General features: G+C 73.6%; 46 protein-coding genes and 1 tRNA gene (1 of these 47 running past the window's edge). 18 read left to right on the top strand and 29 right to left on the bottom strand.

What is annotated here, in order from left to right:
* Positions 1-568: 568 nt before the first annotated feature.
* Positions 569-4303, bottom strand: coding sequence for a PKD domain-containing protein (locus ACIWVC_RS11010; protein WP_396454091.1), 3735 nt, complete (start codon positions 4301-4303; stop codon positions 569-571).
* 400 nt (positions 4304-4703) lie between these two features.
* Here ACIWVC_RS11010 and ACIWVC_RS11015 point away from each other — a divergent pair, with 400 nt between their 5' ends.
* The 8 genes from ACIWVC_RS11015 (at position 4704) to ACIWVC_RS11050 (ending at position 16267) form a co-directional block, all read left to right on the top strand.
* Entirely contained in the window at positions 4704-6107 is a 1404-nt protein-coding gene (locus ACIWVC_RS11015; RefSeq protein ID WP_396452681.1) for a hypothetical protein, read from the top strand.
* Positions 6104-7318, top strand: coding sequence for a hypothetical protein (locus ACIWVC_RS11020; protein WP_396452679.1), 1215 nt, complete (start codon positions 6104-6106; stop codon positions 7316-7318). The genes ACIWVC_RS11015 and ACIWVC_RS11020 overlap by 4 nt, the downstream gene beginning before the upstream one ends.
* On the top strand, positions 7315-8202 hold the full coding sequence (locus ACIWVC_RS11025; protein WP_396452677.1) for a sulfotransferase domain-containing protein: 888 nt from the start codon (positions 7315-7317) through the stop codon (positions 8200-8202). Before ACIWVC_RS11020 ends, ACIWVC_RS11025 begins: the two co-directional genes overlap by 4 nt.
* Before the next feature lie 7 nt (positions 8203-8209).
* Complete coding sequence (locus tag ACIWVC_RS11030) at positions 8210-9655, top strand: hypothetical protein (protein WP_396454092.1); 1446 nt, start codon at positions 8210-8212, stop codon at positions 9653-9655.
* A gap of 89 nt (positions 9656-9744) precedes the next feature.
* Complete coding sequence (locus tag ACIWVC_RS11035) at positions 9745-11952, top strand: hypothetical protein (protein ID WP_396454094.1); 2208 nt, start codon at positions 9745-9747, stop codon at positions 11950-11952.
* Entirely contained in the window at positions 11939-13618 is a 1680-nt protein-coding gene (locus ACIWVC_RS11040) for a lipopolysaccharide biosynthesis protein (protein WP_396449647.1), read from the top strand. The genes ACIWVC_RS11035 and ACIWVC_RS11040 overlap by 14 nt, the downstream gene beginning before the upstream one ends.
* Complete coding sequence (locus ACIWVC_RS11045; RefSeq protein ID WP_396449648.1) at positions 13602-14921, top strand: ParB N-terminal domain-containing protein; 1320 nt, start codon at positions 13602-13604, stop codon at positions 14919-14921. Before ACIWVC_RS11040 ends, ACIWVC_RS11045 begins: the two co-directional genes overlap by 17 nt.
* Positions 14918-16267, top strand: a complete 1350-nt coding sequence (locus ACIWVC_RS11050; RefSeq protein ID WP_396449649.1) for an RCC1 domain-containing protein — start codon at positions 14918-14920, stop codon at positions 16265-16267. Before ACIWVC_RS11045 ends, ACIWVC_RS11050 begins: the two co-directional genes overlap by 4 nt.
* Here the strand turns inward: ACIWVC_RS11050 and ACIWVC_RS11055 are convergent.
* The 11 genes from ACIWVC_RS11055 to ACIWVC_RS11105 all read right to left on the bottom strand — a co-directional run bounded on the left by ACIWVC_RS11055 (position 16264) and on the right by ACIWVC_RS11105 (position 27724).
* On the bottom strand, positions 16264-17136 hold the full coding sequence (locus tag ACIWVC_RS11055) for a hypothetical protein (RefSeq protein ID WP_396454096.1): 873 nt from the start codon (positions 17134-17136) through the stop codon (positions 16264-16266). The two genes, ACIWVC_RS11050 and ACIWVC_RS11055, sit on opposite strands and share 4 nt — an antisense overlap.
* A gap of 93 nt (positions 17137-17229) precedes the next feature.
* Positions 17230-18126, bottom strand: a complete 897-nt coding sequence (locus ACIWVC_RS11060) for a glycosyltransferase family 2 protein (RefSeq protein WP_396449651.1) — start codon at positions 18124-18126, stop codon at positions 17230-17232.
* 72 nt (positions 18127-18198) lie between these two features.
* Positions 18199-19461: a sulfate adenylyltransferase subunit 1 gene (locus tag ACIWVC_RS11065; RefSeq protein ID WP_396449674.1), complete on the bottom strand. Its 1263-nt coding sequence runs from the start codon at positions 19459-19461 to the stop codon at positions 18199-18201.
* A gap of 44 nt (positions 19462-19505) precedes the next feature.
* Positions 19506-20423, bottom strand: coding sequence for a sulfate adenylyltransferase subunit CysD (gene cysD / locus ACIWVC_RS11070; RefSeq protein ID WP_396449652.1), 918 nt, complete (start codon positions 20421-20423; stop codon positions 19506-19508).
* 103 nt (positions 20424-20526) lie between these two features.
* Entirely contained in the window at positions 20527-21543 is a 1017-nt protein-coding gene (locus ACIWVC_RS11075) for an inositol monophosphatase family protein (RefSeq protein ID WP_396449653.1), read from the bottom strand.
* A gap of 83 nt (positions 21544-21626) precedes the next feature.
* Positions 21627-23102 carry a sugar transferase gene (locus ACIWVC_RS11080; RefSeq protein ID WP_396454098.1) on the bottom strand — a complete coding sequence of 492 codons (1476 nt, stop codon included), beginning with the start codon at positions 23100-23102 and terminating at the stop codon, positions 21627-21629.
* Positions 23103-23355: 253 nt separating this feature from the next.
* Entirely contained in the window at positions 23356-23931 is a 576-nt protein-coding gene (pth, locus tag ACIWVC_RS11085; protein ID WP_396454099.1) for an aminoacyl-tRNA hydrolase, read from the bottom strand.
* A 99-nt stretch (positions 23932-24030) separates the two neighbouring features.
* Positions 24031-24657, bottom strand: coding sequence for a 50S ribosomal protein L25/general stress protein Ctc (locus ACIWVC_RS11090; RefSeq protein WP_396449656.1), 627 nt, complete (start codon positions 24655-24657; stop codon positions 24031-24033).
* A 238-nt stretch (positions 24658-24895) separates the two neighbouring features.
* Positions 24896-25876 (bottom strand): ribose-phosphate diphosphokinase, encoded by a 981-nt coding sequence (locus ACIWVC_RS11095; RefSeq protein ID WP_396449657.1) that lies wholly within the window; start codon positions 25874-25876, stop codon positions 24896-24898.
* Positions 25877-26044: 168 nt separating this feature from the next.
* Positions 26045-27484: a bifunctional UDP-N-acetylglucosamine diphosphorylase/glucosamine-1-phosphate N-acetyltransferase GlmU gene (glmU, locus tag ACIWVC_RS11100; protein ID WP_396454101.1), complete on the bottom strand. Its 1440-nt coding sequence runs from the start codon at positions 27482-27484 to the stop codon at positions 26045-26047.
* 168 nt (positions 27485-27652) lie between these two features.
* Positions 27653-27724 (bottom strand) — tRNA-Gln (locus ACIWVC_RS11105).
* A 414-nt stretch (positions 27725-28138) separates the two neighbouring features.
* Here ACIWVC_RS11105 and ACIWVC_RS11110 point away from each other — a divergent pair.
* Together ACIWVC_RS11110 and ACIWVC_RS11115 are read left to right on the top strand one after the other, a co-directional pair.
* Entirely contained in the window at positions 28139-29092 is a 954-nt protein-coding gene (locus ACIWVC_RS11110; RefSeq protein WP_396449659.1) for an acyl-CoA desaturase, read from the top strand.
* 53 nt (positions 29093-29145) lie between these two features.
* Positions 29146-29892: a TetR/AcrR family transcriptional regulator gene (locus ACIWVC_RS11115; protein WP_396449660.1), complete on the top strand. Its 747-nt coding sequence runs from the start codon at positions 29146-29148 to the stop codon at positions 29890-29892.
* A 166-nt stretch (positions 29893-30058) separates the two neighbouring features.
* Here the strand turns inward: ACIWVC_RS11115 and ACIWVC_RS11120 are convergent, their stop codons facing one another.
* On the bottom strand, positions 30059-30844 hold the full coding sequence (locus ACIWVC_RS11120) for a trans-aconitate 2-methyltransferase (RefSeq protein ID WP_396449661.1): 786 nt from the start codon (positions 30842-30844) through the stop codon (positions 30059-30061).
* Positions 30845-30968: 124 nt separating this feature from the next.
* Here ACIWVC_RS11120 and ACIWVC_RS11125 point away from each other — a divergent pair, with 124 nt between their 5' ends.
* Together ACIWVC_RS11125 and ACIWVC_RS11130 are read left to right on the top strand one after the other, a co-directional pair.
* Positions 30969-31763 carry a patatin-like phospholipase family protein gene (locus tag ACIWVC_RS11125; protein WP_396449662.1) on the top strand — a complete coding sequence of 265 codons (795 nt, stop codon included), beginning with the start codon at positions 30969-30971 and terminating at the stop codon, positions 31761-31763.
* Positions 31764-31806: 43 nt separating this feature from the next.
* Entirely contained in the window at positions 31807-32298 is a 492-nt protein-coding gene (locus ACIWVC_RS11130) for a MarR family winged helix-turn-helix transcriptional regulator (RefSeq protein WP_396449663.1), read from the top strand.
* Here the strand turns inward: ACIWVC_RS11130 and ACIWVC_RS11135 are convergent.
* From ACIWVC_RS11135 to metG, 10 genes are all read right to left on the bottom strand, one after another.
* On the bottom strand, positions 32295-33410 hold the full coding sequence (locus ACIWVC_RS11135; RefSeq protein ID WP_396449664.1) for an amidase: 1116 nt from the start codon (positions 33408-33410) through the stop codon (positions 32295-32297). The genes ACIWVC_RS11130 and ACIWVC_RS11135 overlap by 4 nt on opposite strands.
* Positions 33411-33457: 47 nt before the next feature.
* Positions 33458-35221 (bottom strand): ABC-F family ATP-binding cassette domain-containing protein, encoded by a 1764-nt coding sequence (locus tag ACIWVC_RS11140; RefSeq protein ID WP_396454103.1) that lies wholly within the window; start codon positions 35219-35221, stop codon positions 33458-33460.
* A gap of 55 nt (positions 35222-35276) precedes the next feature.
* Complete coding sequence (locus tag ACIWVC_RS11145) at positions 35277-35525, bottom strand: hypothetical protein (protein ID WP_396449666.1); 249 nt, start codon at positions 35523-35525, stop codon at positions 35277-35279.
* Positions 35526-35594: 69 nt separating this feature from the next.
* Positions 35595-35771, bottom strand: a complete 177-nt coding sequence (locus tag ACIWVC_RS11150) for a hypothetical protein (protein WP_396449667.1) — start codon at positions 35769-35771, stop codon at positions 35595-35597.
* Between the two features lie 127 nt (positions 35772-35898).
* Positions 35899-36819 carry a 4-(cytidine 5'-diphospho)-2-C-methyl-D-erythritol kinase gene (locus ACIWVC_RS11155; RefSeq protein ID WP_396449675.1) on the bottom strand — a complete coding sequence of 307 codons (921 nt, stop codon included), beginning with the start codon at positions 36817-36819 and terminating at the stop codon, positions 35899-35901.
* 75 nt (positions 36820-36894) lie between these two features.
* Entirely contained in the window at positions 36895-38007 is a 1113-nt protein-coding gene (locus ACIWVC_RS11160) for a glycoside hydrolase family 26 protein (protein ID WP_396449668.1), read from the bottom strand.
* A gap of 104 nt (positions 38008-38111) precedes the next feature.
* On the bottom strand, positions 38112-38993 hold the full coding sequence (rsmA, locus tag ACIWVC_RS11165) for a 16S rRNA (adenine(1518)-N(6)/adenine(1519)-N(6))-dimethyltransferase RsmA (RefSeq protein ID WP_396449669.1): 882 nt from the start codon (positions 38991-38993) through the stop codon (positions 38112-38114).
* 28 nt (positions 38994-39021) lie between these two features.
* Entirely contained in the window at positions 39022-39795 is a 774-nt protein-coding gene (locus tag ACIWVC_RS11170; protein ID WP_396449670.1) for a transglycosylase family protein, read from the bottom strand.
* Positions 39796-40041: 246 nt separating this feature from the next.
* Complete coding sequence (locus ACIWVC_RS11175) at positions 40042-40866, bottom strand: TatD family hydrolase (RefSeq protein WP_396449671.1); 825 nt, start codon at positions 40864-40866, stop codon at positions 40042-40044.
* Complete coding sequence (gene metG / locus ACIWVC_RS11180; protein ID WP_396449672.1) at positions 40863-42656, bottom strand: methionine--tRNA ligase; 1794 nt, start codon at positions 42654-42656, stop codon at positions 40863-40865. The genes ACIWVC_RS11175 and metG overlap by 4 nt, the downstream gene beginning before the upstream one ends.
* 97 nt (positions 42657-42753) lie before the next feature.
* On the opposite strand from metG, the gene ACIWVC_RS11185 reads away from it, so the two are divergent.
* Positions 42754-44376 carry an ArnT family glycosyltransferase gene (locus ACIWVC_RS11185; protein ID WP_396449673.1) on the top strand — a complete coding sequence of 541 codons (1623 nt, stop codon included), beginning with the start codon at positions 42754-42756 and terminating at the stop codon, positions 44374-44376.
* 26 nt (positions 44377-44402) lie between these two features.
* Here ACIWVC_RS11185 and ACIWVC_RS11190 read toward each other — a convergent pair whose 3' ends face one another.
* Complete coding sequence (locus ACIWVC_RS11190) at positions 44403-46226, bottom strand: hypothetical protein (protein WP_396454105.1); 1824 nt, start codon at positions 46224-46226, stop codon at positions 44403-44405.
* 129 nt (positions 46227-46355) lie between these two features.
* The gene (locus ACIWVC_RS11195) at positions 46356-47756 is read right to left on the bottom strand and encodes a glycosyltransferase family 2 protein (RefSeq protein WP_396450097.1); all 1401 of its coding nucleotides are present in this window, start codon (positions 47754-47756) and stop codon (positions 46356-46358) included.
* 766 nt (positions 47757-48522) lie between these two features.
* Between ACIWVC_RS11195 and ACIWVC_RS11200 the strand changes: the two genes are divergently transcribed.
* On the top strand, positions 48523-49962 hold the full coding sequence (locus tag ACIWVC_RS11200; RefSeq protein ID WP_396450098.1) for a hypothetical protein: 1440 nt from the start codon (positions 48523-48525) through the stop codon (positions 49960-49962).
* Between the two features lie 61 nt (positions 49963-50023).
* Here ACIWVC_RS11200 and ACIWVC_RS11205 read toward each other — a convergent pair whose 3' ends face one another.
* Both ACIWVC_RS11205 and rsmI read right to left on the bottom strand, forming a co-directional pair.
* Complete coding sequence (locus ACIWVC_RS11205; protein WP_396450099.1) at positions 50024-50326, bottom strand: hypothetical protein; 303 nt, start codon at positions 50324-50326, stop codon at positions 50024-50026.
* A 140-nt stretch (positions 50327-50466) separates the two neighbouring features.
* On the bottom strand, positions 50467-51303 hold the full coding sequence (gene rsmI, locus ACIWVC_RS11210) for a 16S rRNA (cytidine(1402)-2'-O)-methyltransferase (RefSeq protein ID WP_396450100.1): 837 nt from the start codon (positions 51301-51303) through the stop codon (positions 50467-50469).
* Positions 51304-51347: 44 nt separating this feature from the next.
* Here rsmI and ACIWVC_RS11215 point away from each other — a divergent pair, with 44 nt between their 5' ends.
* Positions 51348-53108, top strand: a complete 1761-nt coding sequence (locus ACIWVC_RS11215) for a dolichyl-phosphate-mannose--protein mannosyltransferase (RefSeq protein ID WP_396450101.1) — start codon at positions 51348-51350, stop codon at positions 53106-53108.
* A gap of 7 nt (positions 53109-53115) precedes the next feature.
* Here the strand turns inward: ACIWVC_RS11215 and ACIWVC_RS11220 are convergent, their stop codons facing one another.
* On the bottom strand, positions 53116-54321 hold the full coding sequence (locus ACIWVC_RS11220) for an MFS transporter (protein ID WP_396450102.1): 1206 nt from the start codon (positions 54319-54321) through the stop codon (positions 53116-53118).
* Positions 54322-54459: 138 nt separating this feature from the next.
* Between ACIWVC_RS11220 and ACIWVC_RS11225 the strand changes: the two genes are divergently transcribed.
* The 3 genes from ACIWVC_RS11225 to bla all read left to right on the top strand — a co-directional run bounded on the left by ACIWVC_RS11225 (position 54460) and on the right by bla (position 57602).
* Positions 54460-55458 carry a LacI family DNA-binding transcriptional regulator gene (locus ACIWVC_RS11225; protein WP_396450104.1) on the top strand — a complete coding sequence of 333 codons (999 nt, stop codon included), beginning with the start codon at positions 54460-54462 and terminating at the stop codon, positions 55456-55458.
* Positions 55459-55506: 48 nt separating this feature from the next.
* Positions 55507-56541, top strand: a complete 1035-nt coding sequence (locus ACIWVC_RS11230; protein WP_396454106.1) for a magnesium transporter CorA family protein — start codon at positions 55507-55509, stop codon at positions 56539-56541.
* Positions 56542-56648: 107 nt separating this feature from the next.
* Complete coding sequence (bla, locus tag ACIWVC_RS11235; RefSeq protein ID WP_396450108.1) at positions 56649-57602, top strand: class A beta-lactamase; 954 nt, start codon at positions 56649-56651, stop codon at positions 57600-57602.
* 4 nt (positions 57603-57606) lie between these two features.
* Here bla and ACIWVC_RS11240 read toward each other — a convergent pair whose 3' ends face one another.
* A protein-coding gene (locus ACIWVC_RS11240) for a penicillin-binding transpeptidase domain-containing protein (protein ID WP_396450110.1) crosses the window boundary here: on the bottom strand, positions 57607-57671 show its 3' end. Its footprint extends 1588 nt past the window's final position; 65 of the gene's 1653 nt are visible here — the last part of the coding sequence; the start codon falls outside the window, past its right edge — the gene reads right to left on this strand; its stop codon occupies positions 57607-57609.

The following is a 57671-nucleotide window of genomic DNA, read 5'->3' on the forward strand; positions in this document are numbered from 1 at the left end:
CCCAGGGGGGCGACCCCCTGGAACCCCCGTTAGCGACGCAGGCGATCCTCGCTCCTTTGTTGCGGTCTGTCGTGCCTGTGACGGGCGTGTGCGGGGTCGCTGCGGTCGCCTGCGTCGCCGGGCATGCCCGCTCCGGGCGCTAGAGCGCCCTCCGCGTGCCTGCCCGTGCCTGTCGCTTCGGTCTGCGCCCCGGCTCAGGTCTAGTCCAAGAGCGCATGAATCGTGCTCATCCAAGAGGCGTCTGTGTTTGCCCAGGGGGCGACTCCCTGGAACCCAGTGAGACTAGGGATATAGACGCTGCCGGTGGGGCTGGCTCTTTGGAACCCCGTTGGCATGCCCGCGGCCGCCAGCTCAGGCCCGCGCTCGGCCGCAGCCCCGTCCAAGAGACAGCGGGGCTCACGACTCTTACATGACACAGCCGCCATGCACCGGTCCGCCTGACAGCACGGCCTGCTCTCCGGCTCGCGGTACGGGTTGGTCCGCGGCGGGGGGCGAGGGTGGGGGTGTGAAGGCAGTGGCCCCGGCCGGGGTGCCGGTCGGGGCCACTGTTCTTGCTAGGTCGGGGCGGTTACTTGCGCTTGAGGATGATGGTCCACATCACGGCCCGGCTGGCGGCGTTCGTCGTGGCGGTCTTGCCGCCGTAGGTGCCGGTGGGGACCGCGGCGTTGCTGTCGACGATCAGGCTGGTGATGCGGCCGCCGCCGGAGCCGATGCCGGTGCCGCGGGTCTCCACGCCGGCGGGCGCCGTCCACGAGGTGGTGCTGGACGACTTGTCGCCCCAGTAGGTGATCGCCCAGCTGCCGGAGGAGGCGACGTCGGCGTCCGGGCTGGTGTGCTCGGTGCCGGAGTCGTCGTCGGTGTCCTTGGCGACCTTCGCGATCGGGTCGGTGGTGTCGGTGCCCGCGTAGGCCAGCAGCCGGATGTCGGCCTTGGTGTAGGCGCTCAGCCCGATGTTGACCTGGGTTCCGGCGTCACCGGCCTGCGCGACCCGCTTGTAGAGGACCGAGGTCGCGTTGCCCGCGTTCTGCTCGTCCACCTTCGTCCAGCCGGCCGGCTGGTCGGTGATCTCCGCGTCGCTGCTGTTGTAGGTCAGCACCAGGATCATGCCGTCGCCCGGCTGGACGGCCGACGGGATCTGCGCGTAGGCCGTCTGGACGTTGGCGTTGCCGCCGATGCCCGCGCGGAAGGCGATGTCCGCCTGGTTCGGCGCGACCGTCACCGTGGCGGTCCTGGTGTCCTCGGCGCCCTTGTCGTCGGTCACCGTCAGCTTGACCGTGTAGGTGCCGGCCTCGTCGTAGGCGTGCTGCGGGGTGGCGCCGGTGCCGTGCTCGCCGTCGCCGAAGTCCCACGCGTACGAGGCGATCGAGCCGTCCGGGTCGGTCGAGCCGGACGCGTCGAACGTGCACTGGAGGTCGTCGCAGCTGCGGCTGAACGCGGCCTGCGGGGCCTGGTTCGTCGCGGCGGAGGACCCCCGCGCCAGGATGATCGTCCACATCGCGGCCCGGCTGGCGGCGTCGGTGGTGGCCGTCTTGCCGCCGTAGGTCCCGGTCGGGACCGTGCCGTTGCTGTCGGCGGTCAGGCTGGTGATGCGGCCGCCGCCGGAGCCGATGCCGATGCGGCGGGTCTCCACGCCGGCGGGCGCCGTCCACGAGGTGGTGCTGGACGACTTGTCCGCCCAGTAGGAGACCGCCCACGAGCCCGCGTCGCCGACCTGCGCGGCCGGGCTGGTGTGCGCGGTGACCGAGTCGGCGTCGCCGGCCTTCGCGACGGCGGCGATCGGGTCGGTGGTGTTGGTGCCGTCGTAGGCCAGCAGCTGGATGTCGGCCTTGGTGTAGGCGCTCAGGCCGATGTTGACCTGGGTTCCGGCGTCGCCGGCCTGCGCGACCCGCTTCCACAGGACGGAGGTGGCACCGCCGACCGTCTGGGTGTCGACCTGCGTCCAGCCCGCCGGGGGCGCCGTGATCGACGCGGTGTTGTTGAAGGTCAGCATCATGATCATGCCGTCGCCCGGCTGGACGGCCGGCGGGATCTGCGCGTAGGCCGTCTGGACGTTGGCGTTGCCGCCGATGCCCGCGCGGAAGGCGATGTCCGCCTGGTTCGGCGCGACCGTCACCGTGGCGGTCCTGGTGTCCTCGGCGCCCTTGTCGTCGGTCACCGTCAGCTTGACCGTGTAGGTGCCGGCCTCGTCGTAGGCGTGCTGCGGGGTGGCGCCGGTGCCGTGCTCGCCGTCGCCGAAGTCCCACGCGTACGAGGCGATCGAGCCGTCCGGGTCGGTCGAGCCGGACGCGTCGAACGCGCACTCGAGCTGGTCGCAGTTGGCGGTGAACGCGGCCTGCGGCGCCGCGTTCGGCGTGCCGCTGAACAGGAACACCGTCCGGCCGCGCCAGTCGGCGGAGCTCACCTCGGTGGACGCCCCCGAGGGCACCCCGGCCTCGGAGAACGCGACCCGGTACAGCTTGCCGCTGCTGTTGCTCACGTAGTACAGGTAGCCGCCGTCGACGAACATCCCGCCGACGGAGCTCCACGACATGCCGGGCAGGTTGCCCACGGCGGTGAACTCCTGCGCGCCGACGACGTTGCTCTCCGGGTTGAACGTCCGGTAGTAGAGCGCGGACGTGCCGCGGGCGTAGTAGATGCGGCCCTTGGCGTAGAACATGCCGGTGATGTTCGGGACCTGCGAGTGCCAGGTCGACATGTTGACGAGCTGGTCCGCGGTGTCGATCACCGTGTTCGGGCCGAGCGTGGTCCCGTCGAACGTGCGGCGGTTGAACGTGCCGTTCGAGCCGCCGTAGAACAGCTCACCGTTGATCATGAAGGCGCCGCGCGCGGAGCGCCAGTCGACGCCGGCGGTGCCGTCGGCCACCTCGGGGCCGGTGGTCGTGCCGTCGAACGAGCGGTGCCGGAGGTAGTTCGCCGCACCGGTGCCGATGCCGCCGCCGGAGTAGACGTTCCCGGGCAGCTCGCCGGTGTTGTACGCCGGGACGGTCTTGCCGCCGGCGAGCGGGAACAGCGCGAGCTTCTGGTGGAACTCGCCGCCGACGTTGTCGGTGTCGCTGCCGATCCACAGGCCCTCGCTGGTGGCCAGCATGTCGAACACGCCGACGCCCTTGTCGCGGCCGGGGTTCCAGCTGAACGGCAGGCCGCTCACCGGGTCGAGCGCGACGATGCCCTCGCGGGAGACGGCGCCCTGGCCGGGCCGGTCGCCGGCGAACGGGTTGTTCGCCCAGCGGAAGTGCCCGCCGGTGTACACGGCGCTGTCGGTGATCTCCACCGCGTAGGTGGTGTCGCCGCCGGTGTAGTTGACCCAGGTGGGCTCCTGGCCGCCGCCGGTCGCGCCGCTCTCCCAGCGGGACTGGGTGTCGCACAGCTTGGACGTGCCGCCGTAGGCGCCGGTGGTGGTGACGACGAAGTACGAGCCGTCCGGGGAGAACTCGACGTCGCGCATGTAGGTGTCGAACGACTGCGAGCACTGCGCGGCGTAGCGGGTGGTGTCCCAGTTCGCGAGCTGCGCGGACGCGCCCGTGAGGTCCAGCATGACGATCTGCCGGCGGGTGGCGCCGAGGACGGAGTTGAAGTTGCCGACGCCGACGAGCTTGGAGCCGTCGGGGCTGATGTCCATCTTGTAGATCTGCGTCACGCCGTCGCCGGTCTGCGTGCCGGCGAGGTCGATGTCCACGAAGTCGTCGCGGGCGCCGGTCTGCGGGTTCAGCGTCGCGAGACCGGCCCGCGGGGCGCCGCCCACCGTGGCGAAGGTGCCGGCGACGTACAGCCGGCCGCCGGCGAGGCGCAGGTCGCGGACCCGGGCGTCGAGCTGCGGGTTGAAGGAGGTGATGGGCGCGCCGGTCTGGGCGTTGATCCGGGCGAGCACGAAGTGGCGGACGCCGTTGATCTCGCTGAAGTTGCCGCCGACGTAGATGGACTGGCCGTCGGGGGCGGGCAGCAGCACGCTGGCCTCGCCCTTGTTGAGGCTGGGCGTGAAGTTCGGGTCGATCGCGCCGGTGGAGGCGTCGAAGGCGAACAGCCGGTTGCGGGTCAGCGTGGGCTTGTTCGCGCCGGGCTCCTTCACCTGGGTGAACGAGCCGCCCACGTAGATCTTGCCGCCGATCTTGATGATCGACTTGACCTCGCCGTCCACCACGTTCGGCGTGTAGTTCGCCGGGTCGGGGTTGACGATGCGCCCGTGCTCCGGCTCGGATCCCCGCTGGTCGGCGTGCGCCGGGACGGCGACGGCGAAGCTCGCCGCCAGCGTGCCCAGCGCCAGTGCGGCCCCCGCGGCCAGCGCCCCCCACCTGCGTCTGCCCATCGACCCCTCCGTGCCAAGTTGATGTAAACCACCGTATTGTGCGCGCAAAGGCGCGCAGCGCCGGGCAATCGTAGCCGTGTGGCGCATGACCTGCCGATTTGATCGTTAACGTTTCGGTTTCAACTACCGATCGACGTTCGGATCCGGCCGGTGCGCGCCCGCCCCGCACCGCCGTGGGACACGCTCGGCACGGCGGCGGGGTACGCTGCGCACCTCGGAAGGACGCGCCACGGGCCTTACCGGACGACCGGAATGGATGGCCGAAAACGGCCACGGCCCGGCGTCCCCCCAGGCGGGCGGCCGGGCGTCCTCCACCGTGCGGCGTGCGCCCGGTGCACGGGCGGCGCGGTCCGCGCACCCGACGGTGCGTCCAGGGGAAACGGAGCGTTGATTGGCCGGGATGCGAGGGATCGCGGGGAGCACGCCTCTCGCGCCGCCGCGGCTGCTGCCGTGGCGGCTGCGTCCGGGGTGGCCGCTCAGCGTCGCCCTGCTCGGCTTCCCGCTGTGGTGGATCCTCGGCCTGGCCAACGTGGTGCTGCTGCTCATCAGCGTGCCGATGGCGCTGACGCTGTGGCGCCGCCGGGGCACCCTCGTCGCGCCCAGCGGCTTCGGCGCCTGGCTGTTCTTCCTCGTCTGGGTCGTGCTGGGCGTCCTCGTGCTGTGGGCGGACGCGCCGCTCGCCGAGCCCGGCGGAGGGTTCAGCCGGCTGCTCGTGTACGGCTACCGGCTCGCCTGGTACCTGTCGTTCACCATCGTCCTGCTCTACATCGGCAACATGAGCGAGCGGGAACTGCCGTCCGGGAAGATCGGCCGGCTGCTCGGCTTCATGTTCGTCGTGACGACGGCCGGCGGCCTGATCGGCTCGTTCTTCCCGTCGATCCAGCTGACCTCGCCGGTGGAGATGCTCCTGCCGCAGGGGCTGACCGGGAACTCGTTCGTCCGCGACATCGTCCACCCGAAGGTCGCCGACATCGAGTCCATCCTCGGCTTCGAGCAGTCCCGGCCGATGGCCCCGTTCGCGTACGCCAACACCTGGGGCGCCGCCTACGCGTTCTTCCTCCCCTACTTCGTGCTGACGTGGATCGTCCGCGCGCGGACGCGGCGCCGCGTCTTCGGGCTGCTCATCCTCGCCGCATCGCTGTGGCCGGTGGTGTACTCGCTGAACCGGGGCCTGTGGGGCGCGCTCGGCGCGATCGGGCTGTTCGGCGTCCTCAAGCTGCTCCAGGTCGGCGGGCCGCGGGTGATCGCCTGGACGGCCGGGATGGCCGCCGCCGGCGCGCTGGTCGTGGCGCTGTCGCCGCTGCCCGGCCTCGTCCAGGACCGGCTGAACAACCCGCACAGCAACAACCGCCGCACGCTGCTCGCCGAGGAGACCACCCGCAGCGCGCTCACCGGCTCCCCGCTGGTCGGCTTCGGCTCCACCCGCAACGTCCAGGGCGACCTCGGCCAGGTCGCCGGCGGCGCGCGGGTCGGCTGCAAGGCGTGCGAGTCGCCGCCGCTCGGCACCCAGGGGCACGTGTGGCTGCTCATCTTCGCCAACGGCGTCGTCGGGACGATCGCGTTCTGCGCGTTCTTCACCGTCCGGTTCCTGCGGCACTGGCGAGACCGCGGCGCCTACTCGCTGGCGGGCTGCTGCGTGCTGATCGCGTGCACCCTATTCATGATCACCTACGACATGGTGGAGGTACCGCTGTACACGGTGATGATCGCGGTGGCCCTGATGTGGCGGGCCAAGCGGGACGAGCGCGGCCTGCCGGACCCGCGCCCGCGCGCCCGCGCGCTGACCGCCGAGGAGGCCGAGTGACCGGGCGGGCGGCGAGCGGGGCCGCCGAGACGCGGGCCGCCTGGATCGCCGCGGTCGAGGAGCTGTGGCCGGACGCCGCGGTCGAGGCCGTCGGCCGAGGGCGGTCCGCGGGGGCGCGGCGCGAGCTGGCGTTCCTGCCGGACGCCAGGCACCCCCGGCTGCTCGTCCCGGCGGGCCTGCCCCGCGCCGCGGCGGCCGCGCTGCGCCGCTACAGCCACGACCTCGGCGTCCGGCAGCGCGCCTCCCGCGGCCTCACCGCCGCGGCCGTCCGCACCGGGCTGCCGGAGCGGAGGCTGCGCGACCGGCTGCGCGTCACCGGCGGCGGGCCCTCCGTCGAAGACCGGCTCGCCGAGCTGCTCGGCCGCCGAGTCGTGGTCAGCATCGGCCTCGGCAGCGCCCGCGCCAACCGCAAGCCGATCCTGCACGTGCTGTCGCCGCGCGGCGAACCCGTCGCGTTCGTGAAGGTCGGCGACACCGGCACCGCCCGCGGCCTGCTCGGCGGCGAGGCCGCCGCGCTCGCCTACCTCGGCGCCCGCCTCGACCGGGCGCGGCTGCACGTCCCGGAGGTGCTGCACCACGGGACGTGGCGCGGCCTCGACCTGCTCGTCCTGGAGCCGCTGCCGACCAGCGCGCTCGGCTGGCGGCCGCGCGGGCGGGCCCCGGTCGCCGAGATGCGGACGCTGTTCGAGGTCGGCGGCGTCGAGCGGGCGCCGCTGCGCGGCAGCGCGTTCTGGGACGGCATCGCCGCGAGCCCCGCCGGCATCGCGGACGAGCGGCAGCGCGCCGTCTTCGGCGAGGTGGTCGAGGGCGTCGGCAAGGCGCACGGCGACCTGCCCCTCGACTTCGGCGCCTGGCACGGCGACTGGACCCCGTGGAACATGGCCTGGCACCGCGGCGTGCTGCGCCTCTGGGACTGGGAGCGCTTCGCGCGCGGCGTCCCGGACGGCTTCGACCTGCTGCACTACCGGCTGCAGGAGGCGATGCGCACCGCGCCCGGCCCGCCCTACGCGGCCTGGCCGGACGGCGCCGCCGCCGCGCTGGCGCCGCTCGGGCTGTCCGGCGCCGCCGCCGAGGCGACCGTCCGCCTCTACCTGCTGGAGCTGTGCCGCCGCTACCTGCTGGCCGCGCAGGAGCCGATCGGCGGCCCGCTGCGCGCCGACGCCGAGCGGCTGCTGTCCCTCCTGCACACCGACCTCCGGAGGATCTCGTGATCTCACGCCGTGACGCCCCGCAGTGGGTCAAGGAGGCCGGGCGGGCCGCGACCCGCGCCGGCGGCCGGCTGACGGCCGGCGCCCGGATGCTGCCGGACTTCCTCATGGTGGGCACGCAGCGCGGCGGCACCACCTCGCTGTTCCGGGCGCTGGCCGCGCACCCGGCGGTCATCCAGCCGAACTTCCACAAGGGCGTGCACTACTTCGACGTCAACTACCCGCGGGGCCTGTCCTGGTACCGGGGGCACTTCCCGGTCCGGCAGCTCGCCGAGCGCCGCGCCGCCGCCGCGATGGACGGCGCCGCGCCGATGGCGTTCGAGTCGGCCGGCTACTACATGCACCACCCGCTCGCGCCGGAGCGGATCGCCCGCGACCTGCCCGGCGTGAAGCTCATCGTGCTGCTGCGCGACCCGGTGGTGCGCACCTACTCGGCGCACAAGCACGAGCTGGCCCGCGGATTCGAGACCGAGCCGTTCGAGCGGGCGCTGGACCTGGAGGCCGAGCGGCTCGCCGGCGAGGTCGAGAAGATCAAGGCCGACCCGGGGTACGTGAGCCACAGCCACCGGCACCACTCCTACGTGGACCGCAGCCAGTACGCCGACCAGATCGAGCGGCTGTTCGAGCTGTTCGGGCGCGACCGGGTGCTGGTGCTGTTCGCGGAGGACTTCTTCTCCGAGCCGGAGCCCTGCTACGACTCCATCCTGGAGTTCCTCGGCCTGCCGCACTGGCGGCCCGCGTCGTTCGAGCGGCACAACGCCCGCCCGGGGTCCCCGCTGCCGGACCGCCTGCAGCGCCGCCTCGCCGACCACTTCGCCCCCTACGACGACAAGCTCGCCGCCCTCCTCGGCACCGAGCCGGCCTGGCGGCGGGACGGGCGGCGATGACCCGGCGATGAAGAAGCGCACTCTCGGCCCGTCCAACGTGCAGGCGGAACCGCCGCTCGCCCCGGACTCGATCCCGGTCACCCGGTTCGCGGGCGCCGTCCGCCGGCACCTCGCCGCGCTGCTGGTCGCGGTCGTGGCGGGGGCCGGGCTCGGCGTCGCGAAGATCGCGCTGACCCCGGCGACGTACACCGCGCACATCTCGGTGCTCGCGCCGCCGGTGTCGCTGCACCCCGGATACACGCCGGGGCGGCCGCTGAACCCGAAGGAGCGCGAGCCCCGGGACACCACGATGGACACCGAGGCCCAGCTCGTCTGGTCGGACGAGGTGCTGCGCCGGCTCGCCACCTTCCCCGGCTTCGACGCGCCCCGCGCGGAGCTGCGCGACCGCATCGAGCTGTCGGTGCCGAACGCCACGCACGTGCTGATGATCGGGGTGCGGGCCGGGACGCCGAAGGCCGCGCAGAGCGGCGCGCAGGCGGTCGCCGAGGCGTACCTGGACCTGCGGCAGCAGATCCTCGGCGGCATCCAGCAGCGCAACCGGGAGGCCCTGGAGAAGTACCTCACCCTCTTGCACAAGCAGCTGCGCACGCTGCCGGGCGACGACGAGGACCTCACCGGCAACACCGCCCGCACCCGGCGCGAAGAGATCATGCAGCAGATCAAGCAGGTGCAGAAGCAGATCTCCGCGCTGGACCGCAAGGTCGTGCAGCCCGGCGAGGTGCTGCGCGGCGCCGCGCTGCCCACCGCCCGCGACGACGCCGGCCGGGACGTCGCGGTCGCGAGCGGCCTCGGCGTCGGGCTGCTCGGCTGGGTCGCGTTCGTGCTGCTGATCGACCGGCGGCCGCGGCGGATCCGGCGGCCGGCCGACGTCCGGCTGCACGCGCAGCTGCCGATCATGGTGGAGTCGGGGACGCTCGGCGGCGGGCACCGGGAGATCTGCCGGCGGCTGCGCAACCTCGTCTTCGACGCCGAGGCCACCACCGTCCTGGTCACCGGCGTCCCCGCCGCCGCCGGCACCGCCGTCGCCTACGAGCTCGCCGAGCTGTGCACCGAAGGCGGCTCGGCCACCACCGTGCTGCGCATCCGCAAGGACGGCGAGGAGCGCGACCCCGCCGACGCCGCCCGGCCCCGCACCTTCGGCGTCCGGCTGGTGCGCAGCGACGACGACCGGCAGCTCACCCGCGCCGTCGACAAGGCGGGCCGCGAATCCCGTATCGTCGTGATCACCACTCCCGACATCAACGCAGCCGACACCATCAGCGCGGCCGCCGCCAGCGACCTCACCCTGGTCGTGGTGGAGCGCGGCCGGGCCCTGGACCGCGAGGTGGCGAGCGGCGTCCTCGCCCTCGACCAGTCCGCCAACCCCGCCCGCGGCATCGTGCTGACCAGGCAGAGCCCCGGCACCCCCGTCCGCCGGGCCGCAGCTCCCGGCACCGGCTCCCCACGAGGTTGAGATGAACCGAACCGGTCCCGCGCCAAGCGCGGATAAAGTCGTGACCATGTGTCCGTCCAGCACGACCCGGATCGTCAAGGGGGATCGTCGTGGGAGCTGACCAGACGGCCGACCCGCAGCAGGGTCAGCTGCTGTCCGTGCTCAGGCGGTACGTGCCGCTGCTGATCCTGCTGGCCGTGCTCGGCGCGGGCGCCGGCGTCGGCGCCGCGATCGTGCTGCCCGCGCCGTACAAGGCCACCGCGACCGTGCTGGTCAGCCCGCTGCAGGGCAACCCGTACTCGCCGGACGGCCGCGGCGACGACCTGGTCAACCTGCAGACCGAGGCGCAGCTGGTCACCACCGACCGGGTCGCCAAGATCGCCGGGGAGAAGCTCGGGCACGAGCCGGAGGGGACGGTCGTCGTCGACGTCCCGCCGAACACGCAGGTGCTCAACCTGACCTACACGGCCAAGAACTCGGCGAACGCCCGCGCCGGCGCGCAGGCGTTCGCCGACGCCTACCTCGCCTACCGGCAGCAGCGCGCGCAGGAGGTGGTGAACAACCAGCTCACCAAGCTGAAGGCGCAGTCCGAGAAGGTCCAGCGGCAGCTGCTGAAGACCAACCGGGAGCTGGCCGCCGCGTCCGGCACCAAGCGGGCCACGCTGCAGCAGCGCGTCACCGCCTACACCAACCAGCTCGGCGTGATCGACGAGCAGACCAACGACATCGGCAGCACCCCGATCAATCCGGGCCAGGTCATCACCCCGGCCGGCGCGCCGGACGGGCCCGGCCAGATCCGCACCGCGATGTTCGGCTTCGGCGGCCTGGTCGGCGGCATCGTCCTCGGCATCGCGATCGTGCTGCTGCGCGAGCGGCTCAACCAGCGGCTGCGCAACGCCGAGGCGGTCGAGGGCATGGGCGTGCGCACCCTGGCCACCATCCCGGCGGGCGGCCCGCCCGGTGACACGCTCGCCCTGGTCGCCGCGCCGAAGAGCCCGCCCGGCGAGGCCTACCGGCGGCTGCGCGCCGCGGTCGTGGCGACCGCGCCGCAGACCCCGGTGGCGCTGCTGGTCAGCAGCGCCACCCCGGGCGGCAGCGCCCGGATGGCCAGCGCCAACCTCGCGGTGTCGCTGGCGTTCGCCGGCGCCAAGACGATCATGATCGACGCGACCACCGAGGACACCGACGTCAGCACGCTGTTCGGCGCCCGCCCCGGCGGCAAGGGCCTGTCGGACACGCTGCTCAGCGGAACCGACCCGGCGACCCTGCTGATCCACACCGACTCGCAGCTGCGGCTGCTGCCGCGCGGCCCGCGCGCGGCCGAGGCCGCGCACCGGTTCAGCGGCCCGCGGATGCGCGAGACCGTGAAGGTGCTGCGCCGCCGCAGCGAGTACCTCGTCGTCAACGCGGCGAGCCTGCACGACGCGGACGCGCAGGCGCTGTGCACGTTCGTGGACGCGGTCGTCCTCGTCGCCAACCAGGGCGTGACGACCCGGGAGGAGCTGCGCCAGGCGTACGTCGAGGCCGAGCGCGCCGGATGCACCGTGCTGGGCGTGGTGCTGGAGCCGCCGGAGCAGCGCGGCGGCCGGTCGGCGCGCCAGCCGCAGCCGGCCCGGCAGGGCGGCCGGGCGCCGCAGCCCCCGCGCGGCCGGGCCGCCGCCGAGGTCCGCGCCGCCGACCCGCGCGGCAGCGGGGAGCGGCGCGCGCTGTCCGAGGGCTCCCCCGCGTGGGCGGACGAGCAGCCGGCCCCGGCCAGGCGCGCCGAGCGCGACGACGACAAGGGCTACTGGCCGGGCATGCCGCACGACGAGGACGACCAGGACGCCGGCGACGCCTCGACCCTGACCACGCAGGCGCTGCCCAAGGTGGGCCAGCCGCCGCGCCCGGCCGAGCCGCGGCCCGCCACCGCCCGCCGCGGCGCCGCGGCGCGCCGCCGCCCCACTCCCGCGTCGCTGGAGCCGCCGTCGGGGCCGGGCAAGCCCGTCGCCCCCAAGCCGGTCTCGCCGACCGACGTCACCCAGGGCACCGGCCGGGCCCCCGGCCCGCGGCCGGGCGCGCGCAAGGCGCGGCCGTCCGACGCCGAGCCCGCCGAACCCCCCGAGCCGGCCGAGGTGGCCGAGCAGGCGGAGACGGAGCAGGCGCTGGAGTCCGCCGCCACGCGGACCCAGGAGGACATCTCCAAGTACGTGCCGCCGGAACTCGCCGACGACCCCGCGGACGCGCCCGCGCAGAAGAGCGCGCCGGCCGCCCCGGTCGGCGACGTCCTGCCGCGCTACGGGAAGAAGCCGCACAAGGCGGGGCGGCATGCCGGGTCCTGAACCGGCCGCGCCGGGCGGGCCCAATCTGAACAGGCTGGCCAGGGGCGGCGCCCTCAACCTCGTGGGCGCCGCCGTGGCGGGCGTCCAGGGGCTCGCGCTGGTGTTCCTGGTCGCGCACCTGTACCCGCAGCGGATCGCGGGCACGTTCTTCGCGGCGACGTCGCTGTTCATCATCCTGCAGGCGGTGTCCGGCCTCGGCACCGACGCGGGGCTGCTGCGCTGGCTGCCGCGCCATCTCGCGCTCGGCGACCGGGCCGCGGCGCGCCGGACGGTCCCGGTGGCGCTCGTCCCGGTCGCGGCGACCGCGGCGATCGGCGCGCTCGTCCTCCTCGCCACCGCGCCGTGGACGGCGGGCCACATCGGCGCCGACGACGCGGAGCAGGCCGTCGGCATGGTGCGGGTGCTGGCGCTGTTCCTGCCGCTGGCGGGCGCGCACGACGCGCTGCTCGCGGCGACGCGCGGCTACGGCTCGATGCGCCCGACCGTCCTCGTCGACAAGATCCTGCGGCAGACGCTGCAGGTCGGCGGCGTGGTCGCGGCGGCGGTGCTGTCCGACGACGCGGTGTGGCTCGCGGCGGCGTGGGCGGCGCCCTACCTGCCGTGCCTGGTCGTCGCGGCGCTGTGGTACCGGAAGATCAGCCGCGCGGGCGGCGCCGCGCCCGCGGCTGCCCCGCCGGCCCGGCTGCGGCCGCTGGCGGGCGACTTCTGGCGGTTCACGGCGCCGCGCGCGTTCGCGCAGATCTGCCAGACGGCGTTCCAGCGCGCCGACATCGTGCTCGTCGCGGCGCTCAGCTCGCCCCGCGAGGCGGCCGTCTACACCGCCGCGACCCGGTTCATCGTGATCAGCCAGCTCGCCACCCAGGCGGTGCAGAACGTCATGCAGCCCGCGGTGAGCCGGCTGATGGCGCTCGCCGACCGGGCCGGCGCGCAGCGGGTCTTCGCGGTGTGCGCGTCCTGGAACCTCGCGCTCGCCTGGCCGGTGCACCTGTCGATCGCGGTGGGCGCGCCGGTGTACGTCGGCTCGTTCGGCGACGGCTACCGGGGGACGGGCGAGGTCGTCACCGTCATCCTGGCGATGGCGATGCTGGTGGCGACGGCGACCGGCGCCCGCGACGTGATGCTGCTGATGGCGGGCCGCAGCGGGCTCAGCCTGGTCAACCAGAGCGCCGCGCTCGGCGTGAACCTGGTGCTGAACGTGCTGCTGATCCCGCCGTTCGGGATCGCCGGGGCGGCGGCGGCGCGGGCGTGCGGGCTGCTCGTCCGGACGCTGCTGGCCCTCACCCAGGTCCGCAGGATCCTCGGGATGTCCCCGGCGAGCGCCGGGCTGTTCTGGGCGGGCGGATCGGCGCTGCTGAGCTTCGCCGCGATCCCGCTGGCCGTCCGGTTCGTCGCCGGCTCCAGCCCGGCCGCGCTGGCCGCCGGGCTGATCCCCGGCGCGATCTTGTACATTGCCCTACTCTGGGGCGGTCGCGAGCGGCTGTCCCTCACCGCCTTCGCCTCCCTGCTGCCGGGGCGGCGGGGCCGCGCCGGCGCCGGGCCCGCGGGCGCCGCCGTCCCCTCGGCCTCCGGCGCGGCGGCCCCCACGACGGCCCCCGACACGACGGCCCCGGGAACGGCGGCCACGGAAACGACACCTGCCAGGAGCATGCATGCCCACGGGAATTGACCAAGTACGCCGCAAGTCCCGCGCGGTGCTGCGCAAGACCGGCCTCGCGCCGAGCGGACCGGTGTACGGGCGGCTGGTCGACGCGGGGCGCTCCCTTCCGATCCCGGCCGCGGCGCGCGTCGCGGTGTCCACCGCCGTGCTGCGCCGCCCGTGGAAGGTGCCCGTCCGGTTCGACCAGCTCCTCGTCGGCGCGCAGGGCGGCTGGACGGCCCGCGAGTTCGCCGACCGCACCGGCGACCTGCTGTGGCCGTCCACCCCGTTCCTGGACGGCCCGCACGTCGCCCTGCTGCGCCTCGCCGACGAGCACGGCGAGCTGTCCGACGAGCAGATCCTCGGCAGCGCCTACGGGCGGCTCGGGCTGCGCTGCATCGAGGCGGGCGGCAACTACTTCGGCGGCACCGACCCGGCCGGCGTCCTCGCGGCGGCGCGCGCGTTCATCGCCCGCTACCGCGGCGAGGCGGCGCCCGGCGCGGCGCCCCGCCCGCAGCAGAGCGGCCCGCAGGACCCGGTGCTCGTCGCGCCCGTCCGCGGCTCCGACCAGTACCAGATCCTCGACGGCCACCACCGCCTCGCGATCGCCGCGATGAGCGGCGCCGACGGCGCCAACGTCGTCGCCAAGTGGCTGCCCGTCACCACCCCCCTGCAGGACCTGCTGCTCAAGATGAGCTGGCTCGACGGCACCCACGAGCTGTACCAGCCGATCGACGCGCCCGAGCTGCGGTCCGGCTGGACGACCGTACGGCAGTGCACCGACCGGCTCGCCAAGATGGACGCGTTCCTCGCCGAGCGCGGCGTCGCCGGGGGCCGCTACCTCGACGTCGCCAGCTGCTACGGCTGGTTCGTGGCGCAGATGGCGCAGCGCGGCTTCGACGCCGAGGGCATCGAGCGCGACCCGCTCGCCGTCCCGCTCGGGCAGGCGGTCTACGGGCTGCCCGACGGCGTCATCTCCACCGGCGACTGCGTCGAGTTCCTCGGCGGCCACGACGCCGGCCGATGGGACGTGGTGTCCTGCTTCAGCCTCCTGCACCACTTCGTCCTCGGGCGCGGCTCGGTCAGCGCCGAGGAGCTGATCCGGCTCCTCGACCGCGCCACCGGCCGGGTGCTGTTCTTCGACACCGGCCAGGACAACGAGGCGTGGTTCGCCGAGTCGCTGCGGGGCTGGGACCCGCCGCGCGTCGCACGGTTCCTGCGCGAGAACACGGGCTTCGACGAGATCGTCGACCTCGGCCCCGACGAGGACGCGCGCCCGCCCTACGAGGACAACTACTCCAGGCACCTGTTCGCCTGCGTCCGCACGGCATGACGCCCGCGCGCCGCTCGCTCACCGCGCTGCTGCTCGCCGCCCCCGCGCTGCTCACGGCGGCGGCGTGCGACCGGTCCGCGGCGGACGGCACGGCGGCGCCGCCGGTGTCCCCGCCGCCCGCGGCCGGGTCGGCGGGCACCGAGACCGGCGTCGTCTGGACGAGCGGCCTCAACGACCACGGGCAGCTCGGCCGCCCCGGCCCCGGCATCGACCTCAAGCTCGCCCCGGTCACCGGGGTGGGCGGGCAGGGCCGGCTCGGCGGGGTGCGCGCCGTCGCCGGCGGCGGGCGGCACTCGCTCGCGGTCGTCGGCGCCGGCGAGGTCGTCGCGTGGGGCGCCAACGACCACGGCCAGCTCGGCGACGGCACCCTGCGCGACCGCCGCGCGCCCGTCCCCGTCCGCGCCCCCGACGGGCGCTCCGGCAGGCTGGACGGCGTCGTCGCCGTCAGCGCCAACAACGACTTCTCCATGGCGCTGCGCCGCGACGGAACCGTCGTGACGTGGGGCGCCAACGACCACGGGCAGCGCGGCAACGGCGAGCGCGGCGACGGCGGGCGCGCCGCCCCGCGGGTCCCGACGACCGTGAAGGCGCCGGACGGCCGCAGGCCGCTCACCGGCGTCACCGCGATCTCCGCCGACGGGCACACCGAGCTGGTGCTGCGCCGCAACGGGCAGGTGCTCGCGTGGGGCGCCAACGACTACGGCATGGTCGGCGACGGCACCCGCCGCGACCGGGCGCTGCCGGTGCCGGTGCGCGGCCTGGACGGCGCCCGCCGGCTCACCGGCGTGACCCGCATCGCGATCGGCGGGCAGCACGGGCTGGCGCTGCTGAAGGACGGCAGGGTCGCGTCGTGGGGCCACAACGACCTCGGGCAGCTCGGCGACGGCACCCGCCGCGACCGGCTCGTCCCGGCCCTCGTGTCCGGCGTCGGCGGCAAGGGCGTCCTCAGCGGCGTCACCGGGATCAGCGCGGCCGAGAAGCACAACTACGCGCTGCGCAAGGACGGCACGGTCGTCGCCTGGGGCAACAACACGGCCGGGCAGCTCGGCGATCGGACGGTGAAGCTCCGCGCGGCCCCGGTGACGGTCGCGGGCAGCCACGGCGCGAAGCTGCGCGGCGTCGCGCAGGTGTTCGCGGGCGAGGCGTACGGCGCCGCGATCCTCACCGACGGGACGCCGCTCACGTGGGGCGCGGGCGGCAGCGGCCAGCTCGGCTCCGGGAACCGGGTGCCGCGCAGCCGCCCGGGCACCGTCGTGATGGCACACGGCGCCGCGCCGGGCAAGGCCCTGTCGGCGGGCGCCGGTGAACGCCATCTCCTCCTGCTGATGAGCTCCCCGGGCTCCTAGGCGTCCTTGGGAGGCTCCGGCTCGCCGTCGGCGGCCGTGCCGCCGCCCTTGGGCTCCTCGGCCGCCTGGGGGGCCTCAGCGGGCGCCTGCGGGGCGGGCGGGGCCGGAGGGGCGGGCGGGGCGGGGGCCGCGCTCGCGGCGGCTCCGGCGGGCGCGGGAGCCGCGGAGCGGCGGCGCCACAGCAGGAACCCGGCCCCGGCCGCCGCCGCGACGACGACCAGGCCGCCGCCCCCGAGCAGGAACGGCGTCATGGAGCCGCCGTCGTCCTTCCGCACGGGCTCGTACCCGGCGGCCGGCGCGGTCGGCTGCTTCTGGGCGAGCGTCCGCTCCTCCTCCTGCTCCTTCTGCTTCGTGGACTCGGGCGCGGGCTTGCCGTTGTTGCCGGGCTTGCCGGGCTTCGGCGGCGCGTACTTCGACTCCGGCAGCGTCTGGACGAACTTCAGCAGCGCCAGGTCGGGCTTGCCCTTACTGCCCTTCACCGCCTTGGTGTAGACGGCCTTCACCTGGCTCGCCGGCAGCGTGTTCGACGTCGCCTTGAGCTCGTTGCCGGCCAGCACCACGTAGGTGCCCTTGCGCTTCATGAGGCCGGGCAGCTGCTGGAGGACCTGGCCGGCGTCGTCCCCGGCCGGGAGGATCGCGATGAACACCGGGACGGACCGGCCCTGCGCGGTGCGGAGCAGTTCCTGCGCCCCGTCCGTCTGGTAGTACTTGGCGTGCGAGTCGACGTAGTAGCCGCTCTCGGTGATGCCCTCGGCGACCGCGTCGAGATCGGTGCCCGCGGACGCGGGCGCGGCGGTCAGGGCGAGCGCCGGGGCCAGCGCCAGCGCCAGCGTCCCGGACGCGACGATGCGGCGGGAAGAGTTGTTCACGGAGAGGCTCCTTCTAGCACTGCGACGGGTGATGACAGTACCGGCGCGACGTCGGGAAAGGTGGCGAAAGCCCGGGAATCGGTACGGCTCGCGTCAGATGCCGCGGCCCCGGGTGTGCAGGGCGAGCAGGACCCGCTTGCCGGACACGACACCGGACGCGACGGCCAGCGCGAACGGCACGCGGCGCTCGGCGGGGTTGGCCCTGATGGCGCGCGCCGACCAGCGCAGCGCGTCCCTGCGGCGGCCGACGGTCGCGCAGCCGAAGGCGAGCTGGCCGTAGACGCGCCCGGCGGCGCCCGGCACCTTCCCGATCTCCGGGTAGTGCTCCAGGAACCACTCCAGCGCGGCCACCTTCGTCTCCCACGCCTGCGCGTAGTACGACGTCAGGCCCCACAGGACCCGGACGTACGGCTCGTCGACGTTCACCACCGGGTGGCGGCGGGCGGCGCGCAGCGCGAGGTCCCAGTCCTCGCCCTGGCTGCCGGGGATCGTCTCGTCCACCATGCCGATGTCGATGAGCGGCTCGCGGCGCGCCACGTAGGTGGACGAGTGGACGCTCATCATCCGGTCGCGGATCAGCGCGTCGTAGGTGACGCGCCCGGTTCCGGCCAGCCGGGGCAGCTCGCGCCCGTCGAAGTCGATGAGGATGCCGGAGCTGCACAGCACCGCGTCCGGCTCGCCTTCGAGCGCCTTCACCTGCGCGGCCAGCTTCCCGGGCAGCCACTGGTCGTCGTCGTCGCAGAACGCGACGAGGTCGGTGTCCAGCGCGAGGATGCCGGAGTTGCGGGCGCCGGCGAGGCCCGGCTCCCGGGTGTTGGCGATGACCTCGACGCGGTCGCCCGCGAGCGACATGTCCGGCTCGGCGCGGTCGAAGACGACCACCGCGCGCAGCTCGCCTTCGTAGTCCTGCGCGAGGACGGACTCCAGCGCGCGGCGCAGCAGCTCCGGCCGGTTGTGCGTCGGGAGGACGACGCCGACGGATGGGGGCATCGAGGGCCTGCCTAGGTCGGGGGTCGGAGGGGAGGGCGGCGCCGCGGGGCCGGGCGGCCCCGCGGCGTACGGTCAGCGCGCGCCGATGATCATGCCAGCGGCGACGGTGTTGTTGGTGGCCTCGTCGATCAGGATGAAGCCGCCGGTGAGCCGGTTGCGGGCGTAGTCGTCCACGAACAGCGGCTGGGTGACGCGGAGCGAGACCCGGCCGATCTCGTTCAGGCCGAGCGACGCCGCCTCCTCGTCGCGGTGCAGGGTGTTGACGTCCAGCCGGTAGTGCAGGTCCTTCACCAGCGTCTTCGCGGTGCGGGTGGTGTGCTTGATGACCAGCTTGGAGCGCGGGGCGAGGGTGCGGTCCGGGGTCATCCAGCAGACCATCGCGTCGAGGTCCTGGGCGGTCTCGGGACGGTTGTTGGGCCGCGCGATCATGTCGCCGCGGGAGATGTCGATGTCGTCGGCGAGCCGGAGGACGACCGACATCGGGGAGAACGCCTGCTCCACCGGCCCGGACGGCCCGTCGATATGGGTGATCGTCGTGGTCAGCCCGGACGGCAGGTGCACGACCTCGTCGCCCGGCTTCAGCACGCCGCCCGCGACCTGCCCCGCGTAGCCGCGGTAGTCGTGCAGCTCGGGGTCGGTCGAGGCGTGCGGCCGCACCACGTACTGCACCGGGAACCGCACGTCGATCAGGTTCCGGTCGGACGCGATGTGCACGTGCTCCAGGTGGTGCAGCAGCGACGACCCCTCGTACCACGGCATGTTCACGCTGCGCTCCACGACGTTGTCGCCGTGCAGGGCGGAGATGGGGATGAACGTCAGGTCGGTGATGTCGAGCTTGGAGGCGAACGCGGTGAACTCGTCCACGATCTGCTCGTAGACGGCGCGGTCGTAGTCGACGAGGTCCATCTTGTTGATCGCCACGACCAGGTGCGGCACCTGCAGCAGCGTGGTGAGGAACGCGTGCCGGCGCGACTGCTCCAGGATGCCCTTGCGGGCGTCCACCAGGATGATCGCGAGGTCGGCGGTCGAGGCGCCCGTCACCATGTTCCGCGTGTACTGGATGTGCCCCGGCGTGTCCGCGATGATGAACTTGCGGCGCGGCGTCGCGAAGTACCGGTAGGCGACGTCGATCGTGATGCCCTGCTCCCGCTCGGCGCGCAGGCCGTCGGTGAGCAGCGCCAGGTTCGTGTACTCCTCGCCGCGCTCGGTGCTCGTGCGCTCCACCGACTCCAGCTGGTCCTCGAAGATCGACTTGGAGTCGAACAGCAGCCGGCCGATCAGCGTCGACTTGCCGTCGTCCACGCTGCCGGCGGTGGCGAACCGCAGCAGGTCCATCGGCTTGCCCGCCGGCCCCGCCTGAGCGGGCTCGTTCCCGGCCATCAGAAGTAGCCCTCCTTCTTGCGGTCCTCCATCGCGGCCTCGCTCGTCCGGTCGTCGGCGCGGGTCTGGCCCCGCTCGGTGATCCGGGTCGCCGCGATCTCCTCGATCACCTCGTCCAGCGTCGCCGCCGACGACTTCACCGCGCCCGTGCAGGACGCGTCGCCGACCGTCCGGTACCGGACCGTCGCCTCGAACTCCGGCTCGTCGTCGCCGCGGTTCGCGAAGCCCGTCTCGGCGTCCAGCAGCAGCCCGTCGCGCTCGAACACGCGGCGGGTGTGCGCGAAGTAGATCGAGGGCAGCTCCAGCCGCTCCCGGCGGACGTAGTCCCAGATGTCGAGCTCCGTCCAGTTCGACAGCGGGAACACCCGGACGTGCTCGCCCTGCTGGATCCTGGTGTTGAACAGGTTCCACAGCTCCGGGCGCTGGTTCTTCGGATCCCACTGGCCGAACTCGTCCCGGAACGACACCACCCGCTCCTTGGCGCGGGCCTTCTCCTCGTCGCGCCGCGCCCCGCCGAACGCCGCGTCGAACCGGTGCTCCTCGATCGCGTCCAGCAGCGGCACGATCTGCAGCCGGTTCCGGGACGCCCGGCGCCCCTTCTGCTCGGCCACCCGGCCGCTGTCGATCGCGTCCTGCACCGACGCCACCACCAGCCGCACGCCCAGCTCGGCGACCCGCCGGTCGCGGAACTCGATCACCTCGGGGAAGTTGTGCCCGGTGTCGACGTGCATCACCGGGAACGGTATCGGCGCCGGCCAGAACGCCTTCTCGGCGAGGCGCAGCATGACCAGGCTGTCCTTGCCGCCGGAGAACAGCAGCACCGGCCGTTCGAACTCGGCCGCCACCTCCCGGAAGATGTGGATCGACTCGGCTTCAAGGACGTCCAACTGGGACAGCAGATAATCCGAACGCTGCATGGTCTGGGGCTCTCTCCACGCTCTCTGGCAGATGCAACCGGTGGCCGCGGGACGCGACGTCCCACAGGGACGAACCGCGGCCGATCGCGATTCACTCCCGGATTCAGCCGGGCAGTGCGCCGCTCACTTCCCCCTTGCGGGGGGAAGGCCCCCCGCGCCCCCCGGCGAGGAGAGGGGCGATGCCGGTCAGCAGCGTCGGCGCCGACTCGGGATGGCACACCAGGATATCCGGGAGCCGCGGGTCCTCCCGGTTGTACTCCAGCGGCGACCCGTCGACCCGGGACGCGTGCGCCCCCGCGCCGAGCGCCACCGCCGCCGGCGCCGCCGAATCCCACTCGTACTGGCCGCCGGCGTGCACGTACGCGTCGACCTCGCCGAGCAGCACCGCGGAGATCTTCGCCCCCGCCGAGCCGATCGGCACCAGCTCCACGTCCATGCCGCCCGCGGCGGGATCCCCCGCGCCCCCCGGCCCCGCGGCCGCGAGCCGTTCCGCCAGCTGCCGGACGAACTCGGGCGGGCGCGTGCGGCTCACCGCGATGCGCAGCTTGCCCGCGTCCGGCGCCGGAACGTGCAGCGGCACCTCCCGCGGCTGCACGGCGCCCGCGCCGCCCGCCTCCGGGCCGGGCTCCCCCGGCTCCGTGCGGACGAGGGCGGCGCCGCCCGTCGCGTCCGTGCGCAGCGTCAGGCCCTGCGCCGGCAGCGCCACCGCGCCGGCGGCCAGCCTGCCCCGCCCGGACTCGTCCCGCTCCCACAGCGCGACGTGGACGGCCCAGTCGCGGCGGCCCTCCTCGGAGAACTCGCGAGTCCCGTCCAGCGGATCGACGATCCACACCCGGCGGGCGGCGCGCCGCCCGGCCGCGGACGTGTTGCGGGTCGGCGCGCGGTCGTCGCCCTTCGAACGCTTCCCCGCGACGGAGGAACGGCCCTCCTCGGACAGGACGGCGTCGCCGGGACAGCGTTCCGCGAGGGCCGCCATGAGGTACTCGTGCGCCCGCAGGTCGCCGGTGTCCTTCAGGACCCGCGCGTCCGCGAACCCGACCTCGTCCCGCACGCCCAGCAGCAGCCGCCCCGCCGCGCCGGCGAGCTCCGCCGCCAGCGCGTGGTCGTCCACATCCGTCATCCGCTGATCACATTCCCGACTCGAATGGTCTGTTCGATCTACTTTCTCATGCATACCCGAGCCGGCCCGATGCCCGGGTCCCCTCAGTAGGCGCCGGAGCCCCGGAACACCGCGGACCACGTCTTCCACATGATCTGCAGGTCCATCGCGAACGTCCAGTTGTCGACGTAGCGCAGGTCGAGACGCACCGACTCCTCCCACGACAGGTCCGAGCGGCCGCTCACCTGCCACAGGCCCGTCAGCCCCGGCTTCACCACCAGCCGCCGGTACACGTCGCCGCCGTACTGGGCGACCTCCTCCGGCAGCGGCGGGCGCGGGCCCACCAGCGACATGTCGCCGCGCAGCACGTTGAACAGCTGCGGCAGCTCGTCCAGCGAGTAGCGGCGCAGCCAGCGCCCCACCCGGGTGATCCGCGGGTCCTCGCGGATCTTGAACAGCACGCCGTCGTTCTCGTTGAGCTGCATCAGCTCGACCTTGCGGGCCTCGGCGTCCTGCACCATCGTGCGGAACTTCAGCACGGTGAACTCCCGGCCGCCGCGCCCGACCCGGGTCTGCCGGAACATCACCGGGCCCGCGCTGGTCAGCTTGATCAGCAGCGCGACGATCAGCATCAGCGGGCTCAGCACCAGCAGCCCGGCGAGCGCGGCCGTCCGGTCGAACAGGCTCTTGAAGACCTTGCGGCCGCCGTCCAGCTCCGGGTGCTCCACGTGCAGCAGCGGCAGCCCCGACACCGGCCGGATCGAGATGCGCGGGCCGGTCACGTCCATCAGCGCGGGCGCCACCACCAGCTCGATGTCGTCGCGCTCGATCTGCCACGCCAGCCGGCGCAGCGCCACCCCGTCCATCTCCGGGCAGGCGAGCACCGCCACCGAGTCGGCGCCGATCCGCTCGGCGACCGCCGCGGCCTGCGCGAAGTCGCCCATCACCGGGACGCCCTCCACCTCGGCGACCGCGTCGTCGCCGGACGCGAGCGCGGGCGGCAGGCACACCGCCGCGATGTCCATGCCGTGGTAGCGCTTCTTGCGCAGCTCGCGGATCAGGTCGGCCACCGACGTCCGGTGCCCCACCGCGACCACGCGCCGCATGCACTCGCCGTTCCAGCGCTTCTTGTGCAGCCGCTTGCGCAGCCGGTACCGGGCGGTCAGCGCGAGCAGCGTGCCGAGCGGCAGCGCCATCACCACGTAGCCGCGCGCCACCTCGGTCTTCGTCGCGTACGCGACGATCGCGACGGCCGCGGTCAGGATGAACCCGGCGCGCAGCACCCGGTGGAACTCCTCGTACCCGACGCCGATGTACCGGGGCTGGTACGCCCGGCACAGCATCAGCGTCGGCAGCCACACGACGGGGAGGAGGACGGTCAGCGCCACGTACGGCGCGTTCAGCTCCGTCGGGACGCCCGGGAACCGCAGCACGAACGCGATCACGCCGGCCATCAGCATGCTGAGGACGTCGAGCCACTTCGCGACCCGGCGGTATCTGACACTCCAGTTCTGCGACGGCGCGCGCCCCTGCTCATGGCGGGTCGATGACTCGGCCTGAACCTTGTCAACGACGGCCATAGACCACTCACCAATCCCCTGTAACACGCGCCCCGTCAGCGCGATTCACACCGAAGACGGTTGAACGTCGCCTCAGGTTCACATGCACCTGGAACCTCGTTCGAGCAGCATCTTACGGGTGCTTTGCCGTGGTCACGGCGGGAACGCGGCCATCGCCCCGGCAACGTCCGGGAATTTGGGCTTATCCGGACAAAAGGAATGCGACCGGGGGTATGGCCGCCGTCTGTCCAGAGCGATCCGTGGCCGGATCCGGTCAGCTCGCGTGAAAGACGTTCTGCGCCACGGCCAGCCCGTCCGCCATCAGCGCCTCCACCGCGTCCGCCGCCCGGTCCAGCTCCAGGTCGAGGTCCTTGCGCTCCGCCGCGGAGAAGTCCTTCAGGACGAACGCCGCCGCGTCCATCCGCCCCGGCGGCCGGCCCACCCCGAACCGCACCCGCAGGTACTCCCTCGACCCGAGCGACTTCGTCACCGACCGCAGCCCGTTGTGACCGTTGTCACCGCCGCCCCGCTTCAGCCGCACCGCGCCGAACGGGATGTCCAGCTCATCGTGGACGACGATCAGCCGCTCCACCGGGACCTTGCAGAAGTCGCACAGCCCCTTCACGGGCCCGCCCGACTCGTTCATGAACGACCGCGGCTTCGCCAGCACCACCCGCGCCCCCGCGAGCCGGCCCTCCAGCACCTCCGCCCGCGCCCGGTGCGACTTGAACCGGCCCCCGGCCCGCGCCGCCAGCACGTCCAGCACCATGAACCCCGCGTTGTGCCGGTTCCGCGCATACGACGGGCCCGGGTTGCCCAGCCCCACCACCAGCCAGAGATCCGCGCTCACCCGAACTCCTCACGCACGAGCACGGCCCCCGCCGGTGCGCACACCCGCGGGGGCCATGGAAAGAACCACTGCGACCGGCTGAGCGCGGCCGCGCCTGCGTCACTCGGCGGCGGGCTCGGCCTCGCCCTCGGCGGCCGGCGCGCCCTCGCCCTCCGCGGCCTCCGCCGCGGTCTCCGGCTCCGTCGCCGCCGTGGCGTCGGAGATCTGCAGGATCAGCGTCTCCTCGTCGGCGGCCAGCGTCGTCCCCTCCGGGAGCTTCAAGTCCTTCGCGAGCACCTGCGTGTCGATCTCCAGGCCGGTGATGTCGAGGTCGACCGACTCCGGGATGTGGGTGGCCTCCGCCTCCACGGAGATCTCCACCGCCGTCTGCGCCACCTGCCCGCCCGCGACCACGTCGCCGACGACGTTCACCGGCAGGTCGACGACGACCTTCTCGCCGCGCTTCACCAGCAGCAGGTCGACGTGCTCCAGGAACCCCTTGATCGGGTCGCGCTGCACGTCCTTCGGCAGCGCCAGCTCCGTCCCGTTGCCGAGCCCCTCGATGGTCAGCAGCACGTTCGGGGTCTTGAGCGCCAGCATCAGATCGTGGCCCGGCAGCGAGATGTGCTGCGGGTCGGTGCCGTGACCGTAGAGGACGGCGGGCACCCTGCCGGCCCGGCGGGTGCGCCGCGCGGCACCCTTACCGAACTCGGTGCGCGGCTCGGCGGCGATGCGTACCTCGGACACGGCGAAAACTCCCTGCTTGTTGCGATCCACGGCCGTCCGGCGCCCGGACGTCCGCTACGGACAGTTGCGATCCTCGCACGCCGACCACGGGCGGGCGACCTCAAAGATTCGTTGCGTCCCCCGGGGAGTGCGGCTCCTGCGTCGGCACCGCACTGAAACGACCCGGAGGCATGCGCGATTCACAGAGTCTAGCCGATCGGCACCGCGCCCCAAGCCAGAGCCCCGCCTTCGCGGCCGGCTAGCTGTGCCCGCCGAAGAGGCTGGTGACCGAGCCGTCGCTGAAGACCTCGTTGATCGCACGGGCGACCAGCGGGGCGATCGACAGGACGGTCAGCTTGTCGAACTGCTTGTCCTCGGGGATCGGCAGCGTGTTCGTCAGCGCCACCTCGGAGATCCGCGAGTTCTTCAGCCGGTCCACCGCCGGACCCGACAGCACGCCGTGCGTCGCCGCGACCACGACCCGCGCCGCGCCCTGCTCGAACAGCGCGTCCGCCGCCTTCACGATCGTCCCGCCGGTGTCGATCATGTCATCGACCACCACGCAGGTGCGGCCCTCCACCTCGCCGACGACGTCGAAGACCTTCACCTCGTTCGCCACGTCCGGGTCGCGCTTCTTGTGGATGATCGCCATCGGCACGCCGCCCAGCCGGTCCGACCACCGCTCGGTGACCCGCACCCGGCCCGCGTCCGGCGCGACCACCGTCACCTGCGAGGTGTCCAGCCGGCTCTCGAAGTGCCGGGCCAGCAGGTCCAGCGCGAACAGGTGGTCCACCGGGCCGTCGAAGAAGCCCTGTATCTGCGCGGTGTGCAGGTCGACGGTGATCAGCCGGTCGGCGCCCGCCGTCTTGAACAGGTCCGCCATCAGCCGCGCCGAGATCGGCTCGCGGCCCCGGTGCTTCTTGTCCTGCCGCGCGTACCCGAAGAACGGCGCCACCACGGTGATCCGCTTGGCGGACGCCCGCTTCAGCGCGTCCACCATGATCAGCTGCTCCATGATCCACTGATTGATCGGAGCCGTGTGGCTCTGGATCACGAAGGCGTCCGAGCCGCGGACGGACTCCAGGAAGCGCACGAACGTCTCACCGTTGGCGAAGTCGTACGCGGACGTCGGAGTCAGCTCGATGTGGAGGTTGTCGGCGACTTCCCTGGCCAGGTCCGGGTGGGCTCGGCCGGTGAAGAGCATCAGCTTCTTCTGACCGCTCGCTTTGATCCCACTCACCTCTGACAACTCCCCCTCAATGGAACTGTGCCTTACATGTGGGTTGTTGTCCCCACTCCCCGCGCACGCAAGAGTCCGGCACACGGGGTCGCTCTGTTGTCCTCGGAAGACGCCGCTGTCCTCCACGTCCCCGCCTCGGCGGCGGGGAGGTCCTCACCGGGGCCCGCGCTAGGGCGCGCCCTCGTCCTTCGCACGCCGGGCCGCCTCCGCCGCCGGGGTCCCCGGCCGCTTCCGCTCCACCCAGCCCTCGACGTTGCGCTGCCGCGCCCGCGCGACCGCCATCGCCCCCGGCGGGACGTCCTGGACGATCACCGACCCGGCCGCGGTGTAGGCGCCGTCGCCCACCGCCACCGGCGCGACGATCATGTTGTCGCTGCCGATCTTCACGTGCGACCCGATCACGCTGCGGTGCTTCCGCACGCCGTCGTAGTTCACGAACACCGAACTGGCGCCGATGTTCGAGCCCTCGCCGATCTCGGCGTCGCCCACGTAGGTCAGGTGCGGCACCTTCGTGCCCTCGCCGATGTCGGCGTTCTTCGTCTCGACGTACGTCCCGACCTTGGCCCTCCGCGCGAGCCGCGTGCCCGGCCGCAGGTAGGCGTAGGGCCCCACGGACGCCTCGGGCCCGATCTCCGCCTCCACGCACACGGCGTTGATCACGGTCGCGCCCGCGCCGACCCGCGTGTCGGTCAGCGTGCACCCGGGCCCGACCCGCGAGCCCTCGCCCAGGTGGGTCCTCCCGTGCAGCTGCGTCCCCGGGAGGACCTCCGCGTCGGGCTCCGCCGTCACATCGACGTCGATCCACGTGGACGCCGGATCGACGATCGTCACGCCGGCCCGCATGTGCGCTTCGAGAATGCGGTCGTTCAGCTGCCTGCGCGCCTGCGCGAGCTGGACCTTGTCGTTGACGCCCTGGGTCTCCACCCAGTCGGCGACGAGGTGGGCGCCGGCGCGGTGGCCGTCGCCGCGCACGATCGCCACCACGTCGGTGAGGTACTCCTCGCCGCCCGCGTTGTCGGTGGTCACCCGCTTCAGGGCGTCCGCCAGCAGGACGCCGTCGAAGGCGTACATGCCGACGTTGATCTCCTTGATCGCCCGCTGCGCCTCGGTGGCGTCCTTGTGCTCGACGATCGCCTCGACGCTGCCGTCCGCCGCGCGGACCATGCGCCCGTACCCGGTCGCGTCCGGCATCTCGGTGGTCAGGACGGTCGCGGCGTTGCCCTCGCTCTCGTGCACCCGCACCAGCTCCCGCAGCGTCTCGCCGCGCAGCAGCGGGTGGTCGCCGTTGGTGACCACGACGGTGCCGTCCAGCGCGCCGGTCTCCTCCAGCGCCATCCGCACCGCGTGCCCGGTGCCGCCCTGGTGCTCCTGGACGACGGCCTCGGCGTCGGGGGCGTGCTCGGCGAGGTGCCCGACGACCTGCTCGCGCCGGTGCCCGACGACCACGACGAGCCTTTCCGGCTCCAGGTGCCGCGCGGCGGCCAGCACGTGCCCGAGCATGCTGCGCCCGCACAGCTCGTGCAGGACCTTCGACTTGCGGGACTTCATCCGGGTGCCCTCGCCCGCGGCGAGAACGATGACGGCGGCCGGTCGGCTCGCAGCGCTCACAAGGAGGCTCCTCGGCATCGCGGACGGGATCGGTCTCGGACGCGCCCGCCTGCGGGATCGAACCACGGCAGGCCGGAACGCACCCGACACGGGCAGGATACCGCCCACCTGCGACCTGTCACCCCGTCCCCCGCTCCCGGCCCGCACCTGGGGGGACGCTCCACACGGCTCCGGCGCAAGGATTCGAACCTTGTCTAAGGGCACCAAAAACCCTTGTGCTGCCGATTACACCACGCCGGATCAATGCGGACAGTTCGGACAGCAGCCCGAGCCGACCGGGCTCAACGATACCGACACGCGCACATCGAGACCCACTTGATTCCCGGTGACGCGAGAGCGGACTCCGGGCGGCGGAGCGCCGACTCCCCCGCCGGGGCATCCTGACCGAATTACCCGAATCGGTTTAGAACGTCCACCACAGAGCACCTCGAGCCACGGGTCTGCGAGCAAGCTCATGGCGCAGGCTCGGCCCGCCCTGGCTCGTCCCTGCCACGGAGTGTTTCCGCAGCGCTCCGGGGGCGGGGTGCGGGAGGGGTTTATGGCCTGAGAGGCAGTTTCCCCCCGATTTTACCGGTCGAACCTGTCCAACCTACGGTTCCGTAGGTTACGTTGGCGTAGGTAAGGACTGCCTCTAGTCACAGGAAGTGGTGACGCATGACAACTGCTCCAACCGTGGATCCTCCTCGCCGGCGGCCGCGGCCCGAGATCCAGCCCGTATCGCGGGGCAACGCGGAACGGGTGCTCATCGCGGTGTTCACCGGCGTGCCGTTCCTCGCGCTGTTCGCGGCGGTCCCGCTCGCCTGGGGCCGGTTCCTCGGCTGGACGGACGTCGTCCTGACGGCGGTGTTCTACCTGCTGTCCGCCGCGGGCATCACGGTCGGGTACCACCGGTACTTCACGCACGGGTCGTTCAAGGCCCGGCGGGGCCTGAAGATCTTCCTGGCGCTGGCGGGCAGCATGGCGATCGAGGGGCCGGTGATCACGTGGGTCGCCGACCACCGGCGGCACCACAAGCACTCCGACAAGGAGTTCGACCCGCACTCGCCCTGGCGGTTCGGCGACGACTGGAAGGCGCTGACGAAGGGGCTGCTGTGGGCGCACTACGGCTGGCTGTTCGACGCCAACCGGACGTCCAAGCAGCGGTTCGCCAAGGACCTGCTGAACGACCGCGACATCCGGCGCATCCACGGGGCGTTCCCGGGGCTGGTGGCGGTGTCGTTCCTGCTGCCGGCGGTGCTCGGCGGGCTGATCACGATGTCGTGGGCGGGCTTCCTGACCGCGCTGTTCTGGGCCGGGCTCGTCCGGATCACGCTGGTCCACCATGTGACGTGGTCGATCAACTCGATCTGCCACACCTTCGGCAAGGAGGAGTTCGAGGTCCGGGACAAGTCCCGCAACGTGTGGTGGCTGGCGATCCCGTCGCTGGGCGAATCGTGGCACAACCTGCACCATTCCGACCCGACGTGCGCGCGGCACGGGGTGCTGAAGGGGCAGGTCGACATCAGCGCGCGGATCATCCAGGGTTTCGAGAAGGCGGGCTGGGCGTACGACGTCCGGTGGCCGAACAGCGACAGGCTGGCGGCGAAACGCGCGAAGCAGCCGGTTTGACCGTCACAATTGATCCCGTGACAGAACCCGCTCCCAGACCGCGCAGAAAGCGGATGACCGGTAAGGAACGCCGCGAGCAGCTCCTCGACATCGGCCGTTCGCTGTTCGCCGAGCGCGGCCTGGACGGCACCTCGGTGGAGGAGATCGCGTCCGCGGCCGGCGTGTCGAAGCCCGTCGTGTACGAGCACTTCGGCGGCAAGGAGGGCCTCTACGCGGTCGTCGTCGACCGGGAGTTCGAGCGGCTGCTGAAGCTCGTCACGGACTCGCTGGCCTCGGCGATCCACTACCGCGGGAAGCTGGAGAAGGCCGCGCTGGCGCTGCTGGAGTACATCGAGGAGCATCCGGACGGGTTCCGGATCCTGGTCCGCGACTCGCACGGCGGGACGGGCACCGGCAGCTACGCGAGCCTGCTGAGCGAGATCGCGGGCGAGGTGGAGTACGTCCTCGCGCAGGAGTTCGACCGGCACGACTACGACGAGAAGTTCTCGCCGATGTACGCGCAGATGCTCGTCGGCATGGTCGCGATGACGGGCCAGTGGTGGCTGGACGTCCGCAAGCCGCGCCGGGAGGAGGTCGCCGCGCACGTGGTGAACCTCGCGTGGAACGGGCTGTCGGCGCTGGAGCCGAAGCCGTCGCTGGACCCGCGCCGCCGCCGCAAGGAGCGGGAGCGGCAGGAGCGGCGCGCGGAGAAGGCCGCGGCGAAGCTGGTGAAGGCCGAGGAGAAGGCGGCGGCGAAGGCGGAGAAGGAGCGGCGGCGGGCGCGCCGCGACCTGGACGGGGTCGCCGAAGCCTCGACCTGACGCGGACGCGGCGGCCGGTGGCCGCCCGGAGTTCATCCGGCCGGCCACCGGCCAGGGGTCGCCGGGCTCGGGTCGCGAGTCCGGGATCTGCGGACGCCGCCCTTCCGTCCGAGTCGGCACCGCAGGGGAACGAGTCGCTTCCCTCGTCGGGCGGGCGGCATCCCGTCTAGGTGGTGTTCCGGGTGGCGATCACGAAGATCCTCCTGAACGGGAACACGGTGCCGTACGGTGCGGCGGGGTACGCGCGGCGGAGCCGCTCGCGGTAGGCGGCGAGGAACTCGCCGGTCTCGTCCGGGTCGAGGGCGGTGAGGACGGGCCGCAGCGCGGTGCCCTTGACCCATTCGAGGACGGGGTCGTCACCCTGCAGCACCTGCGCGTAAGTGGTCTCCCAGGCGTCCACGGAGCATCCGTGGCGGGCGAGGAGGTCGAGGTACCCGGCGGGGTCGAGGACGGGCGCGTCCCGCTGGAGGCGGCCGAGCTCGGCGCGCCATCGGTCGGAGCGGGCGAGTTCGCGCAGCAGGGCATGGCTGGGCGCGCCGAAGTTGCCGGGGACCTGGAAGGCGAGGTGCCCGCCGGGCGCCAGGGCGCCGACCCATCGGGGCAGCAGGTCGAGGTGCTCGGGAACCCAGTGCAGGACGGCGTTGGACACGATGACGTCGACGGGCCCGTCGGGTTCCCAGGCGGCGACGTCCCCGACCCGGAAGCGGAGCCGCCCCGGGATCTCGTGCTCGCGTGCCGCGCCGATCATCTCGGGTGAGCTGTCGAGGGCGTCGATCACGGCGCCGGGCCAGCGGGCGGCGAGGGCGGCGGTCAGCTCGCCGCTGCCGCAGCCGAGGTCGGCGACGCGCGCCGGCTCGGCCCCGCCGAGGTGCGCGTCGAGGCGCGCGATGAGCTCGGCGAACGGCCTCGCGCGCTCACCGCCGAAGATCCCGTACTGCGCGGGATCCCACACGGCGCCATTTTCTCTCGACATCAAGACACAGCATGCCCGGCCCCATATCTTGATGTCAAGAGTCCTGCGGCCTACGTCCAGCGGCCGATGTACCGCGCGGCCCGGGGTTCCTAGGCTCGCCCTCATGACGGCGAACGGATGGGCACTGGTCCTCGGCCCCGGCGGCCCGGTCGGGACGGCGTGGCTGCTCGGCCTCGCGGCGGGGCTGCGCGAGGCGGGCGCGGACCCCGCGGGCGCGGACCTGATCGTGGGCACGTCGGCGGGCGCGATCGCCGGGGCCGCGATCAGGACGCGGCGGGATCTGGCGGAGCTGGCGGAGCTGCCGCCGAGGGGGCCGCGCCCGCCGGCCGACCTCTCGGCGATGACGCGGGCCTTCGAGCTGGGCGCCGACCCGGATCTGGCGCCGGACGAGGCCAGGCGCCGGATCGGCCGGCTCGCGCTGGAGGCGAGGGCGCTGCCGGAGGAGCGGCACCGGGCGGGCATGCGCTTCCTGGTCGGGACGGACGAGTGGCCGGCCGGGCGGCTGCTGGTCACCGCCGTCGACGTCGCGTCGGGCGAGCCGGTCGTGTGGGACGCGGCCGGCGGCGTCCCGCTGTCGGCGGCCGTGGCGGCGAGCAGCGCCGCGCCGGGCTTCGCCCGGCCGGTGACGATCGGCGGGCGCCCCTACATGGACGGGGCGTTCGCCGGCGGGTCGAACACGGCCCTCGCGGCGGGCGCCGGGACGATCGTGCTGGTCGAGCCGCTCGCGCACATGTCGGACGGCGCGGGGGCCGACGTGCGGATCGTCCCGGACGAGCGGGCGCTGGAGGCGTTCGGCGACGACGTGGGCGACCTGGCGCGCTGGCCGCCGGCCTACCGGGAGGGGTACCGGCAGGCGCCGGAGGCTGCGAAGCTGATCAGCGCGGCGCTGCCGGGCTGATCCGGGGCGCGTGTCTTGATGTCGAGACAGATAGGCTTGCGGGATGCGCGATGAGGTCGACAGGCTGGTCGAGGCATGGCAGACCGAGCGTCCGGACCTGGACGTCCGGCCGCTGCAGGTTCTCAGCCGCGTGTCCCGGCTGGCCCGGCATCTGGATCGCGCGCGGCGCGCGGTGTTCGTGGCGCACGACCTGGAGTCGTGGGAGTTCGACGTCCTCACCGCGCTGCGCCGCGCGGGCGCGCCGTACCAGCTGAGCCCCGGGCGGCTGCTGCGGGCGACGCTGGTCACGTCCGGCACCATGACGAACCGCATAGACCGGCTGGCGGCCGCCGGCCTGGTCGAGCGGCATCCCGACCCGCTGGACAAGCGGGGCGTGCAGGTCCGCCTCACCGAGGCGGGGATGACCCGCGTCGACGCCGCGTTCGCCGACCTGCTCGAACGGGAGCAGGCGATCCTTGAGGGCCTCAGCCCCGAGCAGCGGGACGTGCTGGCCGGCCTCCTCCGCACCCTCCTGGTCCCGTTCGACCGGGACTAGGCGAGCGCGGCCTCCAGGGCGGCGGCCAGCCCGCAGAGCCGCTCCTCGCCCCCGGCCGGGCCGACGAGCTGGACGGACGCCGGCAGGTGCGAGCCCGGCAGCGGGACGGGCAGCGCGAACGCGGGCAGCCCGGCGACGTTGACCTGTCCCGTCAGCGCGGTCAGCCGGAGGTCGGACTCGTCCGCCTCGCCGGGTTCGGGGGCGACGCAGGTCAGCACCGGCAGCGCGATCGCCGCGTACCGGGCGAGGATCGCGTCGAGCTCGGCGCGCAGCGACCTGCGCACGCCGAGCGCCCAGCCGGTCATCCCGGCCTCGGACACGTCCTTCATCTGCTGGATGCGCCGGTGGATGCGCCCGCTCAGCTTGCCGGGATCGGCGAGCAGATGGCCGTTCTGCTCCCAGCCCTCGACGCTGACGATGACGCCGTTGGCGGTGGCGGCCTCCTCGTAGTGCGCGGACGTCACGTCGGCGACGGGCCCGAGGCGGCGCAGCGCGTCGTCCACGGCCGCGTCGATCGCGGGCTCGACGCCCGGCACGCGGAGCCGCGCGACCGGCAATGACCCGTCGTACGGAACGGGCGTGAAACCCGGCTCGATGAGGCCCATGCCGAGCACGACGGCGGCGACGTCGCGTCCCAGGGGCCCGACGACGTCCAGGGTCGGCGACAACGGGCGGACGCCCTCCAGCGGCACCCGCCCGGCGGTCGTCTTCAGCCCGGCGACGCCGCAGCACGCCGCGGGGATGCGGATCGACCCGGAGGTGTCGGTGCCGAGCGCCACGTCGGCCTCGCCGGTGGCGACGGCGACGGCGGAGCCGCTGGACGAGCCGCCCGGCACCCGGGACGGGTCGAGCGGGTTCACCGGCGTCCCGGACCACGGGTTGACGCCGTCGGCGGCCATGCACAGCTCGTTCAGGTTGGCCTTGCCGGCGATGCGGGCGCCCTGGGCGCGGGCGGAGGCGACGACGGGCGCGTCGGCGGCGGCGGGTCCGGCGCGCTCGGCGACGGCGCGGCAGCCCGCCGTGGTGGGCAGCCCGGCCACGTCGACCGCGTCCTTGACGGCGAGCCGCGGGCCGTCGCCGGGCGCGTCCGTCTTGATGATCCAAGTCGTCATTGAGGGATGATCCCCGGTCGGGGCCGGTTACTCCAGCGGCCGTCCTGCTAGCCGAGATCCTCGGCGAGCATCAGCCACTCCTCCTCGACGCGGGCGGCCTCGGCCTGGATCTCGCGCAGCCGGGCGTCCAGCTCCTGGAGCTTCTCGTAGTCGGTGGCGTGCGCGGCGAGCTGCTCGTGGAGGCCGGCCTCCTGCGCGGCGAGCTTCTCCAGGCGCCGTTCGAGCCGGTCGAGTTCCTTGCGCGCCTTCCAGTCCTGCCCGCCCTTGGGCTTCGCCTGCGCCGGCTTCTTCTCGGCGGCGGGCGCGGCGCCCGGCCCGGGCGCCGTCCCGGCGGCGCGCCGTTCGAGGTACTCGTCGACCCCGCCGGGCAGCAGCGACACGCGGCCGTCGCCGAGCAGCGCGACCACGTGGTCGGTGACGCGCTCCAGGAAGTAGCGGTCGTGGCTGACGACGACGAGCGTGCCCGGCCATCCGTCGAGGAGGTCCTCGACCTCGGTGAGCGTCTCGATGTCGAGGTCGTTCGTGGGCTCGTCCAGCAGGAGGACGTTGGGCTCGCCCATCAGCAGCCGGAGCAGCTGCAGGCGGCGGCGCTCCCCGCCGGACAGGTCGGCGATGGGCGTCCACTGCCGGTCGCCGGGGAAGCCGAGCCGTTCGAGGAGCTGGCTCGCCGTCCACTCGCGCTTGCCGACGGTGATGCGGCGGCGGATCTCCTCGACCGACTCCAGGACGCGCCGGGACGGGTCGAGTTCCTCCAGGTTCTGCGACAGGTGCGCGAGCTGGACGGTCCTGCCCTGCACCACCTCCCCCGACACGGGCCGGACGGTCCCGTCGAGCAGGCGCAGCAGGGTGCTCTTGCCGCTGCCGTTGACGCCGACGAGGCCGACCCGGTCGCCGGGCCCGAGCCGCCACGTCATGCGGCGGAACAGCTCACGGCCGCCGAGCTCGACGGTGACGTCCTCGACGTCGTAGACGGTCTTGCCGAGCCGCGCGGTCGCGAACCGGGTCAGCTCCACCGAGTCGCGCGGCGGCGGCTCGTCGGCGATGAGCGCCTGCGCCGCGTCGACCCGGAACTTCGGCTTGGACGTGCGGGCCTGCGGGCCGCGGCGCAGCCACGCCAGCTCCTTGCGGAGCAGGTTCTGCCGCTTGGCCTCGGTGGCGGCGGCGATCCGGGCGCGCTCGGCCTTGGCGAGGACGTAGGCGGAGTAGCCGCCCTCGTAGCGTTCGACGCGGCCGTCGACGACCTCCCACGTCCGGTCGGTGACCTCGTCGAGGAACCAGCGGTCGTGGGTGACGACGAGCAGCGCGACCCTGCGGTCCTTCAGGTGGCGGGCGAGCCAGTCGATCGCCTCGATGTCGAGGTGGTTGGTGGGCTCGTCCAGCATCAGCAGGTCGGACTCGGGGACGAGGAGCCGGGCCAGCGCGACGCGGCGGCGCTCGCCGCCGGACATGCCGGCGACCGGCGCGTCCAGGTCGAGGCCGGTGAGCAGCCCGGCGAGGATGTCGCGGACGCGGACGTCCCCCGCCCACTCGTGCTCGGCGCGGTCCCCCAGCACGACGGACCGGACCGTCGCGCCCTCCGGGAACGCGTCCCGCTGCGTCAGGTAGCCGAGCCGCAGCCCCCGCGCGTGGGTGACGCGCCCGGCGTCGGGTTCGGTCTCGCGGGCGAGGACGGAGACGAGGGTGCTCTTGCCGCCCCCGTTGCGGCCGACGACGCCGACGCGGTCGCCCTCGTCGAGACCGAGGGACACCGAGTCGAGCAGCGGCTGGGGCCCGTAGGACTTGGCGACGTTCTCAAGGTTGATCAGATTCACGGCACCGTCAACCCTATTGCCCCCGCCGGGCCGCTCGAACGCCCGTGCCGCGCGCTCAGCCCTGCGGCGCGTCCGGCGGACCCTGCGGCGGCGCGGGGGGCGGCTGCGCGGGCGGATGTCCCGGCTGGCCGTACCCCTGCCCGCCGTGCCCATAGGGCTGCTGGTCCTGGCCGTACGCCTGCTGCCCGTAGGCGGGCGGGGCGGAGGCACGGCTCCTGCTGACGGCTGCGACCAAGACGATCACGACCCCGGCCAGCACGAGAAGGACCAGGCCCACCAGCACCAGCAAGAACAGCAGGCTCATCCCCGCGCTCCCTTCATAGCGGCCTCGCATGGCCTGCCTCGCATGGCCGGCCTCGCACGTCGCCGTGGTTCAGCGGACGGCCGGGGGTGCGGAGCGGTCCCCGGCACGGCCTCGCACAGTAGCGGCCCGCGCGGTGGCGCCAGGGGCGTTGTGGCGTATGTCACGGTCGCGGCGCACGGCCAGGACGACGAGCGTCGCCATCATGACGAGCGCGACCAGACCGAGCAGGCCGGACAGGATCGTCATCGCTCCACCTCGCCGGGGGGATCGGTGCGGCAGGAAATGGCTGTCACGGAGAGTGGGACGCCCGTCGCGCACAGGAGGTTCACAGCGCGGGCTCCCCCGGGCTCAGGCCCCGGCCGCAGCCCCCGGCTCAGATCAGGGTGGCCCCGGGGACCGGGCCGAACGCCCGGACGATCTGCTCGGCGACGCCCGCCCCGTCCAGGGCGTCCGCGAGGTCGGCGGCGTCCTCGGCGGTCTCGGCGAGGAACGCGCAGGTGGGGCCGGAGCCGGAGACGAGCGCGCCGACCGCGCCGAGGTCGCGCCCCGCGTCCAGGGTGCGGCGCAGCGACGGGCGCAGCGACAGCGCCGCGGGCTGCAGGTCGTTGTACAGCGCGGCGCCGAGCCCCTTCGCGTCGCCGGTGGCGAGCGCGGTCATCAGCCCCTCGGACACCTCGGGCCGCGGGGCCGCCCGACCCGCCTCCGCGCGGAGCCGGTCGCACTCGCCGTACACGGCGGGCGTGGACAGGCCGCCGTCGGCGGTGGCGAACACCCAGTGGAAGGTTCCGCGGGTGAGGGCGGGGGTGAGCCGCTCGCCGCGGCCGACGCCGACCGCGGTGCCGCCGAGGACGGCGAACGGGACGTCGCTGCCGAGGTCCGCGCCGATCTCCATCAGGTCGTCGCGGGACAGCGCGGGCTGCTCCCGGTCGTCCCAGAGCCGCGCGCAGGCGACGAGCGCGGCGGCGGCGTCGGCGCTGCCGCCCGCCATGCCGCCCGCGACGGGGATCGCCTTGCGGATCCGCAGCGCGACCCGCGGCTCGACGCCGAGCCGGCCGGCGACCAGCCGGGCCGCCCGCACCGCGAGGTTGCCGTCGCCGGCCGGGACGCCGCCGACGTCGACCCGCGAGTGCGGCGCGGCCTGCACGCGCACCTCCAGCCGCGGGGCCGGCTCGGCCGTCACCTCGTCGAACAGCGACACGGCGTGGAAGACGTTGACCAGGTCGTGGTAGCCGTCGTCGCGGACCGGCCCCACGCCGAGCTGCAGGTTGACCTTGGCGGGGACGCGTACCCTCACTGCGCTCACGTCGGAAACCCTATTGGCAAATGGCCCTGCCGGGGGCAGGCGGGGCGTCCCCGCCGGGTGGACATATCACCCGCCGCTGGTCACCGGGAGGTTGCGCGGGTTGAAGTACGGGGTCGTCGCCAGCTCGCGGAGCGCCGACATCGCGTGCTTGTCCCCGTTCACCGAGTAGGCGCGGCGCTTGTCGCGGGCGTTCTCGGCCTGCTCGTCGGAGTTGAAGTAGACGACGGCCTTGACCTGCGGGTCCTGCAGGGTCTTGGCGGCCTCGCGGAGCCATTCGGCGCGGCGCGGGCCGTAGGACTTCGGCACCCCGAACTCGGCGATCATGATGGGCTTCTTGTGCTTGCGGGCCCACTGCATGAACAGCTTCACGGCCTCGGACAGGTCGCGGTAGTCGTAGTCGGCGCCGGGCTCGGCGTCGGCGCAGATCCAGTCGACCTGGTCGTCGCCCGGGTAGAAGGAGCCGGCGTCGGCGCCGCCGAACCCGCGGGCGGTGGGGCACCACACCCACGCGACGTTGTCGACCTTCTCCCGCTTGAACACCTCCCGCAGGTGCTTCCACGCGGCGACGAAGTCCTGCGGGGAGTGGACGCGCTTCCCGGCGGACGCCCGGTCCATGTCCCGCGACCAGCGCAGGAACACCGGCTTGCCGAGGGCCTTCACGGCGCGGGCGCGCTTGGCGATGAGATCGTCGTACTCGCCCTGGACGATCTTCCGGGTGTCGGCGCCGCCCCAGGTCAGCAGGAGGTACCGGTTGCCGTCCGCGACGGACTTCTCCAGGTCGCCGGGGAAGTCGCCCTTCCAGCTCCGGTAGCTCTGCACGATGTCGAGCCGGCGGCCGAGGCGGCTCTCGAAGCCCACGACGGGGGCCATGCCCGGCTTGCCCGCGTCCCTGCCGGACGGCGACGCCGACGCCGGCCCGGAGGACGCCCCGGGCGCGGACGGGCGCGCGGACGGGCTCCCGGACGCCGGCGGCCGCCCGGTGCCCTCGGGCGGCACCCAGGCCCCGAAGTAGGCGCCCTCCTTCGGCGGGACCGGCGCGACCCCGGCCCGCGCCGTCGTGGTGATCTTCGGTGCCGCGCCCGCGCCGTCCCGGCACCCGGCCGCCACCGTCGCGATCATGCCCGCGGCCGCGAGCAGCGCGGTCCCCGCGAGGGACGCCCGCCTCCCCAGGAGGGGCATCCTGGTCCGCGCCGTCCGCGAACGCGCCTTCACATCGACCTCCGGCTCGTGCTGGTGTTGTGCCGCCCGCTCCGCGCGGGGCCCGCCCCGGGGGAAACGTCCGCCTAGGGGTTCGGGGAGCGACCTCCCCGGCGTGAAGGACCATACTCGGCAATCCGGGCGAAGGCGGCCACGTCCAGCGCTTCGCCCCTGGCCCGCGGATCGACGCCCGCGGCGCGCAGCGCCTCCTCCGCGGCGGCCGCGGAGCCCGCCCAGCCCGCGAGGGCGGCGCGCAGCGTCTTGCGGCGCTGCGCGAACGCGGCGTCGACCACCGCGAACACCTCCTCCCGGGACGCCGCGGTCGGCGGCGGCTCGCGGCGGGTGAACGCGACGAGCCCGGAGTCGACGTTCGGCGCGGGCCAGAACACGGCGCGGCCGACGGCCCCGGCGCGGCGCGCCTCCCCGTACCAGGCGAGCTTCACCGACGGCACCCCGTAGATCTTGGAGCCGGGCGCGGCGGTCATCCGGTCGGCGACCTCGGCCTGCACCATGACCAGCGCGGTCCGCAGCGACGGCAGCGCGGCCAGCAGGTGCAGGACGACGGGCACGGCGACGTTGTAGGGGAGGTTCGCGACGAGCGCGGTGGGGGCCGGCCCCGGCACGTCCGCGAGCTTCATCGCGTCGGCGCGCACCACCTCCAGCCGCTCCGCGAGACCGGGGGCGCGGGCCGCGACGGTGGCGGGCAGCTCCGCGGCGAGCGCCGGGTCGATCTCGACCGCGACGACGCGCCGCACCTCCGGCAGCAGCGCGAGGGTGAGCGACCCCAGCCCGGGCCCCACCTCGATGACGACGTCGTCGGGCGACGGCCCGGCGGCCCGGACGATCCGCCGGACGGTGTTGGCGTCGATGACGAAGTTCTGCCCGAGCGTCTTCGTCGGCCTGATGCCGAGCCGCGCCGCCAGTTCCCGGACGTCCGCCGGGCCGAGCAGCCCCCGTGTCTCCCCCATCCGGTGATTGTCCCAGCTCGGCCGGGGCTCAGGAGAACAGGTACTTGCCGCAGTTGGGCCACTGGCCCTGCCAGCGGCCGTTGACCTTGTTGTAGAGGAGCTGCGCGCGGTAGGTCTGCTCGTCGGCGCTGGCGTCGGACGGCTTGCCCTTGCCGCCGACCGACGCCCAGCTGGCCAGGGAGAACTGGTAGAGGCCGTAGTAGCCGGCCGGGTTCACGGCCTTCGGGTTGCCGCCGGACTCGCACTTGGCGAGCCCCGCCCAGTTCAGTTTCGCCGCCGCGCCGGTGCCCGCGGACTTCGGGCCGACCGCGAGGATCCGCGCGACCGGCTTGCGCTTCACCTTCTGCGCGATGATCTTGGGGACCTTCCTGCCCTTGCGCCGCACGTACGCCCACTTCACGATCTTGATGCCGTCCCGGCCCTCCCGCAGCACCTTCTCGCTCCACGGCGGCACCGACGAGCTGTTCTTCCGGATCGTCTTCGCGGGCGTCTTGACGACCTTCAGCTTCGGCGCGGACAGCAGCCGCATGATCTTGATGACGTCCCCGGGCGGCTGGTCGACGGCCGGCTTGACCAGGTCGTACGGGCCGAGGGCGATCTTCGCCTGTTCGAGGACCTGCTGCACGGTGCCGCCCGTCGTCATCGTCTCGGCCTTCTTGCCGTCGACGACGATCAGGATCTTGCGCGGCTGGGGCGTGCCCGCGTCCGGCGCGTCCGCGGCGGGCGCGGTGCCCTTCGGCCCGGCCGAGCCGTCCCCGCCGCACGCCGTGGCCAGCATCGCCGCCGCCAGCACGACGGACACGGCCGGGAGCATGGGTGCGCGACGGACTGCGTTCGGAAGCACGGGGGTTTCCTCCAGGGGGGCCGGGCTCGGGGGCGCCCGCTCGATGGGCCAGAGATTAGAGGCACCGGGCGTCGTCCGCCACCTCATCGCCCTCAGAAGCCCCATGCGGGTGATGCGTCCCGGCTCCGACGCACCGTCACGGCAGGCGGATCCGTCCCCACCGGAATCGTGATCGGCCGCGGCCGAGCGCCCCTGGGCCGCGGCTCACCAGGGGCCGAAGACGCGCTCCCCGTTCGCGGCGATCGCCGTGCACAGCTCCGCCACGTCCACGCCCTTGACCTCGGCCATCGCGCGGACCGTGTGCGGGATCAGGTAGGACGCGTTCGGCTTGCCCCGGTGCGGGACGGGGGTGAGGAACGGCGCGTCGGTCTCCACGAGCAGCAGGTCCAGCGGCGCGGCCCGCAGCGCCTCGCGCAGCGGCTCCGCGTTCTTGAACGTGATGTTCCCCGCGAAGCTCATCACATAGCCGTGCTCGGCGCAGATCTCGGCCATCCGGGCGTCGCCGGAGAAGCAGTGGAAGACCACCCTCTCCGGCGCGCCCTCCTCCGCCAGGATCGCGAGGACGTCGTCGTGGGCCTCGCGGTCGTGGATGACCAGCGCCCTGCCCGTGCGCTTGGCGATCTCGATGTGCGCGCGGAACGACCGGTGCTGGTCGTCCTTGGGCGCCCAGTCGCGGTAGTAGTCCAGCCCGGTCTCGCCGATCGCGCGGACCTTCGGGTGCGCGGCCAGCCGCGCGACGTCCTCCAGGACGGCCCCGGAGACGCCCGTGGTCTCGTTCGGGTGGATCGCGACCGCCGCGTACACGTCGTCGAACTCGGCGGCGGCCTCCACCGCGAACCGGGAGGACGGCAGGTCGCAGCCGATCGTGACGATCCGCGCGATCCCCGCCGCCTTCGCCGCCTTCAGCTGCTCGTCGACCGGCGTCTCGACGATGTCGAGGTGGCAGTGGCTGTCGAAGACGTCGACGGGCAGGCGCTCGGGCAGCGGCGGATAGGAACGCGAGGCCTGCCCGTCCCCCTCTCGGGTCACGTGTTCTCCAGCCTGGCGAGCTCCTCGTCCACGACGGACGCGTCGAGCTTCTTGAACAGCGGGGTCGGCTTCGACAGCGGCACGCCCGGCTTGATCGGCCTGGACTCCCAGCGCGCCTCGGTCGCGTAGTCGCCGGTGAGGACGCGGTAGTCGGGGCCGCCCTCCTCCGACACCGTCTCCAGCCGCGGCATGCCGCTCCACACGCCCTCGCCGCCGAGCATCTCGTAGACCTTCTGCGACGAGTTCGGCAGGAACGGGGTCAGCAGCGTCTTGGCGTCGTCCACCACCTGGAGGGCGGTGTGCAGGATCGACTTGACGCGCTCGGGGTCGTCCTTGAGCTTCCAGGGCGCCTGGTCGGACAGGTACCGGTTGGCGTCGCGGACGACGTCCAGCGCCTCGGTGATCGAGTTCTTGAACCGGGACCGGCCCAGCTCGGCGCCCACGGCGGCGAACGCGTTGCGGCTGCGCTCCATCAGCGCCCGGTCGGCGTCGGTGAGGTCGCCGGCCTCCGGGATCGCGCCGAAGTTCTTCGCCGCCATGTTCACCGACCGGTTGACGAGGTTGCCCCACGCCGCGACCAGCTCGTCGTTGTTGCGGCGGACGAACTCGGCCCAGGTGAAGTCGGTGTCCTGGTTCTCGGGCCCGGCGACCGCGACGTAGTAGCGCAGCGCGTCGACGTCGTACCGCTCCAGGAAGTCCTTCACGTAGATGACGACGTTGCGCGACGAGGAGAACTTCTTGCCCTCCATCGTCAGGAACTCCGACGAGACCACCTCGGTCGGGACGTTCAGCGGGCCCAGCGAGCCCGGCGTGCCGCCCTTGTCGCCCCGGCCGCTGTAACCGAACAGGATCGCCGGCCAGATCTCGGTGTGGAAGACGATGTTGTCCTTGCCCATGAAGTAGTAGGACAGGGCGTCCGGGTCCTGCCACCAGGCGCGCCACGCCTCCGGGTCGCCGGCCCGCTTCGCCCACTCCACCGACGCGGAGAAGTAGCCGATGACCGCGTCGAACCACACGTACAGCTTCTTGGCCGGGTTGTCGCGCCACCCGTCCAGCGGGATCGGCACGCCCCAGTCGAGGTCGCGGCTGATCGCGCGCGGCTGCAGGTCGTCCAGCAGGTTCAGCGAGAACTTCACCACGTTCGGGCGCCACTGGCCCTGCTTGCTGCGCAGGTACTCGCCGAGGACGTCGGTGAACGCGGGCAGGTCGAGCATGAAGTGCTCGGTCTCCACGAACTTCGGCTTCTCGCCGTTGATCCGCGACACCGGGTTGATCAGGTCGATCGGGTCGAGCTGGTTGCCGCAGTTGTCGCACTGGTCGCCGCGCGCCCCGTCGTACCCGCAGATCGGGCAGGTGCCCTCGATGTAGCGGTCCGGCAGGGTGCGGCCCGTGGACGGCGAGATCGCGCCCATCGTCGTGGTCGGGAAGATGTACCCGTTGTCGTACAGGCCCTTGAAGATCTCCTGGACGACCGCGTAGTGGTTCAGCGTAGTCGTCCGGGTGAACAGGTCGTAGGTCATGCCGAGGCCGTGCAGGTCCTCGGCGATCACGGAGCTGTACCGGTCGGCCAGCTCGCGGGCGCTCACGCCCTCCTTGTCGGCCTGCACCTGGATCGGCGTGCCGTGCTCGTCGGTGCCGCTGACCATCAGGACCTTGTTGCCCGACATCCGCTGGTAGCGGCTGAACATGTCGGCGGGCAGCGCGAAACCGGAGACGTGCCCGATGTGACGGGGCCCGTTGGCGTACGGCCAGGCGGGCGCGGTCAAGATGTGACGGCTTGACGAGGACATGCAATCAAGGGTAGTCGCGTCACGGCGGCCCCGGCACGCGAGTAACGTGGTCCGGGTTCCGGGGCAGGTTGATCAGTGGAGGCGGGGGAGCCCAGGCATGGCCCAGACCACGTCCGGCGAGACCGTCGGCCGGAGTCCGCGCGGCGCCCGCCCGCACGCCCCCTCCCGCGGGCGCGCCGCGCGGCTGGCCGGCCGGGTGCGGCGGACGCGGCGCGTGGTGTGGCTGGCCCTGCTGGTCGCGGCGTCCGCGGTGCTCGCCCAGTGGGTGATCATGCCGCCGCCGCTGTACTTCGACCCGTACTACGTGTGGCTCGCCGCCCGCGACTGGCCCGACATCCCGCTCACCCAGTGGCCGTTCGACGAGGTCCCCCACCAGGTCACCCGGATCGGGCTGGTGCTGCCCGCGCGGCTCGTCCAGGAGGTCCTCGGGCCCGGCCAGGCCGCCTACTTCACCGTCGCGGCGCTCGGCGGCATCGCGTTCTTCACCGGGACGTACCTGGTCGTCCGGTCGCTGTTCGGGGACGTCGCGGGCCTCGCGTCGGCGGCGATCCTGCTGGTCCACCCGTTCTTCACGATGACGAACCCGTTCGGCCACGAGATCACCTGGTCGACCGGGGTGATGCTGCCGGACATGCCGGGCGCCGGGCTGTTCGCGATCGGGATGGCGGGCCTCGTCGTCGCGAGCCGCCGGACGGGCCGGGCGCAGACCCGGATGCTGCTCGCCGCCGGGGTGCTCCTCGGCGCGTCGTTCCTCATCCGGGAGTTCCTGGCGTTCCTGTTCCTCGCCATCCCCGCCTACCTGGCTCTGCTGCGGATCCCGTGGCGGCGCAACATCACGGTCGGCGCGCCGATGCTGGCGATCCTGGTGTTCAACTTCGTCCACAACCAGCTCGTCTGGGGCAGCCCCCTCGCCGGGCTGGTGTCGGCGGCCGAGCACGGCGGCCAGTCCCGCGACTACGTCACCCGGGAGCTCGCGGCCCGCTCGTTCCTGCGCGCGATGCACGACTGGAACCCCCTCGGCCTCATCTTCACGGCCGCGCTCGCCCTCACGATCGTCGGCTGGGCCGTCACCCGCGACCGGCGCCTCGCGCTGGTCCTGGTGTGGTTCTTCACCCTGGCCGTCCCGCTGACGGTCTTCTCCGGCGTCCTCGACCCGAACGACATCAAGCTGCGCGCCTGGCTGCAGCGGTACTGGTTCGCGGTGCTGCCCGCGCTGCTGGCCGGCGGGTCCGGGTCGCTGATCCTGATGTTCCGGATGCTGCCCGCCGGGTGGGTGTCCCGGCTGCGGCTGAAGACCGTCGCGGTGCCCGTCCTCGCCGTCGCGCTCGGCGGGTGGTACGCGGTCGCGGCGGTCCGCGCCGTGCCCGACCTGCCGCGCGACAAGGCGTGGAACGAGCTGCGCGGCTACCTCGGCGACCACCGCGGCATCACGCTGATCTGCGCCGACCGGCGGCTCGCGCAGACCCTCACCTTCTACACCCGCGACATGTGGGGCGACCGGGTCTGGCGCGGCGAGATCCGCGATTGGCCGCACTACATGCCGCAGGTCCCGCGCAACGCGATGGAGGGGCCGATGCTCTACACGCGGTGGCGCGGCATGGAGTCGCAGATCGCGGGCGGCTGGCGACCGTCCCCCGCCGAGGGCTGGACGCTCATGTGGCGCTCCTCCGACGGGATCCTCCAGCTGTGGAACCCGCCGCCCCTCCCGCCCGGCCCGTGACCGCGGCGCGGCGCTGAGGCCGGGGGTCAGCGGGTCCAGGCGACCCAGTCGCCCTCGATCGTGCGGCGGCTGTCGGCGACGTGCCAGCCCGGCGGGGCGCCCTTCGGCCAGGACGCGGTCGCCGGGACGTCCTTCGGCCACGCCAGCACCACCAGGTCGGCGTCCTGCGGCGGCGCCGTCCAGCGGGCGTCGAAGACGGTGCCCTCGCTCCACCACGCCCAGTAGAACTGGGAGAGCCGGATCGTCCACGGGACGTTCCAGTCGACCGCGATGGACCGCTGCGCGCGCAGGTCGACGCGCTCCCGCAGGTCGGCGTGCGCGGTCGTGGCGCGCACCAGCGGCTGCGCGATCCGGTCGATCGCGGTGGCGCACATCGCGACCGCGACGACGGCGAGCAGCCCCGCGAGCAGGGCGGGGCCGCGCCGGCGCAGCCGCGCGGCCGCCACCGAGAGCCCCAGCAGGACCAGCCCGGCCGCGGTGGCGCGCCACAGGTGGAACGCCGTCCAGTCCCAGGTGAGCAGCGATGTCTCGGGGAAGTCGTAGACCGTGAAGGTGTACCGGCTGAGCAGGTCGCCCGCGTACCACTGGACGACGCACGCGGCGGCGACCGTCGCCGCGGCCGCCGCGGCCGCCGCCCGCAGCAGCGTACGGGCGGGGGCGCGCAGCAGCACCGCGACCCCCGCGGCGAACAGGATCGGGGCGGCGCAGGCGAGGTAGCGGCCGTAGACGTAGTTGCCGACGCGGTACTCGACCGGCAGCGCCGCCGACGTCGCGAACGCGATGCCCGCCGCGACCGCGAGGACGGCGAGGGCCAGCGCCCGCGTCCGGCCCGGCGAGCCCGGCAGCGTGATCGGCGGCCGGATCGCGGCGTAACCGGCGGCGAGCAGGCCCACCGCCGCGACGCCGCCGGTCGCGACGGCCAGGTACCAGACCTGGCCGGTGCCGAGCGACAGCGTCCAGCCCCACCCGTCGGGGGAGGTGAGCCGCCGGACGACGTTGCCGCCGAGGTCGTTGTCGCCGTACGGGTACATGTGCGGCAGCAGCGACCGGTTCAGCAGCGTCCCCGCGCCCGTCGCGGCGGCGAGGACGAGCCCGGCGCCGCACGCGTTCCGCCACGACCGCCAGCGCAGCAGCGGCGCGGCGGCGATCAGCACGGCGTGCACGGCCAGCAGGATCATGCCGCGCGTGTGGCAGGCGGCGGCGTAGGCGACGAGCAGCGACGCGCCCGCCCCGCACAGCGCCGGGCGGGCGGAGAAGCGGCGCCCGAGCGGCCTGGGCGGCGCGGTCAGCCACGTGTGCGCCAGCAGCAGCCAGCCGGTGAAGACGACCGGCAGGATCGCGTCCGTCAGCACGAACGCCGAGTAGAACAGCACGCACGGCAGCAGCGCGGTGACGTGCGCGAACACGTACGACCAGCGGGGCCGCACGCCGAGGCGGCGCAGCAGCAGGTGGCCGAGCGGCAGCATCGACGCGCTGATCAGCGCGTTGATGACGAGCGCGATCCGGTAGACGGCGACCGGGCCGTCGCCGAGCCAGACCGCGGGGAGCAGCAGCAGCGGGTAGCCGCCCCGGTAGACGGTCCCGAACGACATGTCCGCGTCGGGGCCGCCGGTGAGCACGCGGGCGGCGAACAGGTAGCCGGACTCGTCCGGCGTCGCCACCGGGATCGTCTGGCCCGAGCCGAGCCACAGCCGCAGCGCGGCCTGCGCCGCCCAGCCGAGCACGAACAGCCAGGCCCAGCGGCGGCGGTCCGCCGGGGACGGGACGGCGCGCGGCTCCGCCGGGGCGGCGGGGGGCCGCGCGGCGGTCCGAGACGCGGGCCGCGCGTCCGCCGGCGGGCGGGCGCTCATCGGCGCGCGACGCGCCGGGCGCGGGCGGTCGGTGAACGAAGATCCATCGCAGGACAAGCCTGTCACAGTGCGGGCGGGGCGCCGGGCCCCGGCCCGGAAACGCTCGGCAACTTCTCGGCGGGGCGGGCGTCAGCGCTCGGCCGCGCCGCCTTTGCCGGTGACCCCGCCGGTGGTCTCGGCGGCCTCCTCGCCGCCGGTCTCGTCCCGCGCGGCCGCGGTCTCCGCCTTGCCGGCGGCGACCTTCTCCCCGGCCTTCTCTCCCGTGCTCTCGTCGTCCTTCTCCGCCTGCCCGGCCTTCTCCGCCTGCTCGGCGGCGCGCCTGGCCTTGTGCGCGGCGGCGTCCACGACGCCGGCGGCCTCCTCGGCCGGGTCGGTGAGCGGCGGGTGCTGGCGGCGGCGGATGCCGAGGATGCTGACGAACAGCGACGCGAAGATGGCCTGGAAGCTCATCACGAGCGCGGTGGCGGCGGGCACGACCATGCGCAGCGAGTGCCGCGGGTCGAGCTCGCCGAAGTTGTTGACCCGCCAGTGCAGCAGCGACGCGGCGAGGCCGCCGAGGCCGGCGAGGGCGAGCAGCCCGCCGATGAGCAGGCCGCGCTCCAGGCTCCACCAGTCGATGATCTTCTGCACCCGGCGGTCGTGCGGGAGGAATCCCTCCTGCATCGCGTAGACCTTCGTGAGCAGCGCGAACAGCACCGCCTGGAAGCCGATCACCAGCGCGGCGGACGCGCCGACCAGGGTGTCGACGTCGAACGCGATCTCCCCGACGGTCACCGGACCGGTCGACAGCGCGATCCCGGCGACGAGGCCGAGAGTCATGAAGACCAATCCGGGGATGAGGAACAACCAGCGCGGGCTGTAGAGCATGAGGAAGCGGAGATGACGCCAACCGTCACGCCAGGTGTTCAGGTGCGGGGCGCGGGACCGGCCGTCCGGCGACAGCGTGGTCGGCACCTCGCGGATGTCGTACCCCTGCAGGGTCGCCTTGACGACCATCTCGCTGGCGAACTCCATGCCGCCGGTCTGCAGGCCGAGCCGCAGGATGGCGTCCTTGTCGAAGGCGCGCAGCCCGCAGTGGAAGTCGCCGATCTTGCTGCCGAAGAACAGCCGGCCGACGAAGCTGAGCACCGGGTTGCCGAGGTAGCGGTGCAGCGGCGGCATGGCGCCGTCGGCGATGCCGCCCTTGAACCGGTTGCCCATGACGAGGTCGGCGCCGTCGCGCAGCTCGTCCAGGAAGGGGCCGAGGGTGGTGAAGTCGTAGGAGTCGTCGGCGTCGCCCATCGCGACGTACTTGCCGCGCGCGGCCCGGATGCCGCCCATGAGGGCGTTGCCGTAGCCCTTGTCGATCACCGGCACGACGCGCGCGCCCGCGTCCCGGGCGAGCTGCTGGCTGCCGTCGGTGCTGCCGTTGTCGGCGATGACGACCTCGCCGTCGATGCCGTTGTCCTCAAAGAAGCCGATGGTCTTGCGGACGCAGGTCTCGACCGTTTCAGCCTCGTTCAGACATGGCATCACTACGGAGAGTTCCACGCGATCTCCTTCGTTACCCCTGGTGACCGTCTGCGGCGTTTTCCACTAATCTCAGTTGTTCCGCGGGGCGGCCCATCGTCGTTCATGATGCCTGCCGAGGACGGGCCATGATGGCCGCTCTCGTCAAGAGCACCCGTATCGTGTTGCCCACTTGCAACCGAAAAACCCTCTCCGGAACGGTCGCGGGCGGCAGGCTAGGACGTCAAGCATACGGGCACGGCGGCCCGGAAGGGGTGGGTCGGCTGTGACGCGCGCCGGAAAGAGCAGTGCCACCGGACAGGGGGCCGGACACCGAAGGGGAGGTGCGGCAGTGGCGGGGGAAACGCCGCAGGGCACCGCGCTCGACACTGGACTCTCCACCGCGCCCGGCACCGCGCCGGAGGCCGCCGCGGGCGGCCCGTCCGGCGGTTCCGCGGGCGCCTCGGACGGCACTTCCGCCGAGGCCGGCGCCGCCGGGCGGGGCGCCCGGGACGCCCCCTCGGGCGGCGGAACCGCGGCCGACACGCCCGGCCGGACGAGCACCGCGGCAAATCCCGGCAAAGGGATTGCGGGCGGCCCGGAATCCCCGGCTGAGGACAACCTGAAGAACGGCCGCACGCCCGCTGAGAGCCCCGCCGGCACTCCCGCCGGCGACTCCGCGGCCGCCCGGAAAAAGGGCGGCGACACGCCGTCGATAGGGGAAACCGCCGAAGATGAGGCGGTTTCGAGTGGTAAGCGCCGCGCGCGCGGGTTGTGGACACTGGCGCGCCGCCACCCGGCGTTCAGTGTGATCATTACCACAGCGGCGCTGCTCCGGCTGATGGCGATGCTCGGCTACCAGCCGGTGATGTTCTTCAACGACAGCTTCGACTATCTGCACGTCGCGACCGACCCCTATCCGCATCCGCTGCGCCCCGACGGCTACGCGTTCCTCCTCTACGTCCTCAAGCCGTTCCACAGCTTCGTGCTCATCGCCGCCCTCCAGCACCTGATGGGCCTGGCCATGGGCGTGATGATCTACGCGCTGCTGCGGCGCAGGTTCGGGCTGCCCGGCTGGGGCGCGGCGCTCGCCGCCGCGCCGTTCCTGCTGGACGCCTACCAGCTGCAGCTGGAGCACCTCGTCCTGTCGGACACGCTGTTCACGTTCCTGGTGCTGAGCGCGGTCACGCTGCTGCTGTGGCACGACCGCCCCACCTGGAAGATCGCCGCGGCGGTCGGGCTGATCGTCGGGATGGCGTGGCTGACCCGCTCGGTCGGCATGCCGGTGCTGCTCGGCGTGCTGGTCTACCTGCTCATCCGGCGCGCCGGCTGGAAGCCGATCGCAGTCGTGCTCGCCGCCTGCATGCTGCCGGTGCTGGCGTACATGGGCTGGTACAAGGTCGACAGCGGCAAGTTCGCGATCACCGAGAGCAACGGGATCTTCCTGTACGCGCGGGTCTACAAGTTCGCCGACTGCCACCGGATGAAGGACCTGCCGGTCCGCGAGTACCCGCTGTGCACCGAGCCGGCGAACCGGCTGCCCAACTCCCAGGACGGCATCTGGAACGCCCAGTCGCCGCTGAACCGCTACACCGGCACCCGGTTCAGCCCGGAGAACAACGCGCTCGGCAACGACTTCGCCAAGCGCGCGATCATCGCGCAGCCGGGCGACTACCTGGGGGTCGTCGCGCACGACTTCTTCCGGGTCTTCCGATGGGAGCGGACGGTCTTCCCCGACGCGGCCACATACTCGCAGTACGAGTTCGAGAAGAAGAGCCGGAAGCTGCCCGACTGGCACATGCCGGGCGGCGGGGTCGCGTCCCAGGAGGCCAGGGCGTACGAGCGCGGCAACGCCCAGACGCAGGTGGTGGAGCCGTTCGCCGGGGTCGCCCGCGGCTACCAGGACGTGTTCTACCTGCGCGGGACGATGGTCGGCGCCATCCTGCTGCTCGGCCTGGCCGGGATGGTCCCGCTGTGGCGGCGGTTCGGCGGCGAGGCGCTGCTGCCGTGGACGCTCGCGACCGGGCTGCTGCTCGCACCGGCCGCGACCGCGGAGTTCGACTACCGGTACGTGCTGCCGGCCGTCCCGCTGGCGGCGCTCGCCGCCGGCGCGGCGTTCTCGCCGGAGGCGCGCGCGACGGTCGCCGGGTGGGGGCGCCGGCTCCGGCGCGGGTCCGGCGGCCGGGACGTCCCCGTGCCGGACGCGCCGGAGATCGAGGCGAAGGTCCCCGAGGTCGCGGCGAACTGACCCGCTGCCGGCCCGGCCTCCGCCGCCGGCCGTCCCGCGCCGCCCTGACCCGCCGGCCGCCCTACCAGGCGTGCATGCGGCGGAGGTGGAACACCATCGCCACGTCGCTGCCGCTGCGCGCCTTGGGGACCTCGCCCTCCTTGCCGCGGAGCGCCGACAGGGCCTTCACGTTCTGGCTCTGGCACTTCGGGCAGGAGCGGTCCATCCAGGGCGTCGTGCAGGGCTGCCCGCCGCGCTCGTAGACGACGACCTCGTTGCCGTGCCCGTCGCCGGCGTGCCGGACGTCGAACTCCTCGTTCCAGGTCGTCGCGCAGCTCAGGCACTCGAAGACCCATACCTCGTGGCTCGACCATGCTTCCTGCACGGCTATCACCCCCTCGCGCGGGTCGGGTTCACCGCATCCAGTTCCATGGTGGCCTCGCCGAGCCCATGGTGCCCCCGTTGTCCGCCACCGATCGGAGTTATTCCCAGAAAGAACTGGTTGGACCGGTCCGATGGCGGTGACTATTTCCTGGCCTTGACAACGGCGTCGTAAACGACGCGTTTCGGGGCGCCGTTCTCCCTGGCCACGTCCGCGATGGCCTGCTTGCGCGGCGTGCCCGCCTCCTCGCGGACGGCGACGGCCGCGGCCAGCTCGGCGGGGTCGGTCAGTCCCGCCCGCTCGGGCGCGCCGCCGACCACCACCGTGATCTCGCCGAGCACCCGGCCCTCCGCCCACGCGGCCAGCTCGCCGAGCGTCCCGCGCCGGACCTCCTCGTAGGTCTTGGTGAGCTCGCGGCAGACCGCGGCGGGGCGGTCCGCGCCGAACGCGTCCGCCATCGCCGCGAGGGTGGCGCCCAGCCGCCGCGGCGACTCGAAGAACACCATCGTGCGGGGCTCGCCGGCGAGGGCGGCGAACCGGCGGGCCCGCTCCCCCGGCTTGCGGGGCGGGAAGCCCTCGAAGCAGAACCGGTCGGTGGGCAGCCCCGACACCACCAGCGCGGTCGTGACGGCGGACGGCCCCGGCAGCACCGAGACCGGCGCCCCCTCGGCGAGGGCCGCGCGCACCAGCCGGTATCCGGGATCGGAGACGCCGGGCATGCCCGCGTCGGTGATGACCAGCACGTCCCGCCCGGCCAGCAGCTCCTCCACCAGCCCCGCGGCCCGCGCCTGCTCGTTGACGTCGTTGTAGGACACGACGCGCGCCGTCAGTTCGACGCCGAGATCGGCGGCCAGCCGGCGCAGCCGCCGGGTGTCCTCGGCCGCGATCACCGGCGCGTCCGCCAGCGCCTCCCGCAGCCGGGCCGACGCGTCCCCGGCCCGCCCGATGGGCGCCGCCGCCAGCACCAGAGTCCCTGTCACCCGGTCATTCTCCCAGCGGGCGGCCGCGCCCGTACGATGACGGGATGACGACCGACCTGGTCCCCGCCCCAGCCGTCGCGTCCCGGCGCCGGCCGCCCTCGCTGCGGGAGTGGCTCGCGCCCGCGATCCCGGGCGGGGCGCCGCTGTCCTGGCTGGGCCCGCTGCTGGTCACCGCGCTCGCCGCCTACCTGCGGTTCCACCGGCTGGGATCGCCGAAGGCGGTGGTCTTCGACGAGACGTACTACGCGAAGGACGCGCTCGCCCTGCTGAAGTTCGGCTGGGAGCACAACACCGTCGAGAACGCCGACAAGCTCCTGATCGCCGACCCGGACGCGCACATCTGGGGCAGCGGGCCCGCGTTCGTCGCGCATCCGCCGTTCGGCAAGTGGATGATCGCGGTCGGCGAGTGGATGTTCGGCGCGACGCCGTTCGGCTGGCGGTTCATGCCCGCGCTGATCGGGACGCTGTCGGTGCTGATCCTGTGCCGGGTCGCCCGCCGGATGACCGGGTCGACGCTGCTCGGCTGCGCCGCCGGGCTGCTGCTCGCGGTGGACGGGCTGGCGTTCGTGACCAGCCGGGCCGCGCTGCTGGACGTCTTCGTGATGTTCTGGATCCTCGCCGGGTTCGCGTGCCTGGTGAACGACCGGGACCGGTCCCGGCGCGTCCTCGCCGAGAAGATCGAGCGCGGCGACCGGTCGGTGTACGGGCCGTTCCTCGCGCACGGCTGGCGGTGGGCGGGCGGCGTCTGCCTCGGCCTGGCCTGCGCCACCAAGTGGACGGGGATCTTCTACGTCGCCGCGTTCGGGCTGATGGTCGTCCTGTGGGACTACGGCGCCCGCCGCGCGGCCGGGGTGCGGGCCCCGTTCGCCGGGACGATGCTGCTGGAGGCCGTGCCGGCGTTCGTGCAGCTCGTCGTGGTGGGGCTGGTGACCTACCTGGCGACCTGGTGGGGGTGGATCTTCAAGCCGGGCGGCTGGGGGCGCGGCACGGTGTCCGACCACCTGCTGTGGCGGCCGTTCGAGGCCATGCCGAAGCTGTGGGAGTACCACTCGCAGATGCTCGGCTTCCACACCGGGCTGCACGCGAAGCACCCGTACCAGTCGTGGCCGTGGGACTGGCCGATCCTGCGCCGCCCCGTCGCGTTCTTCTACACCGAGCCGAAGGGCGGCTGCGGCGGCGCGGCCCGGTGCTCGCGGGAGATCCTCGGCATCGGCACGCCCGCGCTGTGGTGGGGCGCGCTCGTCGCGCTGGTCGCCGTGGTGTTCCTGTGGCTGGTCCTGCGCGACTGGCGGGCCGGCGCGATCCTGCTGGGCTTCCTCGCGGGCTGGCTGACCTGGTTCCCGTCGGCGTTCTCGGAGCGGACGATGTTCCTCTTCTACGCGACGCCGCTGATCCCGTTCATGGTGCTGGCGGTCGTGCTGGTCCTGGGGTATCTGATCGGCCCGGCGCCCGCCGGGGCGGCGGGGGCGCACGCGGCGCTCCCCGGGGAGGCGAGTCCCGGGCGAACGGGCCTCGGGGAGACAGGCCCCGGGGAGACGGGCCGCGGCGGCGAGGGCTACCCGCTGCCCGGCGAGCCCTACCGGGACGCCGGGCCCCATGGGGGCGGCGGGGCGCACGCGACGCCGGCGCCGGTCCAGGGCGCGGTCCAGGGCGCGGGCATGCGGCGGCTGGTCGGCTCCGCCGCCGCGGGCGCGTTCCTGCTGGTGGTGCTGGCGAACTTCGCGTACTTCTACCCGATCCTGGCGGCGCAGACGCTCCCGTACGACGAGTGGCACGCGCGGATCTGGTTCCAGTCCTGGGTGTGACGGGCCGCTAGGCCGCCGCCTCGGCGGTGGCGGTCACGGCCCGCGGGCGGGGGCGGAGCGCCCGGCCGCCGAGCAGGCACAGGGCCAGCGCGAGGGCGCCGCCCATCCCGGCGCCGGCGAACGCGCCCGGGACGCCCGCCGCGTCCTGCCCGATGCCGGCGACGAACGAGCCGAGCGAGCCGCCCGCGCCGATCGCGGCGACGATCCACGCGAACGCCTCGGTGACGGTCCCGGCGGGCGCGAGCCGGTCGACGAGCGAGAAGCTGCACGCCAGCACCGGCGCGAGCGAGACGCCGGAGACGAACGCCAGCGCCGACATGACGGGCAGGCCGGGCGCGAGCATGAGCGGGAGGTAGCCGGCGGCGAGCGCGGCCAGCAGCCAGCGCAGCCGGCGGTGCGGCTCGCCCGGCCACGGCCGGGCGCCGTAGCCGATGCCGCCGGCGAGGGCGCCGCCCGCCATGCACGCCAGCAGCAGCCCGGACGCGACGTCGCTGCGCTGCTCCTCGGCGTAGGCGACGACGGCGACGGCGTAGACGCCGAGCGCGATCCCGGCGCACGCGAGCGACAGCAGCAGCACCCGCAGGCCGGGCGAGCGCAGCGGCCCGGCCCAATCGGCGGCGCGCGGCGCGCTCCGCCACCGGCGGGACGGCCCGGACAGCGCGACGACGAGCGTCCCGGCGACGCCGAGCGCGCCGGTGAGCAGCAGCGCGGCCTCGGTGCTCACCACCGCCGCGGCGACGACGAGCAGCGGCCCGACGGTGAACAGGATCTCCTGGGCGGCGGCGTCGAGCGCGTACGCCGCGTCGACCTCCTCCTGGCCGTCCAGGACGTCCGGCCAGAGCGCGCGCAGCCCCGCCTCCAGCGGCGGGGTGGCGAACCCGGCGAGGACCACGGCGGCGACGGCCGCCGGCAGCGGGTGGGCGCCGACCGCGGCGAGCAGCGCGAAGCCCGCGGCGGCGGCGCAGGCGGCGGGCAGCAGGACCGGCGGCTGGCCGTAGCGGTCCATGACGCGGCCGAGGACGGGCTGCCCGGCGGCGGTCGCCAGGCCGAAGACCGCGGCGAGCGTCCCGGCGAGCGGGTAGCCGCCGTCGTCGGCGCGGACGTGCAGCACCACGGCGAGCATGCCCATCCCGTTGGGCAGCCGGCCGAGCAGGGTGCCGCCGAGCAGCCGCGCCGCGTGCGGCCTGCGCAGGAAGACGACGTAGCCGCGCATCCGATGGCCCCCGAAGATCCCCAGTCATACGTATTACTCGACCCGTCATACGTACCACTTCCGGGGGCCTCCGCTCTAGTCTGTTTCCGGTACGTGTCCGTCAGCGAGTCCGCGAGAAGGCCGCCCAGGGAGGTGCGGGTGCCGGCGATCAGCCGTCCCACCAGCAAGGACGTGGCCCAGGAGGCGGGTGTCTCGCAGTCCACGGTCTCCCTCGTGCTGGGCGGCAAATGGAGCGGGCGCGTCTCCCCCGCGACCGCGCGCAGCGTCCGGGACGCGGCCGAGCGGCTCGGCTACCGGCCCAACCAGGCGGCCCGCAACCTCCGGCTCGGCACCACCCGGACCGTCCTGCTGATGGTCCCGACCCTCAGCGCGCCGTTCTTCGGCCCCGTCTACACGGGCGCGGCGCGGGTCGCGGCCCGGCACGGCTTCGGGGTGGTCGTGTCCACGTGGCCGGACGACGCGGAGGGGCCCGCCGACAGCCCGTTCGGGTCGGAGGAGGCGATCGACGGGATCCTCGCGTCCTCGATGCCCGTGGACGTGCTCGGCCGCTTCCGCGAGACGCCCGCCGTGATGCTCGACAGCGGCCCCGGCGGAGGCGTGCCCACGGTCGACTTCGGCGTCGCCGACGGGATGCGGGCGATCGCCGGGCACCTGGCCGGCCTCGGCCACCGGCGGTTCGGGCACGTGGCCGCGGCGGTCGACCAGTGGACGTTCCGCGCCCGCGCCGAGGCCCTCGCCGCCGTCGTCGCGGGGCTGCCCGGCGGCGCGCTGGCCCGCGGCGCCTGCGCGATCGACGTCGCGTCCGCGAAGGACGCCGCGCTGCGGCTGCTGTCCGGCCCGCGGCCGCCGACCGCCCTGGTGTGCGACGACGACCTGATCGCCGCGGGCGCCTACAAGGCGGCGCGGGCGCTCGGCCTGGACGTCCCGGCCGACCTGTCGGTCACCGGGTTCGACGACGTGCTGCTCGCGACGGCGCTGGAACCGGAGCTCACCACCGTCCGCCTGCCGGCGGAGGAGCTGGGCGCGCAGGGCATGACGGCGCTGCTCGGCCTGCTGGAGGGCCGCCGACCCGCCTCCCGCGTCCTGCCGGGCGAACTCGTCGTCCGCGCGTCCACGGCCGCCCCGCGCAGCGGCTGAGCGTCCCTTTCTCCTCGGCCTTCCGGAGAACAGGGGTATAAGGGGCGCATGGGATCCCAGCCGCCCGAGAGCGGCGCCGACGGGCCGCCGGGGCGGCCGGCGGGAGTCTCGCCGCCGCGGACGCGGGCCTGGCGCGGCGGCCGGATCGTGGCGGAGGACTTCCCCGTCGCGGAGGTGAGCGACCACCTGGCGCGACCCGGCATCGTCGTGTGGGTCGACCTGTGCGCGCCGCGCCACGAGGACCTGCGCATCATCGGCGACGAGCTCGGCCTCGACCCGGTCGCCGTGGAGGACGCGGTGTCCCGGCACGAGCGGACGAAGCTCGACCGGTACCACGGGTACGCGTTCCTCAACGTCTACGTCCCGCACGTGGACGGCGGCGACATGGCCATGCACGAGCTGTCGGCCTTCATCGCCGAACGCGCGCTGGTCACCGTCCGGCAGGAGCACGGCTTCGACGTCGGCGCGCTCATCGAGCGCTGGGACCAGACCCCCGGCTCCGGCTACGACGAGCCCACCGCCGCGTTCCTCGTGTACGGGATGCTCGACCTCGTCGTCGACCTGCAGCTGGCGGCCGTGCAGGCGCTCGACGACGAGGCCGACGCGGTCGAGGACCTGGTCTTCGGCGACGAGTTCCCGGTGAAGGAGATCCAGCGGCGCAGCTACCGGCTGCGCAAGAACCTGGCCAAGCTGCGGCGGGTCGCGCTGCCGATGCGGGAGGTGCTGAACACGCTGCTCCGCCGCGACCTGGGGCTCGTCCCCGCGCCGCTGGTCCCCTACTTCCAGGACGTCTACGACCACACGCTGCGCGTCGGGGAGTGGACCGACGGCCTGCGCGACCTCGTCGCCGACCTGCTCGACACGCGGCTGGCGCTGCAGAGCAACCGGATGAACGAGGTGATGAAGAAGGTCACGAGCTGGGCGGCGATCATCGCCGTGCCGACCGCCGTCACCGGGTTCTACGGGATGAACGTCCCCTACCCGGGCTTCTCGCAGCACGGCGGCTTCATCGCGAGCGCGGTCATCATCGTCGTCTGCAGCACCGTCCTCTACGCGGTCTTCAAGCTCCGCGACTGGCTGTGAGGCCCGCGCGGGCGCACGTCGCGGCGCACGCATATGAGAAGGCGTATCGGTCCGCGATCGATATCGATATTGGACATCGGCTTCGCCGCTCTGGTCTGCTCGGCGGCATGACGAAACAGGCTCCCCGTCTCCGGGCGCTCGCCGCCGTCCTGGCCGTGTCCGCCGCCGCGGGCTGCGCCGCGGACGCGGAACCCGGCGCGCAGGACGCGGCGCCGCAGGGCGGACCGTCCCGGATCACCGCGTCCGAGAGCACCGCGCCGCAGGCGGACGTGACCAGGCGGCTGGACCGCCTCGAACGGACGCACCGCGCCCGCATCGGCGCGTACGCGATCGACACCGGCACCGGCCGGTCCGTCTCCCACCGGGCGGACGAGACGTTCCCGTTCGCGTCCACGTTCAAGGCGATGGCGTGCGGCGCGGTCCTGCGGAAGGCGCGCCGCTCCGCCCCCGGCCTGCTGGAGAAGGTGGTCCGCTACACCGAGGACGACCTCGTCGACCACTCCCCCGTCACCGGGAAGCACGTGGGCACCGGCATGACCGTCGCCGACCTGTGCCGCGCGGCGATCACCGAGAGCGACAACACCGCCGGGAACCTGGTGCTGAAGCAGATCGGCGGGCCCGCCGGCCTCACCGCCTTCCTCCGCTCGCTCGGCGACCGGGTCAGCCGCAGCGACCGCTGGGAGACGGCCCTCAACGACTGGAGACCGGGCGAGCAGCGCGACACGACCGCGCCGCGCGCCTGGGCGGACGACCTGCGCGCGCTCACCGCCGGCGACGCGCTCGCCCCCGCCGACCGCACGCGCCTCATCGGCTGGATGAAGGCGACGGTGACCGGGGACGAGCGCATCCGCGCGGGGCTCCCGGAGGGCTGGACGGTCGGCGACAAGACCGGCACGGGCGGCGCCTACGGCACGGCCAACGACATCGCCGTCGCCTACCCGCCGTCCCGCGCGCCGCTCATCATCGTCATCACCACGAACAAGCGGCGGGCGGACGCCGCAGCCGACGACGGGGCCATCGCCCGCACCGCCGCGGTCCTGGCCCGCGCCCTGGTGCGGTGACCGGTCAGGACAGCGCCCTCAGGAACTCGGCGGCGATGGGGGCGGCGGCCTCGGCGCCCGTGCCGCCGC

Origin of the sequence: Actinomadura sp. (assembly GCF_044508335.1) — a bacterium.
In the GTDB taxonomy this organism is placed as follows: Bacteria; Actinomycetota; Actinomycetes; order Streptosporangiales; family Streptosporangiaceae; genus Spirillospora.

Bases quoted from the DNA above. Each gene is read 5' to 3' on its own strand.
- ACIWVC_RS11010 (WP_396454091.1), bottom strand. From the start codon at position 4,303: ATGGGCAGACGCAGGTGGGGGGCGCTGGCCGCGGGGGCCGCACTGGCG.
- ACIWVC_RS11015 (WP_396452681.1), top strand. From the start codon at position 4,704: ATGCGAGGGATCGCGGGGAGCACGCCTCTCGCGCCGCCGCGGCTGCTG.
- ACIWVC_RS11030 (WP_396454092.1), top strand. From the start codon at position 8,210: ATGAAGAAGCGCACTCTCGGCCCGTCCAACGTGCAGGCGGAACCGCCG.
- ACIWVC_RS11040 (WP_396449647.1), top strand. From the start codon at position 11,939: ATGCCGGGTCCTGAACCGGCCGCGCCGGGCGGGCCCAATCTGAACAGG.
- ACIWVC_RS11045 (WP_396449648.1), top strand. From the start codon at position 13,602: ATGCCCACGGGAATTGACCAAGTACGCCGCAAGTCCCGCGCGGTGCTG.
- ACIWVC_RS11050 (WP_396449649.1), top strand. From the start codon at position 14,918: ATGACGCCCGCGCGCCGCTCGCTCACCGCGCTGCTGCTCGCCGCCCCC.
- ACIWVC_RS11060 (WP_396449651.1), bottom strand. From the start codon at position 18,126: ATGCCCCCATCCGTCGGCGTCGTCCTCCCGACGCACAACCGGCCGGAG.
- ACIWVC_RS11065 (WP_396449674.1), bottom strand. From the start codon at position 19,461: ATGGACCTGCTGCGGTTCGCCACCGCCGGCAGCGTGGACGACGGCAAG.
- cysD (WP_396449652.1), bottom strand. From the start codon at position 20,423: ATGCAGCGTTCGGATTATCTGCTGTCCCAGTTGGACGTCCTTGAAGCC.
- ACIWVC_RS11075 (WP_396449653.1), bottom strand. From the start codon at position 21,543: ATGACGGATGTGGACGACCACGCGCTGGCGGCGGAGCTCGCCGGCGCG.
- ACIWVC_RS11080 (WP_396454098.1), bottom strand. From the start codon at position 23,102: ATGGCCGTCGTTGACAAGGTTCAGGCCGAGTCATCGACCCGCCATGAG.
- ACIWVC_RS11110 (WP_396449659.1), top strand. From the start codon at position 28,139: ATGACAACTGCTCCAACCGTGGATCCTCCTCGCCGGCGGCCGCGGCCC.
- ACIWVC_RS11115 (WP_396449660.1), top strand. From the start codon at position 29,146: ATGACCGGTAAGGAACGCCGCGAGCAGCTCCTCGACATCGGCCGTTCG.
- ACIWVC_RS11125 (WP_396449662.1), top strand. From the start codon at position 30,969: ATGACGGCGAACGGATGGGCACTGGTCCTCGGCCCCGGCGGCCCGGTC.
- ACIWVC_RS11130 (WP_396449663.1), top strand. From the start codon at position 31,807: ATGCGCGATGAGGTCGACAGGCTGGTCGAGGCATGGCAGACCGAGCGT.
- ACIWVC_RS11135 (WP_396449664.1), bottom strand. From the start codon at position 33,410: ATGACGACTTGGATCATCAAGACGGACGCGCCCGGCGACGGCCCGCGG.
- ACIWVC_RS11145 (WP_396449666.1), bottom strand. From the start codon at position 35,525: ATGAGCCTGCTGTTCTTGCTGGTGCTGGTGGGCCTGGTCCTTCTCGTG.
- ACIWVC_RS11150 (WP_396449667.1), bottom strand. From the start codon at position 35,771: ATGACGATCCTGTCCGGCCTGCTCGGTCTGGTCGCGCTCGTCATGATG.
- ACIWVC_RS11160 (WP_396449668.1), bottom strand. From the start codon at position 38,007: ATGCCCCTCCTGGGGAGGCGGGCGTCCCTCGCGGGGACCGCGCTGCTC.
- rsmA (WP_396449669.1), bottom strand. From the start codon at position 38,993: ATGGGGGAGACACGGGGGCTGCTCGGCCCGGCGGACGTCCGGGAACTG.
- metG (WP_396449672.1), bottom strand. From the start codon at position 42,656: ATGTCCTCGTCAAGCCGTCACATCTTGACCGCGCCCGCCTGGCCGTAC.
- ACIWVC_RS11185 (WP_396449673.1), top strand. From the start codon at position 42,754: ATGGCCCAGACCACGTCCGGCGAGACCGTCGGCCGGAGTCCGCGCGGC.
- ACIWVC_RS11190 (WP_396454105.1), bottom strand. From the start codon at position 46,226: ATGAGCGCCCGCCCGCCGGCGGACGCGCGGCCCGCGTCTCGGACCGCC.
- ACIWVC_RS11215 (WP_396450101.1), top strand. From the start codon at position 51,348: ATGACGACCGACCTGGTCCCCGCCCCAGCCGTCGCGTCCCGGCGCCGG.
- ACIWVC_RS11220 (WP_396450102.1), bottom strand. From the start codon at position 54,321: ATGCGCGGCTACGTCGTCTTCCTGCGCAGGCCGCACGCGGCGCGGCTG.
- ACIWVC_RS11230 (WP_396454106.1), top strand. From the start codon at position 55,507: ATGGGATCCCAGCCGCCCGAGAGCGGCGCCGACGGGCCGCCGGGGCGG.
- bla (WP_396450108.1), top strand. From the start codon at position 56,649: ATGACGAAACAGGCTCCCCGTCTCCGGGCGCTCGCCGCCGTCCTGGCC.